We start from the raw sequence: 56,991 nt of genomic DNA, 5'->3' as shown, positions 1-56,991 counted from the left end.
CCCTGAGCTCGTCGAGGACTGTCTCCTGGTGGTGTCGGAGCTGCTCACCAACGCAATCGTCCACGCCCTGCCCCCGGCGGAGCTGCGGCTGTCCTGGGCCCGGGGCGACGGACTCGGCACCCTGCGCGTCGAAGTCACCGACGGGGGACCCGCGTGTCCGGCGGGGCAGTCGGCTGCGGAGATCGACCCGGACGAGCACGGCCGAGGCGAGGAGATCGTCCACGCACTGGCGACTCGGCACGGTATGTCCGTCCATTCCGGCGGGGTCACTCGGTGGGCCGATCTCGTCGCAGCGTGACAACGGGGCCTGATCAGCGCAGGTGAGCGGGGCCGATGGGGCCCTGGGTGAACACGGCACGGGCGACACCGGGTTCCGCGGCCCCTTCGCCGATCCCGGCGAGGGCCGGTTTGTGAAGCAGGAGCAGCGCCGCGTCATCATGCAGCCGGCCGCCCACGTGTGCCAGCAGTTCGTCATGGAGCGCGGTGAGGGTGCGCGCCGGTTCGTCGCACACGTGTCGCGCAAGCCCTTCGGCGAGCGGATAGAACTCACGCCCGTGGTTGCGGGCCTCGGTGACTCCGTCGGTGTAGAGCAGCAGCTGTTCCCCCTCGGCGAAGGGCAGCACCTGGAGGCTGGGGGCCTCGCCGGAGAGGGCACGCAGTCCGAGCGGTGGCGTCGGATGGTGGGGCTCCACCGCCACGACGCTGCCCGAGGCGCGTACCAGCAGCGGCGGCGCGTGTCCGCAGTTGACCACCTCCAGCTGCCCTGTCTGCGGGTACCCGGCAACCACGGCGGTGACGAAGTCGTCGTGGGCGAGATTGCGCGCCAGGCTGCGCTCGATCCTGTCGACGACGGCGAGCAGATCGGGCTCGTCGTAGGCGGCCTCACGAAAGACACCGAGCACCAGTGCGGCGGTCCCCACGGCGGGCAGCCCCTTGCCGCGCACATCGCCGACGATCAGCCTGACCCCGTACGGCGTGGGCACCAGCGCGTAGAGATCTCCTCCGATACGAGCCTCCGCCGCAGCAGCGCTGTAGCGGACGGCCACCTGGAACGGACCGACAGTCTCCGGTACGGGTTTGAGAAGCGCATGCTGGGCGGCCTCCGCAACCGAGCGAACGGCCGCAAGAACGCGCTCACGACGTCCGCGCAGCACGCTGGCCAGGCCACCCGCCAGGGTGACGACCACCAGGGCGGACAGTACGGGTGCCAGTTCGTGGCGCGGAATGCCCTCCCGGTCTCCGAGCGTGGCGCCCAGCGCCATGGCGAGGAGACCGACACAGAGGACGCCGCGCGGCCCGTTGGTGGTGGCGGCCAGCGCGGGCCCGGCCACGAGCAGCGGCAGCCAGATCATCCCTCCGCCGCAGAAGAGGGCGACCAGCACGCTCACCGAGACGATCAGCATGGGCAGTACGGGCATACCGGCGGCCAGCTGCGCGGCAGCGTGCCCGTGGGCTGATGCTCCGAGACTGGCCCCTCGGTTCCTGAAGGGCCTCATCCGCCAGTGGCCGCCACCGTGGTCCCGGACCTGACTCATGCTTCGTGCGCAATCCTCACCTGTGCGGGGGAACGACAGGAGGCGCTCCCGACTTGTCCGACTTCATCCAGGAAAGAGGTTCGGTTCGGGCGCCACAAGGACACGATTTTCAGATAGTGAGCGAAAGGCTCCTGGTCACTCGACTCGCGATCGGGAGCAGCCGCGCCCGGATCTCCTCGAGTCGGGGCAACCGGTCCACCGGCAGTGAGACACCGAGCGAGCCGAGCGTGTCCCCGCTGTAGACGGGCACAGCGACGCACACGGTACCGAGGGCGTACTCCTCCAGGTCCGTGACGGCCGGGGCCGCGGGTGAGGTGTCGAGCCGCCGGAGCAGTTCCGAAGGGCTGGTGATCGTCCGTGGGGTGAGGTCGGCGAGGGCGTGCCGGGAGAGGTATTCCTTGCGCGACTCGTCGTCCAGTTCTCGCAGCACGGACTTGCCCAGCGCGGTGGCGTGTCCCGCGTCCTGGAATCCCACCCAGAGGTCGACGCGGGGCGCCCGCGGGCTGTCGACGATCTCGGCGACCCGGATCTCCCCCTCCTCGTAGAAGGTCAGGTAGGTGGCGGTCGCGAACTCGTCCCGCAGAGCGGCGAGCGTGGGCCGGACGCGGCTGAGCAGCGCCTGCCCGCTGCCCGCGGTCTGCAGCGCCTGCAGCTTGTCGCCCAGGACGAACCCGCCGTCGTCCAGCTTGCGTACGTATCCGTCATGCGCCAGCGTCCGCAGCAGGTGATAGGCGGTGGCCAGGGGCAGCCCCGTCTCGCGTGCCAGCTGCTTCGCCGGCGCGCCGTTCTCGTGCGCGCTCGCCGCCTCCAGCAGGCGGAAGGCCCGCTGCACGGAGGTGATGAGCGTCGGGCCGTCATGAGCACCCATGCGACCAGCCTGCGCCAGGCGCCGGGCGCAGGCAAGGCAGCGGCCCGTTGCGGCTCCGCACCCCGGGCTCCCGGTCCGAGGCCGCGGCCGCCTCCGGAGAACCAGGGGCGGCCCACGGCCCGGACACCCGCCGCTCAACGTCCCTTCGTGGCCTCTTGGGCGGACCGCAGGCGCTCTGTGCACCACTCCCGCGCCGTGTCGGCGACCTGCTCGAGCGCACCGGGCTCCTCGAACAGATGGGTGGCACCGGGCACCACGTGCAGGGTGTGCGGGGCGTGCAGCCGCCGGGCCGCCTCCTGGTTGAGCCGCAGCACCTGCTGGTCGTCACCGCCGACGATGAGCAGCACCGGCGCCTGTACGGCGCCCAGGGCGTCACCGGCCAGGTCGGGCCGGCCGCCTCGCGAGACCACGGTCACCACGCGGTCGGGTCGCTCGGCGGCGGCCACCAGGGCCGCTGCCGCACCGGTGCTGGCACCGAACAGGGCGACGGGCAGCCCCCTGACGTCCGGCTGCTGCTCCAGCCAGTCGATCGCGGCGACCACTCGGCGTCCCAGGAGCGGGATGTCGAAGCGGTGCTCGGCGGTCAGCGCGTCATATCGGTCCTCCCGCTCGGTGAGCAGGTCCATCAACAACGTGGCCAGTCCGGCGGTGCGCAGCTCGGCGGCGACCATGCGGTTGCGCGGGCTGTGGCGGGAACTGCCGCTGCCGTGCGCGAACAGCACCACGCCGTGCGCCGGCGCCGGCACGACCAGGTCGCCCACCAGCGACGTGCCCTCGGCGGGCACCGTGACCACCTGGGAGATCATTGACATCATCTTCTTCCTCAGGGCTGCCGGCCCATGGCCGATGTGCCGTCGGTCCTCCGGACCGGGTACCCGTCCGGGCGGCGCGGATTTCACCGGCGCGGTGGCGGACGACGCCCGCGGCGAGGCGGCCTACGGTGGGGACATGGGCGGCAGCCTGGTGACACTGTTCCTGTGCGGCGATGTGATGCTCGGGCGCGGCGTCGACCAGATCCTTGCTCACCCCGGCGACCCGGCGCTGCGGGAGGGCTACGTGGTGGACGCCCGCTCCTACGTGGAGCTGGCGGAGGCGGCCAACGGACCGATCCCCGCGCCGGTCTCCGCGTCCTGGCCCTGGGGCGAGGCGCTGCGCGTGCTCGACGAAGCCGCTCCGGACGTTCGCATCATCAACCTGGAGACGGCGATCACCCGCTGTGCCGGCTTTGCGCACGACAAGGCGGTCCACTACCGGATGCATCCGGCCAACCTGCCCGCCCTGGCGGTGGCCCGCCCCGACGTCTGCGTCCTGGCCAACAACCATGTCCTGGACTTCGGTCGCCCCGGCCTGGCGGAGACCCTGGACGCCCTGTCCGGTGCGGGACTTCGTACGGCGGGCGCGGGACGCGACGCCACCGAGGCGTACGCGCCCGCGGTGGTGCCCCTCGACGGCGCCGGCCGCGTGCTGGTGTTCGCCCTCGGAGCGGCGTCGAGCGGCATTCCGTTCGACTGGGAGGCGACCGCGGACCTGCCCGGTGTCGCGTACGTGGCCGGCTTCTCGCAGGCTTCCGCCGACGCCGTGGTCGAGCGTGTACGAAGGGCCAGGCGGACCGGCGACATCGCCGTCGTCTCGGTGCACTGGGGCTCCAACTGGGGCTACCACGTTCCCCGGGACCAGGTCCGCTTCGCGCACGTCCTGGTGGACGGCGGCGTGGACCTTGTCCACGGCCACTCCTCGCATCACCCGCGTCCCCTGGAGGTGTACCGGGACCGGCTGATTCTCTACGGCTGCGGCGACTTCATCGACGACTACGAAGGCATCTCCGGCTACGAGGAGTATCGCGACGATCTCCGCCTCGCCTACTTCGTGACGGTTGCGGCGGACACCGGACGGCTGGCCGGCCTGCGCATGGTGCCCCTGCAGGCCCGGCAGATGCGGCTGGAACCCGCGGCCGGCCAGGATCGCGTATGGCTGCGCGCGACGCTCGACCGGATCAGTGCGGGCGTGCACGTGGCGCTGCAGCCCGACGACACACTGGTGTTGCGTCCCGGCACGCGGACCGGCCGATGACCCGCCGGCTGCGGCTGACGTTGCTCGGCATCGGGGCGATGAACTCGCCGCGGTTCGGGCCCGCCGGTCTGCTGCTGCGCTGCGCCGGTCACCGCGTGGCCTTCGACGGCGGGCCGGGCGCCGAACCGCCGCCCGGGCGGCTCGACGGCTGGCTGGTCACCGACGAGCAGTCGGAACTGCGGGCCGCGCTGCGCCGGAGCGCAGCCGCACGGGGCGTCCGGCTGCGGTCCGGCGACCTGGACCTGGGCGACGTGTACGTACGGCGCTGTCCGGTGGTCCACACCTCGCATCCCGCATACGGCTACCGGATCGAAGCGGGCGTAGTGAGGGTGGTGTGGGCGCCGGAATTCCGGGAGTTCCCGGACTGGGCCGCGGGGGCGGTCCTGATGTTCGCCGAGGCCGCCGCGTGGGACCGGCCGATACGGTTCCGAGGCGGTGTCGGCGGCCACGCACCCGTGCACACCGTTGCCGAGCAGGCCGTACGGCACGGGGTGCGGCGGTTGGTCTACGCCCATATCGGCCGGCCCACACTGCGGGCGATCGACGACGGGACAGAACCGCCGAGCGGGGAGTGGGGCGTCGAGGGCCGCACCTATTCGGTGCCGTTCACATGAGCAGGCCGGCCCGCGCGACGATCACGCATGTCCGGCCCCGGCCTGGGTACCCCGGGCCATATGGCTGGCATCGACCTCAACAGCAGCGCATTCAGTGACCAATCCTTCATCGCGCGCCGCTACGCGTACGAGGGAGACAACGCCTCCCCTCCGCTGACCTGGAGCGGCGTGCCGGACGACGCGGCGGAGCTGGTCCTGCTGTGCGAAGACCCCGACGCCCCGTCGGGCACCTTCGTGCACTGGGCCGTCGTCGGCATCGATCCCCACAGCGACGGCGTCGACACCGGACAGCACCCGCCCGGTGGCACCGAGCTCGTCAACGGCTACGGCGACCATGGCTGGGGCGGACCGCATCCGCCGCCGGGAGACAACCCGCACCACTACCTCTTCCGGCTCTACGCCCTGGCAGAACCATGCGTCCTCCCCGACGCGCCCAGCGCCGACCAGGTGCACGAGGCCGTCGAGAAGCGGCAGCTCGCCAGCGGCACCCTCGTGGGGCTGTACCAGCGCTGACCCACTGGTGGATTCACCCCTTCCGCGTCTGCCTGCCGCCGTGCGGCAGGATGAGGAGCATGAGCGTAGTCAAGATCAACGTACTGACCGTTCCCGCCGAGCAGCGGGAGACACTGGAAAAGCGCTTCGCCGCCCGTGCCCACGCCGTGGAGAGCTCCGACGGGTTCGAGTGGTTCGAGCTCCTGCGGCCGGTCGAAGGCACCGACACCTACCTCGTCTACACCCGGTGGCGCGACGAGGAGTCCTTCCAGGCCTGGATGGAGGGACCCATGAAGGCAGCCCACCAGGGCACTGGCGCGGACAGCGGCGAACGCCCCCAGCCTGCGGCAACCCACTCCACCCTGTGGTCCTTCGACGTCGTGCAACAGGCAGCACCGAAGAACGCGTAGATCACGCAGGCACTGCCGTGCCGGGTCCGCCCCCGGCACAGCGGTGCCGGACCGTAAATTCTCGGATGCGGCACCGGGCCGCTGCGTGGTGGGATGCGCCGTATGAGCGTTGCAGCGCTGCGTGCCCGTATCGAGAAGTACTACGCCACCGTGCCGCTTCTGTTCGCCGACGCCGAGGACTTTGGACCACTGCGGCTGTTTGTGCGCACAGACCCAGGCACCCCGTACTACGGCGGTCCCGGCCACGCTCAACCCACCGCAGGAGCCGCGACCGTCACCGCCGCCGACATCGCCCGGGTCCGCGCCCGGCAGCGTGAACTCGGCGTGCCGGAAGCCTTCGAGTGGCTCGCCGAGGCGGCACCGACGCTGCGCGCCCGTATCGAGGCCGCCGGCCTCCCCGTGCAAGAACGCCCGCTGATGGCCCTCGACCCGCAGTCCCCCATGCGCCCGCAGCCGCTGCCGGACGGCGTCACGATCCGCGAGCTGACCGCCGACGACCCGGCTCTGCCCGCAGCCCTCGCTCTCCCCCGCCTCGCCTTCGCCGCGGCAGGCACCTCGGTGGGCTCGGCGGGCCGCGCGGAACTGGCGAGGGTGGCCGCAGAGGTGACCGCGGACGGCGCGTCGGCAACAACTCGTCCCGCCATCCGCGCCGGGCACAAAACGCTCATCGCTGCTCTCGCCCCTGACGGCACCCCGCTCGCCGTCGGCCACTACCACCCCGCTCACAGCACCACCGAGATCGGCGGCGTGGGCACCCTCCCCACCGCTCGCCGCCAAGGACTGGCAGCCGCCGTCACGGCGGCGCTGGCGATCCACGCCCGCGACCACGGCGTGGGCACCGTCTTTCTCGCCTACGCGGAGGATGCCGTCGCCCGCATCTACACCCGCCTCGGCTTCCGCCCGGCCGGGACCACTCTTCTGATCGCCAATCAGCCCGCCCGGTCGTAGCCCCGCGGAGCGGAGTTGCTGCCCGCCGACCGCTCCGCCGACGCGAGGATGCCGATCTTGTCTATGCGGTGCTCGGGATTGTTCCTGTCGTCGCGCCAGAAGTTCCCCGCCGCATTGTCCTCGGGGGTGGCGCACGTCGATACGGTGATCATGGCTTGGGTGGGCACTTCGCCGGGCGAGCCGGGTACGGCGGCGCGCTGCTCGGCGAGTGAGCGCGCGGACCGGAAGGACGTCCACCGGGTCTCGGTGATCTTGTACGTGTAGACGGTGCTCCCCAACTCGACGCGTACGGTGTCACCGTTGTCGAGTTCGGGCAGCTCGCGCAGCGGGCCGCCGGCGCTCAGGCGATGGGCGGTGACGAGGTAGTTGCCCGTTTCGCCGGGTCCGGCACCGCCCTGGTCACCGTAGGGGCTGGCGGCGACGCCGCGGTCCTGGATGCGCGTCCCCGGCGCGTCGTCCGTCGTTCCTTCGTACGGAACGACCTCCAGGTCCCGCACACCGATGGCAGGGATGCTCAGCGAGGCGGAGTCGGAGCGCGGATCGGCGTCCGGCAACGGACTGGACGAAGGAGAGGACGGGGCTGCCGCCGAAGCGCCCGCCTCGGGCGTCACGGCCGGCGACGAGGACGTACGGGCCGGGGCATGGTGGGGAACGGGCGGTGAGGTGCCGAGCGTGTCGGCGCCGGCACATCCTGTGACGAGAAGGAGAAGTCCGAAGGCCAGAAGTGTGCTGACGGCACGTGTGAGGGCCATGGCACTCCCGACCGGCGCTCGGTCACAACCGACACCGCAAAGGCGATGTCGCCGCGAATGGACAGCTGGACGGTCGAGCATATTCCTCACCCGTGACAGCGGTCGTGGTGCAGGACACGTGACGGTAACCTCAGCGCCCTCACGGGATCTCCTGTTCCGCCCAGATGATCTTTCCGCCGGCCGAGAACCGGGCACCCCAGCGATGGGCGAGCTGGGCCACCAGAAACAGGCCGCGACCGCCCTCGTCCGTGCTGCGGGCGTGCCGCAGCCGTGGGGCGGTGCTGCTGGCGTCGGCGACCTCGCAGGTCAGGCGGGAGTCGCGGAGCAGCCGCAGGCGTATGGGCGGTGCGGCATAGCGAATCGCGTTGGTGACCAGCTCGCTGACGATGAGCTCCGTCGTCATGGCCAGCTCCCCCAGGCCCCAGGCTTCCACCCGGCGGGTCGCGCGGGCGCGGACGTCAGCGACGGCGGCCGGGTTCACCGGCACGTCCCACGAGGCGACCTGGTCGGCCCCCAGCGCGTGTGTGCGCGCCAGGAGGAGGGCGACATCGTCGGGTTGGGAAACGGGCACGAGCTGCTGCACCACGGACGAGCACAGCGTTCCGAGGTGGGGGTCCGGCTGGGCGAGCACGGCGCCGAGACGGGACATGCCCAGTTCCATGTCGCGGTCGGCTCCCTCGACGAGGCCGTCGGTGAAGAGGACGAGACCGTCGGTGAAGAGACCGAGCAGACTGTTCTCGGCGAGCTCGATCTCGGTGGTCTCGAATGCCATTCCGCCCAGCCCCAGCGGAGGACCCGCGCGGAGTTCCGGGAAGGAGACGTGCCCGTCGGGTGCGACCACGACAGGTGGCGGATGCCCGGCCCGGGCCATCGTGCAGCGCCTCGTGACGGGATCGTAGACGGCGTACAGGCAGGTTGCTCCGAGGAAAACGGTCGCGCTCTGGCTGTCCGCCTCCCCGTCGGTCCTCTCCTCACTGAGCCGGAGCACGAGGTCGTCCAGATGAGCCAGCAGTTCGTCCGGAGGCATCTCCATGTCGGCGAGGGTCTGCACCGCGGTCCGCAGCCGGCCCATGGCCGCCGCCGCGGGGATGCCGTGTCCGACGACGTCGCCGACGACGAGGCCCACCCGGGCACCGGACAGCGGGATCACGTCGAACCAGTCGCCACCGACCCCGCCCGTCGGATCCGCCGGCAGATAGCAGGAGGCCACCTCCAGCGCTGTGCCGCCCGACAGGGCCTGCGGCAGCAGGCTGCGCTGGAGGGTGACCGCTGCCGTGTGCTCCCGGGTGTAGCGCCGGGCGTTGTCCACGCACAGCGCCGCCCGTGCCACCAGCTCACCGGCCAGCAGGACGTCGTCGGGCCGGAACGAGACGGGATTGAGCGACCGTACGAACGTGGTGAGGCCCAGGACGGTGTTCCGCGCCCGCATCGGCACGGAGATCAGGGAGTGCAGCCCGAACTCGCGGATGCTGGCTGTCCTCGCGGGCTGTTCGGCAACCCACAGGGCGTCGGACGGGTCGAGGACCGGGATGAGGATCGGCTCACCGCTGATCAGCAGATTCGCGTCGTGCGGCGGGGGGAGGAAGTCGACTCGGTCCCCGACCCGCGCCACGGCCTCCGGACAGCCCTCCCGCACCGAACTCATACCGGCACGGCGCATCACCGGCTTTGCCGGTGCGGGCCCCGCATCGGTCAGCCACGCGCCGTGCCCCTCGGTGCTCAGGACGGGCTCCAGGAGATCGACGACGACGAAGTCCGCGAAGCGGGGAACCACGAAGTCGGCCAGCTCCTGAGCCGTCCGCATCACGTCGAGGGTCCTGCCGATGCTGGTCCCGGCTTCGTTGACCAGCGACAACAGCTGGCGGGCGTTCCACCGCTCGGTGACGTCCAGGACCATGTAGCAGACCCCGGTGACGCAGCCGTCGGCGTCCACGAGCGGGAAGAAGGACGTGGAGTAGGCGTGCTGGCGGTGCGGGTCGGCCCAACTCCATCCCACGTACTCGTAGTCGGTCACCGGGACGCCGGTCGCCAGCACCTTGCGCATCAGTCCCTCGAGGGTGTCCGCCTGCAGCCCGGGCAGCAGCTCGCTCAGGCGACGTCCGAGCCGCTGCTCACGGGGCACACCGCCGAAGCGTTCCAGGGTGTCGTTCAGCCACACGTAGCGCAGCTGCGTGTCCATCACCGCCATGCCGACCGGCGAGCGGGTGAGGAATCCGTCGAGGACGGACTGGCCCATCGTCCATTGCGGCTTCTGCTCCCGTGCCGAGAGCAGAAAGCACTCGTCGCCGCCGATGCGGAAGGATGCCGAGACCCGCAGGTCGACCTCGATACGGCCGCCGTCGCGGCGTCGTACGGGGACGAGACCGCTCCACCCCATTCCGGTGCGGCACCGCTCGGCGACGCCGGTCACCCGTACCGGATCCCCGGGCACCGCCAGCAGCCGCGCGGCGGAGCCGCCGACCACCTCGGGCGCCGGATAGCCGAGGAGTTCTTCGGCGCCCCGGGTCCAGCCGACCACGATGCCGTCGGCGGACACCACCGCTGCCGCGTCGGTGGACGCGTCGAACAGCTCGCGCGGCCCTGCGGACGTGCGCACATCGGAACCTTTTCGCACAGAATCCATTGATCCCATCCTCTTCATGACTATGGTCCTGCTTGTCCGCCCGATGTGCACGATCCCGGCGGCCGGACCGGCCTCCCGTATGTGCTGATCGCCGACGCGTGTGGGCCGGAGGCAGCAGGGAAGTCCGGATAGCAGAGCCAGATGCGCGGCGACGCCGTCAGACGTACGTGCGCCCTGTCGGTCGGCGGAGGAGGATCAGGGATGAAAGCCGAGTCCTTCCAGTCCCGCAGTGACGGGTACGACCCCGAGCAGCCCCGGCCGACCGGCCTGCTGGATGTGCTGAGCGTGGCCGCGGTGGTCCTCGACGTCGACGGGCGCATCGTGTTCTGGACCCCGCAGGCCGAGGAACTCTTCGGCTACACGTCGGAAGAGGCTCTCGGCACGTACGCGGCGCGACTGTTCGTCCACCCCGAGCATCTCCAGTCCGTGGTGAAGCTGTTCGAAGAGGTGCTGAAGACGGGCCGGAGCTGGGCAGGCTCCTTCCCCATCCGGCACAAGGACGGCAGCACTCGCCTGACGGAGTTCCGCAACATGCGGCTGCTGGACGATGTCGGAGATGTCTACGCGCTGGGCATCGCGGCCGACCACAGCCTGCTCCAGCGCGTCGAGACCGATCTGGCCCTGTGCGAGCGGCTGATCAACCAGTCTCCGATCGGTCTGGCCCTCATGGACCCGGACCTGCGGTATCTCCTGGTCAATCCGGCACTGGAGCGCATCGACGGCATCCCCGCCGAGGACCACGTCGGCCGTCACCTGCGGGAGACACTCCCCCTGCCCGACATCGACACCATCGAGTCCGCACTGCGTCAGGTGCTCACCACCGGCACCCCGCTGCTCGACCAGTACCACGTGGGCCGCCCCCGGAGCGATCCCGACCACGAGCACGCCTGGTCCCTGTCGTTCTACCGGCTGGAGGACCCCGGCGGGCGGGTGCTGGGCGCGGCGGCCTCGGTCGTCGATGTCACCGAACGGCACCGCGCGGCCGCCGAGGCCGACCGGGCCCGGCGACGCCTGGCCCTCGTCGCCGACGCCTCCGCGCGCGTCGGCACCACTCTGGAGGTGGAGGAGACCGCCCGCGAACTGGCCGACATCGCCAGCACCGCGCTCGCCGACGTGGTCTCCGTGGACATCCTCGACTCCGCTCTGGCCTGCCGCCGCAAGGCCAGGCTGGACAACGGCCCGGAGTTCTTCCGTGCCCTCGCCCTGAAATCGGCTCATCCCACCGTGGCGCTGGGCGCCGCCGACCCTCCCGGTGACCTCATCGCCTACGACGGTGACCGCCTGGTCACCTTGTGCGTCCACACCGGCCGGCCGGTCCTGGTGCGCCACGTCGGCGACCAGGATCTACCGCGCATCGCCCGCGACGCCGAGGCCACCACGCTCCTGGCCCGCGCCGGCGTCCACTCCTATCTCGCCGCGCCGTTGATCGCGCATGGCGAGGTGCTCGGCGCCCTCGACCTCAAGCGCACCCGCAATCCGCTCCCCTTCGACGAGGACGACGTCGTCCTGGCCTGTGAGCTGGCCAGCCGCGCCGCCGTCGCCATCGACAACGCCCGCTGGTTCCAGAGCGTGCGCAACACCGCCCTCACCCTCCAGCGCAGCCTGTTGCCCGACCACCCGCCGCACCACACCGGTCTGGAACTCGCCTCCCGCTATCAGCCCGCCCAGGCCACCACCGAAGTCGGCGGCGACTGGTACGACGTCATCAGCCTGGAGGACGACAAGACCGCCCTGGTCGTCGGCGACGTCATGGGCAACGGCATCGACGCCGCCGCCACCATGGGCCGGCTGCGCACCGCCACCTGCGCCTACGCGGACCTCGACCTGGAACCCAGCGCCGTGCTCCAGCACCTGGACAAGATCACCTGCGAGCTGGAGCACTACATCGTCACCTGCCTGTACGCCGTGTACGACCCCCACACCAGGCAGTGCCGTATCGCCAACGCGGGACACATGCCGCCCGCGCTGTCCCGCCCCGGCCAGGCCCCCGTACTGCTGAAGCTGCCGTCCGGAGCACCGCTCGGCGTCGGCGGCGTCCCGTTCGAGACCACCACCACCGACCTCGGCCCCGGCGACCTGCTGGCCCTCTACACCGACGGCCTCGTCGAGACCCGGCACCACGCGATCGACGACCGCCTGAACGTCCTCCTCGACTTCCTCGACGAACCCGAGCGGCCCCTCGAGGAGATCTGCGACCTCCTGCTGTACGGCCTGCGCCACCCCGACGACCACGACGACGTCGCCCTCCTCGTCGCGCGGGCTCTTTAGGCACGGGGCAGAGTCTGGGTCACGCGCCACAGGCGGCGGGGCAGATCGCCTTCCTCGAAGGAGTGGACCTCGTCGAGCGTCCAGCCGTGCGCGAGGGCGTCGACCAGTTCGCGGGGGAAGAAGTGCACGGCGAAGCCGCCGTGCTCGTAGATGTCGTCACCGTGCGCGGTGCCGGCGCCGTAGTGCGCGTCGCCGGTGTGCCGCACGGTGTAGACGAAGACGCCGCCCGGCCGCAGGACGCGCCGGACCTCATCGACCAGGGCGTGGATCTCCTCGGTGGACAGAGCCATGCACAGCAGCATGTGCGCGAAGACCGCGTCCACGGAGGCGTCCGGCAGCGGCAGGGGATCGCGTACGTCGTGCTCCGCGGTGGTGATGCGCTCGGCCACCTGCTGGGCGCGGGCGGCGTCCCGCAGCTGCTGCAGGCCGGTGGCGCTGAAGTCGGTGGCCTGCACGGTGAAGCCCTCGCGGACGAAGTACAGGGCGTCGCGGCCGTGCCCGGCGCCGAGTTCCAGCACATGCCGCGCCCCGCCCCTGCGGAAGACCTCGGCGGCGTGGACGGCCGGTGCGGAGGGCTGCCCGCCGTACATCCCCGGGTGCGCGGCATAGGTGTGCTGCCAGTGCCGGCGCTGGCCCTCGGCGAGGTCCTGCTCCTCCTGCGCCATGGCATTCCCCTTCGGCTCACTGCGGCCGGCACCGCCCGACAGCCGCCTCACACGATCTCGACGAGGAGGTCGCCGCCCTCCACCTGCTGGATGGGGTTGATGGCCAGCCTGGCCACCCTGCCGGACTTCGGGGCGGTGATCGCGGCTTCCATCTTCATCGCCTCGATGGTCGCCACCGTGGCACCGGCCGCCACCTCGTCGCCCTCGGCGACCGCGAGCGTCACCACTCCGGCGAACGGCGCGGCGACATGGCCGGGGTTGGCGCGGTCGGCCTTCTCGGTCGCCGGAATGTCGGCGGCCACGGCGGCATCACGTACCTGGATCGGCCGCAACTGGCCGTTCAGGTTGGACATCACGGTGCGCATCCCGCGTTCGTCCGCCTCGCCGACGGCCTCCAGCTCTATCAGGAGGCGTACGCCGGGTTCGAGGTCGACGGCGTACTCTTTGCCGGGCCGCAGCCCGTAGAAGAAGTGTTTGCTGTCGAGGACGCTGGTGTCGCCGTACGTCTGACGGTGTGTCTCGTACTCGCGCGCCGGCCCGGGGAACAGCAGCCGGTTGAGCGTCGCCCGCCGGTCCTTCGCCAGCCCCGTACGGTCCTCCGCGGACAGGTCCTGCGCGGGCCTGGGATCGGGGCGGCCCTCCAGCGCCCTGGTGCGGAACGGCTCCGGCCATCCGCCGGGCGGGTTGCCCAACTCGCCGCGCAGGAAGCCGATGACGGAGTCGGGGATGTCGAACCTGTTCGGTGCCGCCTCGAAGTCCTCCGGCGTCACCCCGGCGCCCACCAGATGGAGCGCGAGGTCCCCGACCACCTTCGACGAGGGGGTGACCTTCACCAGCCGGCCCAGCATCCGGTCGGCGGCGGCGTACATCGCCTCGATCTCCTCGAAGCGGTCGCCGAGGCCCAGCGCGATCGCCTGGGTGCGCAGGTTGGAAAGCTGGCCGCCGGGGATCTCGTGGTGGTAGACGCGCCCGGTCGGCGAGGCCAGGCCGGCCTCGAAGGGTGCGTAGATCTTGCGGACGCTCTCCCAGTACGGTTCCAGGTCGCCGACGGCCTGCAGATCCAGTCCGGTGGGCCGCTCGGAGTGGTCGGTCGCGGCCACCAGCGCCGACAGCGACGGCTGCGAGGTGGTGCCCGCCATGGACGCCACCGCACCGTCCACCGCGTCCGCGCCCGCCTGGATCGCCGCGAGGTAGGTGGCGAGCTGGCCGCCCGCCGTGTCGTGGGTGTGGAGGTGAACCGGCAGGTCGAACTCCCGGCGCAGCGCCGACACGAGGGTCGCGGCGGCCGGGGCGCGCAGCAGGCCCGCCATGTCCTTGACCGCCAGGACGTGGGCGCCGGCGGCCACGATCTGCTCGGCCAGGCGGAGGTAGTAGTCCAGCGTGTACAGCCGCTCGGACGGGTCGGACAGGTCGGAGGTGTAGCACAGGGCGACCTCTGCGACGGCCGTTCCGGTCTCCCGCACGGCGTCGATGGCGGGCCGCATCTGCTCGACGTCGTTGAGGGCGTCGAAGATGCGGAAGATGTCGACGCCGGTGGTCGCGGCCTCCTGCACGAAGGCGTCGGTCACCTCGGTCGGGTACGGCGTGTAGCCGACGGTGTTGCGGCCACGCAGCAGCATCTGCAGGCAGATGTTCGGAACGGCCTCGCGCAGTGCGGCCAGCCGCTCCCACGGGTCCTCGGCGAGGAAGCGCAACGCGACGTCGTAGGTGGCGCCGCCCCAGCACTCCAGGGACAGCAGCTGCGGCAGGGTGCGGGCCACCACCGGGGCCACGGCGAGCATGTCCTTGGTACGGACCCGGGTGGCCAGCAGCGACTGGTGGGCGTCGCGGAAGGTGGTGTCGGTGACACCGATCGTCGGCGAGGTGCGCAGCCACCCGGCGAAACCTTCCGGACCGAGCTCGACGAGCCGCTGCCGCGACCCGGCCGGCGGTTCGATCCCGGGCAGGGGCGGCACCTTGGTGGCCGGGTCGATCACCTCGGGCCGCTCGCCGTGGGGCTTGTTCACCGTGACGTCGGCGAGGTAGGTGAGCAGCTTCGTGCCGCGGTCGGCGGAGTGGCGTGCGGTGAGCAGGTGCGGCCGCTGCTCGATGAACGAGGTGGTGACCTGTCCGGCCCGGAAGTCCGGGTCGTCCAGCACGGCCTGCAGGAACGGGATGTTCGTGGCCACACCGCGGATGCGGAACTCGGCGACGGCACGCCGGGCGCGCCCGATCGCCGTGCCGAAGTCCCGGCCCCGGCAGGTGAGCTTGACCAGCATGGAGTCGAAGTGCGCGCTGATCTCCGTACCGGCGTGGGTGGTACCGCCGTCCAGCCGGATGCCCGCGCCGCCGGGCGAGCGGTAGGCGCTGATCCGGCCGGTGTCGGGGCGGAAGCCGTTGGCCGGGTCCTCGGTGGTGATACGGCACTGCAGTGCGGCACCCCGCAGGGTGACGGTCTCCTGCGCGAGGCCGAGGTCGTCCAGCGTCTCGCCGGCGGCGATCCGCAGCTGTGCCTGCACGAGGTCGACGTCGGTGACCTCCTCGGTCACCGTGTGCTCGACCTGGATGCGCGGGTTCATCTCGATGAAGACGTGGTTTCCGTCGGGGTCGAGCAGGAACTCCACGGTGCCGGCGTTGCGGTAGCCGATCTGCCGGGCGAACGTCACGGCGTCGGCGCAGATCCGCTCGCGCAGCGCGGGGTCGAGGTTCGGCGCGGGCGCCAGCTCGATCACCTTCTGGTGGCGGCGCTGCACCGAGCAGTCACGCTCGAACAGGTGGATGACGTTGCCGTCCCCGTCGGCGAGGATCTGCACCTCGATGTGGCGCGGATCGACGACGGCCTTCTCCAGGAAGACGGTCGGGTCGCCGAACGCGGACGCCGCCTCACGCGCCGCCGCCTCGATGGACTCGCGCAGCAGGGCGGGGTCCTCGACGCGCCGCATACCGCGCCCGCCTCCCCCGGCGACCGCCTTGACGAACACCGGGAAGCCGATGCCCTCGGCGGCCCGGACCAGTTCGTCCACGTCGGTGGAGGGAGCCGAGGAGCCCAGCACCGGTACGCCGGCCTCGCGGGCGGCGGCCACCGCGCGTGCCTTGTTCCCGGTCAGTTCGAGGGTCGCCGCGCTCGGGCCGACGAAGGTGATGCCGGCCTCCTCGCAGGCCCGCGCCAGGTCCGGGTTCTCCGACAGGAACCCGTAGCCCGGGTACACGGCGTCCGCTCCCGCCCGGCGTGCCGCACGCACGATCTCCTCGACGGAGAGATAGGCCCGCACCGGATGTCCCGGCTCACCGATCTCGTACGCCTCGTCGGCCTTCAGCCGATGCAGCGAGTTGCGGTCCTCGTGCGGGAAGACGGCGACGGTTCTCGCGCCCAGCTCATAGCCGGCACGGAACGCACGAATCGCGATCTCACCGCGGTTCGCGACCAGCACCTTGCGGAACATGCGTGATCCCTTCAGCCTGCCGGTGACGCGCTCTATGGTGTCGGCGACGCCTCCGCCGCGCCATGTGAGCCGGGCCACTCCGCGTGCGGCGACGCCTTCGCTGCCGGCGTGCTGCCGCGCTCTCGGTCCGGCGTGGCGTGCGGCGCGTCGGTCACCGGTGCTGTGGGGTGAGCCGTTCGACCTGGCCGGCGGCTGCTTCGGCTCGGCGTCCGGCCTCACGGACCCGGCGCTCGACGAACCGCACTCGTTCATGCGCCCGGCGCTCGGCGGCACGGGCCTGCCGGTGCTCTTCCTCGGCGCGTTCCAGCTCCTCGGCGAGCTCGCTCACGCGCTGCCGGGCGTGGTCCGCCTGGCTCGTGGCCTCGTTCGCCGCGTGGCCGGCCGCTGCCGCGTCCTTCTCGGCAGCCCGCAGCTCCTGTTCCGCCGCCGCGGCTTCCTGCCGGGGCCTGCGTCAGCCGGCTGCGCCGCCGTTCGTCCGCTCCTGCACGCTCGCGCCGGGCAGCAGGCGGGGGCTCCGGGGCGGCTCAGCTCGCGCAGCTGCGCACCGTCCAGCTCCTGGTGTGCCCGGCGCAGCCCCTCCCCGAGTTGAAGCTGCCGGCCGCCCCGGCCTACCCACGGGAGGCGTCGGGCCCAAGGGGTACGGGGCGGGCGCGGACGACGAGGACGTCCAGGTGGAGCTCGTCCCTGCCGAGGTCCAGGCCCGCCCACATCGCCGCGGAGGCGAGCAGGTTGAACGGACGGTGCGGGGCGCACCGCACGTCGGACTCGGGGGCGGAGGAGGCCTGGAGGCGCTCGGCCAGGGCGCGGGCCGCCGCCTCCGCGTCGGCCGCGTGCGGTCCGGCGGCACTGGGCACGGGTTTGCCGGTGCCCGACACCAGCGCCTCGGCGAGGAGCAGCCGCGGACCGTGCGCGGCCGCCCACCGGTCGGGCTGGGTGGTCACCGCCGTACCGGGAGCCAGCAGTGCCAGCCTCGCCAGCATCCACGCGGCCTGGGCCAGGCCGGTGGCAAGGACCCCCGCGCCGGCCCCTGCCGACCAGGGCCGGTTCCCCTCACCGCCGCGGGCCCGGCCCAGCGCCTGCCATGCGTCGGCCCGGTCGGCGTCCGGAACCGGTACGGACATGGGTGCCTCCAGCGCCAGCGCCGCAGGCCGGCCGGAGACGAGGGCGGCGGTCAGGGCACGGACCGCTGCTTCCGGGTCGGTTCCCTGTCCGACAAGCGCCGGCAACGGTGCGTCGACGGCGGCCCAGGCGAACCTGCCCAGCGACACCGAACCGACATCGACTCCGACCACCCGCGCGTCCATGGATCACAGTCCAGCACAGGCATGTGCCCGAACGAGAGCGGCGGCGGGCATTGGTAGCGTCGGCGTATGCCGTGCCGGCCGGTGCGGTGTGCCGTTCGACCGAGGGAGATTCCATGTCCCCGAGGATCCGCAGGGCCGTGATCCCCGCCGCCGGGCTCGGCTCCCGTCTCCTGCCCCTGACCAAGGCGACACCGAAGGAGATGCTTCCGGTCGGCGACAAGCCGGTCATCGAGCACACCGTGCGCGAGCTGGTGGACTCCGGCATCACCGACATCACCATCGTCGTCTCCGGCGGCAAGAGCCTCATCCAGGACCACTTCCGCCCCAACCCCGCTCTCGTCGCCCAGCTGCGCAAGGACGGCAAGACGGCGTACGCGGACGCGGTGGAGGAGGTCGCGGAGCTGGCCCGCAAGGGGCACATCACCTACCTCGACCAGTACGGCCCGTACGGCAACGGCACCCCGGTGCTGAACGCCGCCCGCTCCTTCGGCGACGAGCCCGTGCTGGTGCTGTGGCCCGACGACGTGTTCGTGGCCGAGGTCCCCCGCGCCCAGCAGCTGATCCGCGCCTACGAGCAGACCGGCTGTCCGGTGCTGGCCCTGCTGCCGATGGACCCCGCCCACTCCCAGCGCTACGGCGTGCCCCTCGTCAAGGAGGACCTCGGCGACGGCCAACTGCGCATCACCGGCCTGGTCGAGAAGCCGAAACCGCAGGATGCGCCGTCCCCGTACGCGGCCATCGGCGGCTACGTGATCACCCCGGGCATCGTCGACGAGCTGCGCGAGCAGACCCGCCGCTGGTACGAGCACCGGACCGGCGAGATCTACCTCACCGACGCCATCAACGCCTACGCCTCCACCCGCGCGGTGTACGGGCAGGTCATCCAGGGCCGTTGGTACGACACCGGCAACCCGGCCGACTATCTCGTCGCCCAGATGGCCTTCGCCCTCGCCCACCCCGAGTACGGCCCCCTGCTGCGCGGCCTGGTCGACGAACTCGACGCCGACCGCCCGGACACCGCCGACGACACCGGCAACTGACCTGCCGGTCGTTCCGGTCGTCGGGGAGGGAGGACAGATGGGCGGGTTCGATCCGCACGTTCACGTGGAGTCGAAGGTGGTGCAGGGCGATGCGGCCGTCCGCAACCTGATGGCGTCCACCTTCGGGCTGGCCGGTGATCTGCCGGGCCATGTCACTACGGGGTGCGGGCTGCGGGTGCCGTATGCGATGACCTCTCCGCGTCCGGATCGCGTCACCTGCCTGGCCTGCCGTGAGCACGCACGGCAGGAGCACCTGCGCTTCGCGGAGAACGTCGAGCGTTTGGGCCGCATGCCCGGATCGGCCATCAGCCCTGCCCAGGCGAGAACGGCCGCGGACAGACATCGCGACCTCGCGGAGAGGTTTTCCGACACGGAGGGCTGAGCGGCCGGCGGCGGCCCCGCGCGTTCATCGGGCGTAGTCGGACAGAGCCGGTTCGAGGAGGGTGAACGCCTCCGTGGCCTCCTGCAAGAGGACGGAGGCGGTCTCGGGGTTGGTGTGCCCGGCGAGGGTGAGTTCCTGGATGCGGCCGAACAGGACGCGGTGGACGCCGCCGAGCAGGGACGCGGCCGTGCGTGGGGTGATGTCGCAGGGGTCCGCGCCGGTGGCTTCGGCGAGGGCCGCGGCCAGGGCGTCCTCACGTTGGTCGTGCAGGCCGCGCAGGCAGGTGGTGAGGGTGGGGCTCTGAGCGATCATGCGGGTGAACTCCGGGCCCGCGAAGCCGGCGACCGGGTCCTGTGCCCTGACCGCTGACAGGAACGAGCTGCGCAGTGCCGCGAGGGCGGATTCGCCGGGTTCGCGGGCGGCCACGGTACGTGCCAGACCGGCCACGAACTCGTCCTGGTGGTCGAAGGCCAGGTCTTCCTTGCGGGGGAAGTAGTTCGTCACGGTCTTCTTGGCGACGCGGGCGGCGTCGGCGATCTCGGCGATGGTGGTCTGCTCGAAGCCCTGCGTGATGAAGAGCTCGGTCGCCCGGTCGGAGATCAGCTGCCGCGTCTCGCGCTTCTTGGCCTCGCGCAGGCCGATGGCCGCCGCGGAGGCGGCGGTCGTGGTGCTCGACTCGATACCCATGGCGGAATCTTACCCCCGCCGTATTTTTACGTTGACACCCTGTGTGCCTCGCACGTAAGTTTACGTCCATTGTAAGTTTTCCGTCGTGTTCGCCTCCGAAAGGGGCCGCCTTGACCGACACCGCCTTCGACGGTGAAGCCGAGTTCGACCGTCAGGTCCGTAACCTCATGGAGCTGGGGTATCCGGCGCTGTCCGGACTCGGCCCGGACCAGTTCGGCGCGCTGGTCGCCCCGCTGCGCGCCCGCGCCGCGACGGCTCCCGTCGGCCCGTACGAACCGGAGAGCGGCCGCGTGCCCTTCGTGCTCGTCGTCACCCGGAACGTGGCGCCGATCGAGGACACGATGCCGCGCACGACGCTGCACCGCGGGCGCACGCCCGGCTTCGTCGACCGCTCCTTCGAGCCCGGCTCCCTGGAGCGGTTCGTCGCCACCGAGGAGGCCGGACTTCCGCACCCGGACGCCTATCTGCTGTTCGACATCGAACGCGGCGAGGAGTTCTGCGGCGCCGTACCCCACGACGCGATGAAGGTCATCGCCGAGCGGGGTCGCACGCTGCTCACCATCGAGGAGGGCATCGCTCTCGTGACCCACTTCCCGCAGGTACTGGTCAAGAACAAGTGCTTCTCCCTCGGTGGTTCACGATGCGGCGACCGCAGGGTCCCGGCGATCTGGATCAGCCGGAAGGCGCCGAAACTCGGCTGGTGCTGGGAGGGAAACCCGCACACCTGGCTGGGCATGGCCTCGGCCGGTACCCGGGGCGCCGGCGACATCTGACCACCACCGGCAGGTTTGCGTCCCGGCACCGGCTCCTGATGGTGTGTGCCTCGTGACAGAAGCGGCGAACACCGACCGGGACGCCCGCAGGGTGCTGATGGTGCGCAACGCGGAGCGCAGTGGTCCCGGGCGACTGCGGGCGTGGCTGCACGCGGAGGGGCTGACCGTCGACGAGGTGTCCGGCCCGGCGGTGCCGGCCACTTCGGCCGGCTTCGACGCTGTGGTGCTGCTCGGCGGCGGTTTCCTGCCCGACGCCGACCTGCACGCACCCTGGTTGCCCGCTGAGCGGGCTCTCGCACGTCAATGCGCCGACCATGGCGTGCCCTTGCTCGGGATCTGCCTCGGCGCCCAGGTGCTGGCCGTGGCGACGGGCGGCGAGGTGACGGGCGAATACGGTCGGCCCGAGCGGGGATCGTGCACGATCGTGCTGCGCCCCGAGGCCGGGCACGATCCGCTCCTGGCCGGGATGCCACCGAGATTCCCGGCGATCCAGAACCACCGCGACCAGGTAACCGCACTGCCACCCGAGGCAGTTCATCTGGCCGAGAACGAGCAGTGCCCGGTGCAGGCGTTCCGGGTCGGTGAGCGCGCCTGGGGTGTGCAGTTCCATCCCGAGGTCGGTGCGGACCGCCTCGCGGGGTGGGACGAGGCGGCCCTGGCCGACGCCGGGCTCGATCTGGAGATGCTGCGCGCCCGCGCGGAGACGGCGGAGGCGGACTCGGCTCGGGCCGCCCGGCGCCTGACGGCCAACTTCGCCGCCGTTGTCCGTGCGCGTACCTGAGCGGAACGCGGAGTCGGCCGGCATCGAGGTGGCCCGAGCAAGGCGGGGCGCCGCCGCTGCGACAACGGCGCCCGCCCCGACGCGAATCCCGATCGCCGCGTCAACTGCCCAGTGCCGCCAGGACCACGGACTTGGCCTCCTCCTGCACCTGACGCAGGTGGTCGGTCCCGAGGAACGACTCCGCGTAGATCTTGTAGACGTCCTCGGTTCCCGAAGGACGGGCCGCGAACCATGCGTTGGCGGTGGTCACCTTGATGCCTCCGATGGGCGCACCGTTGCCGGGAGCGTCGGTGAGCACCGCGGTGACCGCCTCGCCGGCCAGGGTGTCCGCGCTGACCTGAGCGGGCGACAACTTGGCGAGCAGGGCCTTCTCCTCGCGGGAGGCAGGGGCGTCGATGCGCGCGTACGCGGGTTCACCGAAGCGCGCGGTCATCCCCGCGTAGTGCTCGGACGGGGTCCTGTCGGTGACCGCGGTGATCTCGGATGCGAGCAGCGCGAGGATGATGCCGTCCTTGTCGGTGGTCCACACGGAGCCGTCCCGGCGCAGGAAGGACGCGCCGGCCGACTCCTCACCGCCGAACCCGAGCGAGCCGTCGACCAGCCCGTCCACGAACCACTTGAACCCCACGGGAACCTCGACCAGTTGACGGCCCAGATCGGCGGCGACCCGGTCGATCATCGCGGACGACACCAGGGTCTTGCCGATGCCCGCACCGGCCGGCCACTGGTCACGGTGGGCGTAGAGATAGGCGATGGCGGCGGCGAGATAGTGGTTGGGGTTCATCAGGCCCGCGTCCGGGGTGACGATGCCGTGCCGGTCGGCGTCGGCGTCGTTGCCCGTGGCGATCCGGAAGCGGTCACGCCGGTCGATGAGCGAGGCCATGGCGTAGGGCGACGAGCAGTCCATGCGGATCTTGCCGTCCCAGTCCAGCGTCATGAAGCGCCAGGTGGGGTCGGTGAGCGGGTTGACCACGGTCAGGTCGAGCCGGTGCTGTTCGGCGATGCGCCCCCAGTAGGCGACGGACGCCCCACCGAGCGGGTCGGCGCCGATGCGCACGCCGGCCGCGCGGACGGCGTCCAGGTCCAGCACGCTCGGGAGGTCGGTGACGTAGGTCCCCAGGAAGTCGTACCGCCCGGTGCCGGGTGCGGCGAGCGCCCGGGTGTACGTAAGGCGCCGTACGTCCTTGAGACCGCCCGCGATGATCTGGTTGGCCCGGTCCTGGATCCAGGAGGTCGCGTCCGAGGCTGCCGGGCCGCCGCTCGGCGGGTTGTACTTGAAGCCGCCGTCGGCGGGCGGGTTGTGCGAGGGGGTGACCACCACCCCGTCCGCGAGGCCCGAGGGGCGGCCACGATTGTGGGTGAGAATGGCGTGCGACACGGCGGGAGTGGGCGTGTAGCCGTCCGCGCTGTCGATGAGCACCGTCACGTCGTTGGCGGCGAACACCTCCAGGGCGGTGACCCTCGCGGGCTCCGACAGGGCATGGGTGTCGGCGCCCAGGAAGAGGGGGCCGTCGGTGCCCTGGCGGGCGCGGTACTCGCAGATGGCCTGGCTGGTCGCGGCGATGTGGTCCTCGTTGAACGCACTCGCCAGTGACGAACCGCGGTGTCCGGACGTGCCGAAGGCGACGCGCTGGCCCGGCTCGCCCGGGTCGGGGTGCAGCGCGTAGTACGCGGTGACCAGCCGGGCGACATCGACGAGGTCCTCGGGATCGGCCGGCCTGCCCGCTCGCTCGTGCTGCATACGCCCGCTCCTCACATTGCTCGGTCCTTGGCTTGCCTTCTCATCTTTCCTTGTCACGGGGCGCGGACGCGAGTGCATCACCTGCCGTTCAAGGCGGTGGCCGTCGCGGGTGTCGTCACACGCTCTGCTGCTCGCGGATACCCCACGGGGATCCGTACGCCGTCAGGAGGTCGAGGAACGGCCGGGGTGGGAAGGCCTCCGGGCCGAGCACGCCCGCGCCCGACCACGTGCCGTTCGCGATCAGTTCCAGCGCGACCACGGGGTTGACGGCCGTCTGCCACACGACCGCCTGACAGCCGTACTCCTGCATCGACCAGGCGTTGTCCACCACGTGGTACAGGTAGATCTCGCGCGGTCGTCCTTCGCGGGTGCCCCTGACCCAGGTGCCGGCACACGTCTTGCCGTGCATCCGGTCGCCGAGCCCGGCCGGGTCGGGAAGGCAGGCCGCCACCACGTCGCGCGGGGACACCTCGACCCGGGTGCCGTCCTTCGCGGTGACCGTCACGGGGTCGGTACGGTCGAGACCGATCTGGTGCAGGACGCGGAGCGCCGTGATGAACTCCTCGCCCAGCCCGTACTTGAACGTGACCCGGCCGGCCTTTACCCAGCGCGGGATCAGCAGGACCTCCTCGTGCTCGACGTTCACGCACTCCACCGGACCGATGCCTTCGGGGAAGTCGAAGACCTCGGGCTCGCTGAAGGGTGCGGTCGTGAACCAGCCGCGGTCCGCTTCATGGACGACCGGCGGGTTCAGGCACTCCTCGATCGTCGTCCAGATGCTGAACGACGGGGCGAAGTCGTACCCGTCGACCGTCAGGTTCGCGCCGTCACGGACACCGATCTCCTCGATCGTGTCGAAGAGTTCGTCGGCCGCGTACCGGGCGAAGACGTCCGAGAGGCCCGGCTCGACGCCCATGCCCACCAAGGCCAGCCGCCCGGTCTGACGCCACCGGTCGTCCAGGGCGAACTGCTCGTCGCCGAGCTTCGTCCCGGTCTGCTCGTACGGCAGGTCCGGATGCGGCCGGGACAGGGACATCGCCATGTCCAGGTAGTGCGCGCGGGCCGTGTGCGCGGCGCGGAACAGCGGCATCACGAACCGGGGGTCGGTCGCATTCAGCAGGACGTCGCACCGCTCGGCCGCCAGGAGCCGGGCCACCGCCTCCTCGTCGGAGGCGTCGACGCGGGTGGCGGTGAAGCGCCGGTCGCCCGCGGTGGCCACGGCCGCCTCGGCACGCGCGAGGTCGTAGTCGGCGACGACCATCCGCTCGAAGAAGTCCCGGCGGGCCGCGATCCGGGTGATGGCCGTGCCCACTCCGCCCGTACCGACCAAGAGGATGCGCATAGCAGGTCCTTTCGCCGTGAAAGAGGGTGAACCACGCGTTCGCCCTGTCGCCGCCGATCGAACGCCACAGGCGTTGTCCTGGTCAATGGCGTTGGCATAAGGTCCCGGCAACGCCCCGACCACATCCCCACCAGGGAGGAACGCGCGATGCCCAAACGGGTCGTGGCGGAGAGCGAACGACGGCGCAGACGGCCCACCAAGCAGGGCGCCGTGCTCTCCGAGCGCCACATCGTGCTCACCGCGCTGCGTATGCTGCGCGAGCACGGCAGCCAGGGACTCACGGTGCGTCGCCTCGGGCTGGCCCTCGGCGCCGACCCCAGCACCCTGTACCGGTACTTCCGCGGCATGGACGACCTTGTCCTCGCTGTCGGCGACGAGCTCATCGGACGCGCTTTCGACGGCTGGACGGCGACCGGTGACTGGCAGACCGACCTGCGCGCGCTGGGACTGCGCATCCACCGCTCGTACCTCGCCCATCCACAGGCGGCGGTGCTCACCGCCAGCCGGGTCTCGGGACGCCCCCACGAGATCGCGGCCGACGAGGCCGTGCTCGATGTGCTGCACCGTGCCGGTTTCCCGGTCGCCGATGCGGTGCGGATCTACCACTGCTTCATCGACCAAGCCCTGGCCTTCGCGGCGCTCGACGCGGCGTCGCTCGCGCTGCCGGCAGCGGCCCGGGAGGCCGACGAGGCGGTGTGGCAGGCCACCTATGCCAGGCTGCCCGAGTCCACCCACCCTCGGATCGCCGCAGCCGCCGGCCATCTCGTCGCCGAGATGAACGTCAGTGCCTACCCTGCGGCGCTCGACATGCTGATCGACAGCGCGGCAGCCCGTCTCGGCGGTGGCGAGCCGCCACCCGGACGGGCGGCTTAGGCTGGCCCTCATGACCAAGGTCGAGGTGGTACAGCTGCTGGTGTCTCCCGCGCACCGTTTCGCGGGGCGTCCCGCGGACGGGCCGTCGGCCGGGTCCGCGGACGAGCTGCGGCATCGGGCTGAGGTGCGCGCCGGCCTCGGTCTGGTCGGCGACCGCTACTTCGGGCAGCGGGTCCATCGCGACGCGGCGGTGACCATCATGGCCGTCGAGAACCTCCCCTTCGACATCACCCCGTCCATCGATCTTCTGCAGACACGCCGGAACATCCTGCTGCGAGGCGTCGACGTCGACTCCCTGGTCGGCTCGACGATCACTCTCGACTGCGGTGCGGGCCCCGTGACCTTCGTCCTGAACCGTCCGGCCCGGCCCTGCGCGTGGATGGACGTCACCATCGGCCCGGGCGCGCAGCGCGCCCTGCGCGGTAAGGGCGGTGTGCGGTCCACACCGCTGACCGACGGAGTTCTTGCCGTCGGGGAGGCGGCGTTCCGTGTCGTCGCCGAGCCGCACGCCGGTCAGTAGCGGGTCGGCGAGGGTTCCCCCGGGCCGTCGGCCGCCCGCTGGGCGGGCGGCCGACGGCCCGGTGGCGTCACAGGGAGCGGCGCGCGGTGCGACGCAGCAGGACGAAGCCGGCGATCAGAAGGACGGCGCCGGCCGCCGCGGGCCACAGGCGCGCACCGGTGTCGGCGAGTCCGCCCTGGACAGCCTGCGGCTCGGTCTGCCCGGAGGCTGAAGGGTCGCTGCCGGACTCCTTCTCCTGCGGCACTTCGGCGGCGGCAGCGTCCGAGTCGTCCTGCGCCCCGCTGTCGGACGGTCGTGAGGTGGCCGAGGGCGAGGCGTAGACATTGGGTGCGCCACTGGCGGGGGCGGTTTCCGTGGGAGCGGAGGGCGCCGGGTCTGCGCCGCCCGCCCCGTTCGAGGGCTCGGCAGACGGCTCGTTGCCCTTGTCGCCGGGCTGGTCCGCGCCGTCGTCGGGCTGCTCCCCGCCGTTGTCGCCGGGCTGGTTCGCACCGTCGTCGCCCGGCTGCTCCTCGCCATTGCCCTCATCGGGCTGTTCCCCGGCGTTGCCGTCCTGGGGTTCCTCCGGAGTCGCCGTGGGCTGCTCCCCCGCGCCCTCGTCGGGGTCGGCCCCGGAGCCCGGCTCCGCATCGCCCGAATCGCACTGCCGGCCGTCGTTGATGCAGTCGACCATCTCGCCCATCAGGTCTTCGTCGAAGACGTTGATGAAGTCACCGTGGTCCGTGACCGGCTTGTGCAGTTGCTCCGGGAAGGAGTCCACGGCGAACAGCGGGGTCGTCCGGCCTGAGTCGTTCAGGCTCGGCGCGTCGACGTCATACACGATGCGCTGCACCAGCTGCGGTATCGCCTGGAATCCGGCGGGGCACCGACCGGCGGCGTCGGCGAAGGCCACGTGGGTGCGGTGGTTGGCGCTGTCGATGTTCCGGCCGTCCCAGCAGCTCTGGAACTTGAAGGTGCGCACCACGTCACTGCCGGACGGGCACAGCGGGTACTTGTCCTTGAGCTGCCGGTCCTCGAAACCGGTGCAGCTCCAGGAGGCGTTGGCGTTGGCGGTTCCGTTGACGAACGCCTTGGCGTCGCCGGTGATGATGCGCAGCAGTCGCGGCATGGCCGTGACCTCGCCGACCGGGCTGCCCGCGAATGTCAGCGTGACCTGTGCGGGCGTGACGATCTCACCGGCGTTGCCCTCGATTCCGCCGCCGGGGGCCTCGGCATCCTGCTCCACGGTCCCGTTCTGAAGCCGCAGCACCGGCCAGTAGTACGACGACTTGTCGCCGGGGTTCTCGCAGCTCGTCTCGGCGTTCGCGAGGTCCTGGTCGCTGGCGAAGGCGTCGTTGGCCTGGTTGCCGATGTAGTCGTGGAAGTGGTGGGCTCCGTTGGTGACGCCGGGGGCGACGATCACGTTGTCGGAGTTGAACAGGCCCTGTTCGTTGACGCCGCAGCTGGTGGTGAAGCTGCCGCGGGATGCGCTCTTCTGCCGGGGCGGGTTCTGGACGTTCGGCTGCACGGTGGTGATGTCCGCGTAGTCCGCGGCGACGGGCCCGTTGCCGGCCTGACCGCCATTTCCGGTCTGGCCTTCGTCTGGCTGGTTCTCGTCGTCCTGGGAGCCGCCGTTCTCGCCCTGACCGGCGTCGGCGCCGTCACCGCCCTGGTCGCCCGTGGGTCGCAGCGTGCAGGCCGCGAGGTCTTCCAGACCCTGCGGACGCTCGCCCGTCCGGTCGATGGCGGCGGCGATGCGCTCGATCGTCCCGGTCCGCTGCTCCTGCAGCGGCGTCAGGATCGCGTCCGCGTCGAAGCCGCCGCCGTCCTGCGCGGCGCCCGCCGGCTCCTGGAGCTGCTGGTAGGCCTCCGTCACCTGCTGGTCCAGCAGGGCGAGTTCCTTGTCCACGTCCGCTCGCGCGTCGTCCGGAACCTCGGTCAGCTTCTCGCCCACGTCCGGGCAGTCGATGGTGGCGGCCGTCCCGGCCCCGGCTTCGTTGGCGAGCGTGCTGTTCGCGCCCCCCGAACCGCCGTCGGTGGCGGAGGCGTAGACATTCGCCACCACCAGTCCCCCACCGCCCAACATCAGAGCGACAGCTGCGAATGTCGCCCGTCTTGCACCTTTGGGGCGTCTGCGCGTCTTGCGTCCCACGGAGTACTCCTACGCCGGATGGCCGACCTGGTCATGGAAGCCTTCCGGTGACATACGCAGCCGAGCGCCGACATGTTCAACCGCATCGCGAATTCACGTGTGCGCGGCTCCGGCAGGGCCGTGAAACGACGTCGTCCCTGGCGAACCTCCCACGGTGTTCGCCAGGGACGCAGCAGGCGCCGAGATCAGTGCAGCGGGGCCGGGTAGGTGGGGTACTCCACTCCGGACACGTGCTGGACGACGCGGATGACCTGGCAGGAGTAGCCGAACTCGTTGTCGTACCAGAGGTAGAGAATCGCGTTGTCGCCCTCGACCTTGAGCGCGCCGGCGTCGACGATCGAGGCGTGGCGTGAGCCGATGAAGTCGCTGGAGACCGCGTCGGGGGCGCTGATGAAGTCGATCTGGCGCTTGAGCGGCGAGGTCAGTGACACATCGCGGAGGTGGTCGAGGACCTCCTGGCGGGTTGTCTCGCGGGCGAGTTGCAGGTTGAGGATCGCGATCGAGACATCGGGCACCGGGACGCGGATCGAGCTGCCGGTGATCTTCGCCTTGAGGTCGGGCAGCGCCTTGGCGACGGCGGAGGCGGCGCCGGTTTCGGTGATGACCATGTTCAGCGGCGCCGAACGGCCGCGCCGCTCGGACTTGTGGTAATTGTCCAGCAGATTCTGGTCGTTGGTGAAGGAGTGGACGGTCTCCACGTGGCCGCGCAGGACGCCGTACTCGTCCGCCATCGCCTTCAGCGGCGGCACGATCGCGTTGGTGGTGCAGGACGCGCAGGACAGGATCTGCTCGTCCGGCTTGATGGTGTCGTGGTTGACGCCGTGGACGATGTTCGGGACGTCGCCCTTGCCCGGCGCGGTCAGGACGACCTTCTCGATGCCGGGGCGAAGGTGCTTCGACAGGCCTTCGCGGTCGCGCCACTTGCCGGTGTTGTCGATGAGGATGGCGTCCTTGATGCCGTACGCCGTGTAGTCCACCGTCGTCGGGTCGTCGGAGTAGACGACCTGTATTTCGTTGCCGTTGGCGATGATCCTGCTGTTCGCCTCGTCGACGGTGATCGTGCCCTGGAACTGGCCGTGGATGGAGTCACGGCGCAGCAGGGAGGCGCGCTTGACGAGATCCTCGGCGGACCGGCTCCCGTTGTTGCGGACGACGATGGCCCGCAGCCGCAGTCCGTTCCCGGAGCCGGCCTTCTCGATGAGCAGGCGCGCGAGGAGCCGCCCGATGCGGCCGAAGCCGTAGAGGACGACGTCGCGTGGCTCCCGGCGCTCGATCTTGCCGGCGCCCGTGGCGCCGGCCACGGCCTCGGCGGTGAACTCCTGCACCGACAGACCGCGGTCGTCGGTCCGGTACGTCGCGGCGAGCATGCCGATGTCGATCTGGGAAGGTCCGAGATCGAGGGCGGTCAGCGCCTGCAGGAAAGGCATCGTCTCGGTGACGGAGAGCTCCTCACCGGCGATCTGCCGGGCGAAACGATGGGTCTTCAGGATGCTGACGACCGATTTGTTCACCAAGGAGCGGCTGTGCAGCAGGACGGTGACGTCCCGTTCCCGGTGCAGCTTCCCGATGACCGGGATCATCGACTCCGCGATCTCCTCGCGGTGCTTCCAGTTGGTGAACGAGTCTTCGTTGACAGTCACAAGTACATCTTTCGAGCTAGGCGGCGCTCATATGATAGACGTTCGCTGTTCGGGCCATGCAGCCGGTGTCGCCACACCACAATTCGGGGCTCGCGCTTGCGTACAGGCCGACCGTCACTGCGCTCCCGGCTGTCTGCTCCGGCCGTCGTCCATGGCCGGCCGGCCGGAGGGGGACTCCCCTGCGGTGAGATGTTCCAGGACCTCGACCAGCTCCTGGCACGCTCGTTCCACCGACCGCCTGGTGTTGCGCTGCTCGGTGATCACGGCGGACAGGAGCAGGGCGGTGAGGGCCATCGCCCCGTTGAAGGCCTGGAGCTTGGTCATCACTTCGACACGGGTCAGCCCTTCGAACGGTCCGACCCGGTCCGTCGCCGCGACGGTCGCCATGATCGAGGCGAACAGGGCGCACAGCATGCTGCCCGCGAGCTGGAAGCGCAGTACCGCCCAGATCAGCAGCGGGTAGACGAGGAAGAGCAGGCTGACGGAACTGCGGGTGGCCACCGGCACGACGCCGCAGGCGATGACAGCCAGGCCCAGGGCCTCCTTCCATCGGGTCACGTGCAGTGGCCGGCGCAGCCCGTGCAGCAGGAGCAGGACCGGGGTGACGATCAGAACGCCCATCGCGTCGCCGACCCACCAGGCCATCCAGATCGGCCAGAATTCGGGCGCGGCGAGCCGCCCCGTCAGCACGAGGAGTCCGGCGCCCACGGTTGCGCTGATCACCATGGCGGTCAGGGCGCACAGGAACACCAGCGCGAGACCGTCTCGTAATCGGCCGAGATCCGTACGGAAGCCCACCTTGCGCAGCAGGAGATACCCGCAGACGGGAGCGGCGGTGTTGCCCACGAGGATGCCGACCGCAGCGGGCCGAAAGGTGGTGAGGGTCATCATGACGAGGAGGGCGCCGAGGGCGATGCCGGGCCAGCAGCGCATCCCCAGGACCAGCAGGCAGGCCACGGCCACGCCGGTGGGCGGCCAGACGGGTGTGACCACCGCGCCCTCGACGACGAGGTGGCGCAGCAGGCCGAGCCACCCCGCTGCGTAGTAGCCGGCGGCGACTGCCAGCGTCTGCAGGGCGAAGACGACCGGTCGGCGTAGATCCTCGGTACCCACCACAGCAGCCATGAGACACCGGCGCCCCCACGTCGGCGAGGTGAGGGAGTGGCCTGAAGGCCCTATGGCTGAACGTCGAGCCCGTCGTGGCCGACGACCAGTACGGCGGCGTCGTCGTCGTGCCCCACCTGTTCGACGCCCTTGATCACGGCGGCGGCGAGCGAGCCCGCCCCCATCCCTGCGACGGCGGCGATCCCCGCGAGCCGTACCACCTGGTCGAGCCCGGCCTCGACGCTCAGCGTCGGCCCCTCCACGACACCGTCCGTGAGCAGGACGAACACCCCGCCCGTGGTGAGCCGGTACCGAGTCACGGGGTACTCCATGCCCTTCTGGATGCCGAGGGGCGGTCCTCCCTCGTCCTCGGAGACGCCGGATTTTCCGTCGGCCGTGGCCCAGACGCAGGGGACGTGTCCGGCCCGGGCGCTCTCCAGCACTCCGGTGGAGGGGTCGAGCCGCATGAAGGTGCAGGTGGCGAACAGGTCGCCGCCGAGGGACAGGATGAGGTCATTGGTTCGGGCGAGGAGTTCGCCCGGCTCGCTCGTCACGGAGGCGAGGGCGCGCAGTCCGACCCGGACCTGGCCCATGAAGGCCGCCGCCTCGATGTTGTGGCCCTGAACATCGCCGACGGACAGCCCGATGCGGCCGTCGGACAGCGTGAAGGCGTCGTACCAGTCGCCTCCCACATTGAGGCCGTAGCACGCCGGCGCGTACTCGACGGCCAGGTGGAGTCCCCGGGCGACCGGCAGATCCCTGGGGAGCATGTCGCGCTGCAGGGCGATGGCCAGCTCGACCCTGGAGCGCTGCAGCTCCGCCTGCACGCGCGCCTGGGCGGTCAGCGATCCGAGTCTGGCCAGCAGTTCGTCGCCGTCGTCTGTCGGGGCCGTGCGGGACATTGATCACTCCGGCGAGGACAGAAGCCCCCTGAGGCAAAGCAGCATTTTTCCCATTAAGGGATGATAGCGACACCCCATCGAGGCATGACACCGCGCGCGGTCATGCCCCGTGGGGCGCCTCCGATCATGCCGGCGGGCGTGCAGCAACGCCTGCTGCAGGCGTGGTCCGCCGGAAGGCCCACTCCATCTTCGGCTCCATCGCGAACCGGAAGATCCGCCGCACGGGTGGGGTGCACAGCAGCGTCACGACGACGGCGGCGACGACGGTCACGATGATCTCGCCGAGCGGCCGGTGGAGCCAGCCGTTGTCGTACACGTGGAAGTGGTTCACGGTCTGCATGCCGAAGCCGTGCAGCAGATAGCCGTACAGCGTGCCCGCGCCGAGTGCGGTGAACCACATGGCACGCCCCGGCACCCAGGCGAGGAAGCAGGCGACGAGGACCAGTGAGCAGCCGAAGAGGGCCAGCGTCATGAGGGGCCCGTACCAGCCGGGTGCGCCGAGCTGCTCGGCGCTGGTGCGGTGGAAGAACCAGGCGTAGTTCATCCGCGGGACCGCCCAGTACGCCACGACGAGCGCCGAGGCGAAGACGGGCACGGCCAGCAGGCGCACCTCGCGGCGGCGGACCAGTTGGAAGTGCTCCGGCTTCAGGCACAGGCCGAGCACGAAGTAGGGCAGGAACTGCAGCATGCGCTGCAGATCGAGGTCCTTGCCGATGGACGGCGTGAGGGTGGCGAGCATCGCGATGCCGAGCGCGATCGGCAGCGGCCACCGTACGACCTTCCATATCGGGGTGGTCAGCCGCCAGACGAACAGTGCCGCGAGGAACCACGTCAGGTAGAGGGGGTCGAGCAGGCTGAACGCCCGGTCCGGCTCGTTGTCGGCCCACCGTGTGAAGAGGGTGTACGCCACCTCGAAGACGACGTAGGGCACGGCGACACCGGTCAGCAGGCGCTTGATCCGCCCCGGGGTCGCCTCGAAGCCGCGCGAGAAGTAGCCGGAGATGACGATGAACGCCGGCATGTGGAAGCAGTAGACGATCATGTAGAACGCGGTGACGGTTCGGCTCTCGCTGCGCAGCGGCTCCCACGCATGGCCGATCGCCACCAGCACGATCGCGAGGTACTTGGCGTTGTCGAAGAACGCATCGCGCTGCTTGGCCGGCCCCTCGGCCGTCCCGGCCGCGGCCCTCTGCGGTCTGACGGCCGCGCGTTCCGCCGAGCGTACGGCGTCACTCACCGGACCTCCCGAGGCAACCCGGGGCCGCCGTTCCTCGTCCTACATGAATCAGGGGTATATCAACAGTGAACATCAGCGGGCACACTAGTCACAGGAGTGAGTCCCCGTACAGCCCTCTCAGCGTCCGGGCTCCTCGCCCCCCGGCGGCCGGCGCCTGTGAGCGGAGCGCGTCGGGACGGCCGTACGACTCACCACGGCGGCGAGTTTGCGCAGTCGACGCCAGTCCAGTCGGGGCGGCAGGTCGGGGACGCCCGGCCGTTCACGGGGGACCCGGACGCGCAGGACGCGGCGTTCGATGCGGCAGCGGACGGGAGTGCACAGGGTGACGGCCTCGCCGTCGAGGCCTACCTCCAGCCGCGGCTCGTCGGCGTCGATCACCACCTCGCGAGCCGTCAGCGCCCCGACCCCCTGGGGGTCCAGCAGCAGTTCGGCCGCCTCCACGGCGCTGTCCACCTTCACGGCGAGGACGCCGAGCCGGCCGGAGTTCAGTCGCTGGCGCCGGCCGAAGCCAAGGGGATCGTCGATGCGGTAGGGATTGTTGCTCACCAGAACGGCCTGCGGATCGGTGAACGTGGTGCCGTCGGCGTGGGCGGTCAGGCGTGGACCGCGCTGACGGGTGAGCAGGTCGGGCAGCAGCTCCAACGCGGTACCGACCTTGTCGTCGCGGTAGCCGGGGCTCTGCACGACCGCGCCGTACACCCCGAACGAGGCGTTGTTGACGAACGGGCGGTCGTCGGCGAAGCACAGGTCCACACGGAGTTCGACACCGTCGGTAAGGGCGTCGAGGCAGGCGGCCGGGTCTTCGCGGTTCAGGCCGAGGTCCATCGCGAAATGGTTGCGGGTGCCGGCCGATATCACGAGGAACGGCAGTCCGTGCTCCGCGGCCACCGCCGCGACCTGGGCCTGTGTTCCGTCACCGCCGGCGACGCCCAGGAGATCGGCCCCGTCCGCCACGGCGGTTCTCGCGAGGGCGGCCACGTCCTGATGCTGTTCCGGATCCAGCAGGACGACCCGCGCACCGAGCCTTTCGGCCTTGTCACGCAGGGCGAACTTCTCCACCTTGCCGCCCCCGGCGCGCGGGTTGAGCAACAGGAAGGGACGCTTCGGGGGCGGCGTCCGGTACTCCTTGATCCGCCCTTGGCGCAGCCCCGTGCTGCGCAACGCGTACCGGCCGCACCAGACTGCCGCGGCCCAGAGCAGTCCGGACAGGGCGATCACCCAGAGCAGGTTCTCCCGCAGAAAGAGCACGACGAGAGCGATGGGCGTGGCAACGGCCAGCAGAGTGGCGCCGGCACGTACGGCTCCGCGGCGGGACAGCACCCACCACAGTGCAGCGACGGTGAGGGCGAGGCCCGCGAGCCCGAGGACGAGCAGCAGCAGACCGCCCGGGCCGCCACGGACGAGCGGCAGCAGAACCGCCGCGGCCGCCGCAGCCAGGGCTCCCCTGGCCGCCCAGGCCTGCTTGCGGTGCAACCGCTGCATCGGCGTCGACATCACAGATCCTCCACGCGCCCCGTCGGCGTCACTGTCCCAGCACTCCCAGCGCCCTCGCGAACGGGCAAGCGGCGTTCCAAGATCTCACGCTCGTTCCCCGGCCAAACAACGGCGCAGAACAGATCAAAGTTTCCGATCAGCGACATTCGGGACAGATCTGTAACAGGAGCAGAGGGCAACGAACGGAACCCTCGGCGAGTCGTACCAGGCGTAGTGAGCGAACGATGTGGAGGCAATCATGAACGTCCGCACTCGAAGCACCCGACTCACCCTGGCCGCCATGGCAACCGGGGCGGCCGTCGCCCTGACCGCCGCCCCGGCGGCGTCCGCCGGCACGTCGGCCTCCGACACACCCCGGTTCCTCAAGCCGGGCGAACTGCCGCCGCACCCGACGTCGCCCTGGTACGCCGGGCCCGTCACCGCCGGACAGCCGGACCCGCTGCCGATCTGTGTGGGAGCGGCCCTGCCGTCGATCGCCACCCACCGCACGTACTGGACCGAGTACGACACCAACGCCCTTCAGGTGACGGTCGTCGAGCGGGACACACGGCGTGCCAAGGCGTTCGCCGCCCTGCTCCGCAAGGACCTCGCCGACTGCGCGAAGAAGCTGATGCAGCAGTACCCGGACATCACCGCGACCAGGAAGTACTACGGCCGGCTGAACGTCGAGGAAGGTGCCCACGTCTACGGCATCCACACCGTCTCCGCCTGGGGTGCTTCCGACATAGGGCTGTTCTCGGTCGGCCGGGACGGCAGGACCGTGGCCGTCGTCAAGTGGGCGCAGATGGGTACCTTCGAGCACGCCCAGGTCGACGACTTCAAGGCCACGACCGCCAGGGCGGTCAACAAGCTTCACTGACCCGCAGTGAGACGGTCATGCCGCCACCGTCACCCGGTCCCAGAACCAGTAGAGGCTGACGATCACTATGGGCGCGGTGAGTGCGGGCAGGACCCAGCGGTGTGTCGGGGTTCGGCGGAGGAGGAGCAGCAAGGGGAAGACGACGGCGATGATGCCCAACTGCACCGCCTCAATGCCGACGTTGAAGCTGAGCAGCGACAGCAGCAGTTCCCAGGACCAGCTGTCCTCGATTCCGAGCGCGCCGGCGAAGCCGAGGCCGTGCACGAGGCCGAAGAGGAAGACGACCGCGAGGCGCCGGCGTCCCGACGTCTCTTGGTCGCGCAGGACGAGGGCCGCGAGCGCCATGACGGCGATGGAGGCCGCGATGACCGGCTCCACGACCGAGCCCGGCACGCTCACCACGCCCATGGCGGCCAGCAGGAAGGTGACGCTGTGTGCCGCGGTGAAGGCGGTGGCCGTGAGCACGATGTCGCGCAGGTCGCGGGCGCCGATGAGCAGGCAGAGCAGGAAAAGGAGGTGATCCAGGCCGAACAGCAGATGTTCGGTGCCGAGGAGGAAGAACTCCCGGATCTGGTGGGGCTCATGGCCTGCGCCGGTCTTCAGGGTCGGTTCGGCGGCCGTCAGGACCTGGGAGCCGCGCTGCCCGCCGATGTCGTAGTGGACGATCGTCTCCGTGCTGTGGACGAAGGTCTCGGAGTCGGGGAACAGGGTGCTGGAGATGGTGTGGCTGCCGTCGGCGGCGGGCGGGCAGTCGTAGGCCAGGGTGAGGACCGCGAAGGGCCGGTTGCCGCGGGGGCGAACGTCGGCGTCGCCGACGCGGCGGGGTGCGCAGGGCTGGTCGTCGTAAGTGACAGCGAAGCGTTCGGTGACGTACTCGGTCACCGCGTCGGCGTTGGTCTTGAGCTGGTGCAGTTGGTCGGTGCGGGTCTTCGCCTCGTACGCCTCGGCGTAGAGCCAGGCCGACTTCATGAGCAGGTCGTACTCGAGGTCGAGGGTTGCCTCGACGTCGGCTCCGGTGCCCGTCACCTCGACATAGGCCGTTGAGGTCGCGTCGTGTGCGATGGCGGGTGCCGAGTGGGCGAGGCCGGCGCCGAGCAGGGCCACCACGGCGGCGGCGACGGTCAGGAGCGCGGCGGGGAGCCGGGGCACCGCCGGTGAAGGCAGAGGCATGGACGTCTCGGTTCTTGTGTGAGATGTGGCGGCCCCGCCGTCCCGGGCGGGCTGCGTCCGGGACGGCGGGTGCCGGCGGACGCGTGCTACCGGTCGGCCGGTGATGTGAACCATGGGTACGTCGGCGCGTCCGGACCCCAGGTGCCGGGGCGGCCGTGGCTGTCCTTGGTGACGAAGACGCTCGGCTCGGATGCGGTCACGCCGCCACCGGTGGAGCGTGCCGTGACGAACCACGCGTGGGTCGTGCCGGGCTTGAGGCCCCTGAAGGTGACCGAGGCGACCTCACCGGAGTCGGCCTTGGTCCGCCCGATGACGTCCACGGGGTTGTAGAGCGCCAGCGAGTCGGTCTTGAAGGTCGTCCTGCGGGTGTTGAGGTCGATGGGGAGGACCATGTTGTCCTCGGTGCCGTCGTAGCGGTGGTTCGTGTCGTACTCGGTGGCGCCGAACTCGTCGAGCAGCGGCGAGTAGGTGTCCACGGTGAGTTCCGACCGGTCGACGTCGAACTGGAGCATCCGGAAGAAGCTCGAGCCGAACCGCAGTTGGTCGCCGGGCTGGTAGCCGCCGATCTCGGTGAGGCCGAGCCGGTCCGCGGAGACCGTGTAGAACTGGTAGTCCGCGAGCAGTTCGATTACGCCGTGCGCGATCTCGCCGACCTTCGGCTTCACGTTGGTGCCCACGCCGTGTTCGTGACCGGCGAGGATCAGGAACACGTTCGGGTTGTCCTGGACCACCGTCTTGTAGAGCATCGAGCCGTCGGGCGCGGAGAATCCGGCCCCGCGGCCGTCGGGGTTGCTGCTCGGTGCGAGGTAATCGTGCGAGAGCAGGATGCCGTTGCGGTCGGGGAACCGCTTGAAGACCGAGTCGGCCCATTCGGCCTCCTCACGCGTCACCCCGTACGACAGGCCCACCACGACGAAGTCGACGCCACCGGCGGAGAACAGGTCGTAGTGGTTCTGGTTGTCGCCCGCACGCCACGGGCCGCCGTACTCGGCGTGCTCCCAGCCCTGCGACAGCGACTGGTAGCGCTCGGGCCCGTAGTACTGGTTGTAGATCGCGTCCGGACCGTTCTCGGTGCCCGACTGGTTGTCGTGGTTGCCCGCGATCACACCGTTCGGCACGCCCGCGTCGTCCAGGATCTTCTGCTGCTTCGAGGACACCTCCATCTCGCCGACGACCTGGCGCCGGGTGGCCTCGTCGGCGGGTTTGCGGATGTTGTTCTCGATGATGTCGCCGGTGTGGGCCACATAGGAGATCTTGCGCTCGTCCTTGTTGGCGGCGACCCAGCGGGTGATGTCGCCATACGCCTTCTCCCAGACCGCGCGTTCCTCGGCCGTCTCCTGCTCCACCGCGCCCTCGGAGAGGTACTGCGTGTCGGTGAAGTGGACCATCGAGAAGTCGTACGAGTCCGGGTCGGCGAACCGGTTCGGGTCACCGGCGTCGATGTCGTCGGCGAACGGATCCTCGCCGGTCACCATGACGTGGACCAGCTGACCGTCGACGTAACTGCGGTCGACGACGGCGGTCAGGACCGTGTTGCCCTCGGCTGCGCCGCGGGCGCTCGTCAACACGTCCCACTCCTTCGTGCCGGTGTTCCACACGCGCAGCGCGGCGAGCCGCTCGGGATCGATGACGCCCTCCCAGCGCAGCACCGGCGCGTCGACGTGGCCCTGCACCCGGACGTCGAACCGCTGGAACGTGACCTCCTCGGCGGCCGGCGCGTCCAGCGTCCTTCCGTCGGCAGGGGCGAGGCCGGTGGCCCTCACCTTCTTCTCGCCCTTGACCTTGAGCGTCGTGGGGACGGACGTGGCCGTGCCCTCGTACACCTGGTTCGGGGTGAGGATCTCGGCCTCGGAGAAGATGGCGCTCACCGGGCCGCCGTCGGGCTCAGCCACCTTCGCCGACAGCTTCACACTGCTGCCGGCGTCGGTCGTACCGGACTTCGGGGTGAGGTCGGCGGGGATGTCCGGGATGCCGGCGGAGGTGAAGGTGATCTCCCGGGTACCGGTGTTACCCAGGCTGTCGGTACCCGTCACCGACAGGGTGTGCTCGCCGGCGGACAAGCCGGGGCCGACGGACGCGCCCGGCTGGATCGGCCTGCCGTCGAGCTTCACGTCCGGGCCGCTCACCACGCCGGAAGGGTCATCGAGGCGGACGTCGAGGACCACCGAGGTGGTGATCTTCTGGCCCGCGGCGGGGGTGCTGGCGGCTGTTCGGGGCGCCGAGTTGTCGGTGACCAGAAGGCGGGTCGCGGTCCTGCCGGTCCTCGACGTCGCGGCCAGGGTGTGCCTGCCGTCGTCGATCCTCGTGGTGTCGAGGTCGGCGCGCAGGCCCTGGGCCGGGCCGTCGACGAAGAACTGGAGGTCGATCTCGGTCAGTGGGTTGACGTTGTCCCCGCAGTTGCCGTCGCCGAGGCTGTACGAGCCTTTGACCATCCGGCCGGTGGCGGTGCCCCGCGCCGGGGTGACCGTGACGCCGGAGACGGCGAAGTCGTCGCGGTTGGTGCCGCACGAGGTCACATAGGTGCCGGTAACGAAGTCGATCGTGTTCCAGCCGGGGACGAGCCACTCGTTGGGGAAGGTCAGGTCGACCTGCTGACTGACGAAGTCGCTTTCCAGCGCGAGCTTCTGGCCGTTCACCAGGACGTGGTTCTGGTAGCGGGCCTCGATCGAGTTGCTGCCCACGGTGAAACCGAGGGTCGCGTTTCCGGCGCCCAGGGTGTCGGAGACGTGCACGGCAGGGGCGTCGATCGTGTAGTGCAGTTCCACCTCGCGCAGGCGGGTGTCGCTGCTGCCGCAACTGCCGTCGCCCATCGCATAAGCGTCCGTGATGTCCCGGCCGGTGACGGTGCCGCCCTCGAAGGTGAGCGCGAGTCGCGCGATGTCGAAGTCGTCGCGGTTGTTGCCGCAGCTCTCCTTGTACGGGCTGGTGACGACCTTGATCGTGTTGTCGCCGGGCACCAGGTGCCGCGCCGGAATCGCGATGTCGACCCGTTGGCTCACCCAGGTGCCGCCGAGGTCGATGCGCTTGCCGTTGACGAGCAGGTGGTTGTCGTACCGGTCGTCGATGGAGTTCGGTCCGACGTCGAAGGAGAAGGTGGCGGCGCCGTTGCCGAGGTGCGGATCGGTGACGGGGGCGGCCCCGTCCACGGTCAGCGACTCGACTTCGCCTTCGGCGCCGGCGGGGAAGGTCGCGAACACCGACTGCGGGCCGGCGACGAGCGTGCCGTCCTTGGGCAGCAGACGAGGTGCGCCCGCCGGGGCGTTGTTCACCGTCACGGTGTTCTTGACGCTCTTGCCCGAGGTCGTCGTCGCGGTGAGGGAGTGTGTGCCGTTGGCCAACTTCGTGGTGTCCAGGTCGGCTTGGAGACCGGTGGTGCCCTGGGGGTCGCCGAGGGCGAAGAAGGTGAGCGTCGCCTTCTTCAGGAGCGTGGTGTTGGAACCGCAGCTTCCGTCACCGAAGGAGTACGTGTACGCGTTCTCCTCGCCGTCCGCGACCTCGCCGAGCAGCTCCAGGCTGATGTCGGACAGCACGAAGTCGTCGTAGTTGGTGCCGCATGAGCTGTCGACCGCGCCGGCGATGATCTCGATCTTGTTCTCGCCCTTGACCAGGTACTCGTTGGGGATCTCGATCGTGCCGCGCTCGTTGACGAGGTCGCCGATGTCCGCCCGGTGGTCGCCGTTGACGAGCACGTGGTTGTGGTAGCGGGCCTCGGTCGAGTTGGAGCCGACATCGAAGCTGAGCCGGGACACCCCGACCGTCCGCTCGGCGTCGATCGGCTTGCCGTCCACCGCGAGCCTGGTCACGGAGTCACCGGCCAGGGTCGGCGTGGCCGCGACCTTCTCCGTGCCCTCCAGATACGAACCGTCGCCGGGGGTGAGGGTCGGCAGAGTCGTGGCGTTGCCCGAGTCGCTCAGGCCCGCTGAGCCCCGCTCATCACCGGAGTCGGCGTATGCCGTCGTCAGGTTGCCGCTCACCAGGAGCAGCGCGCTGAGTACCGCCCCCGCGAGCCGTTGTCCCCTCGTTCCATGGGCACCCGGCCGTCTTCGCCACCGCGTTGACCGCATCGGCAGCCGTCCTTCCTGATCGCCGCACAGGTGAAGGGCACGCCGTGAAAACGATGTACGACATGCCCATGGCGGATCCTGGGCAGCTCAGATGAACGGAGCTGAATCGCCCGTGAACGATCAGGAGAAGGAGGCGCTGTCTCGGCCAACTCGCCCCACTGCGGGAGTCATCTCCGCTGTCCCACCCGCCACATCCGCCTCCACCTCGGCGTTTCGGCCAATCCCGCGTTCCGTCCGACCCCGATGGCCCAACGGTCCGTGGCCCCTGCACAAGCCTCCACTCGCTCCGCCCTGCGGATTCCGGTCCGTCCGAAATACGTGTGTTCGATGACGCGGCTCACGTCGTTGACCCGGATGTCGCCGTCGGCACGTACGTCAAGACCGAACCGGAGGAACCGAGTTGGCCTCAGCAGATGCCCGGGAGGAGCGGCGGACACAAGCCCTCCCTCCGCCACCGCCCGCCGAGATCAGGTACTCGGGCGAGTACTCCGTGAACCCGCTCGGCGAAGCCTCCTTCCGCAGGCTGAGCGCCCAGATCCCCAAGGTCCTGGGCCGCATCATCGCCATGGCCTGGCACATCGAACGGCGGGCCGTCCTGCTCCTGTTGGCCTGCCCGGTGGTCACCGGTGCCGCCGCCGCGGTCCTGCTGGCGGCGACGGCCCGCGCGATGGGGCCACTGCTCGGCGCGGACACGGTCACCGACCGTCTCCGGCAGGCCCTGCCGGCGCTGGTGGTCGTCGGCATCGCCGCCGGTGTCGCCCGGGTCGCGGGCGTCGTGGCTGCCTACGCCGAGCGGCGGATCACTCCCCGGCTCACCACCCGGGCGGACACCGCCCTCGTGGAGGCGGTCTGCCGCGTCGAGGCGTCGGCCTACGCCGTCGACGGTTTCTCCGACCGTCAGGAAGCCGCGGAGATGGGAGTGATCCGCACCCATGTGATGGTCACGGACGCACAGCGGTTCCTGTCGGCCCTGATCCGGATGGTCACCGCGGCCGGGGCGCTGTCCGTGCTCAACCCGTTGCTGCTGCCCCTCCTGCTCCTCGCCGTGTTGCCGGCCGGTGTCGGCGCGGTGCTCACCGCGCGCGTGGACTACGAGATCCACTACGCCAACATCGCCGACCGCAACGTCAAAGGCATGATGCGCTGGTGGTCCACGACGCCCAAGTACGGCGACGAGGTCCGCGCGAACTCGATGACGGACTACCTCATCTTCTGGTACCACTCCCTGTCCGAACGCTGCGACCGGCGCACGCTGGCCGCCGCCCCGCGCACGCTGCGCATCGCTCTGGTTTCCTCTTTGGTCGCCGGCGTGTTCCTCGTCGCGACCTGGGGAGCGCTGGCCTGGCTGGCGACGACAGGGAGGATCGCGCTCGCGCTCGCCGCGACGGCCGTCGTGGCCGTGCAGACGACCCTCGCCGGCCTCTCCCAGGTGATCATCAACGGTGCCGCGCTCTTCCACACGAGCCTGTATCTGAGCGACATGCAGGCGTTCCTGGACGACGCCTCGGCGCGAGCGCCCGAACGGGGCGCGCTGTCGGTCGCGGCGCCGGTGGACGAGATCCGGCTGGAGGAGGTCGTCTACCAGTACCCGGGCAGGGACCGGCCCGCCGTCCACGGTGTGTCGCTCACCCTGCGGCGGGGCGAGATCCTCGCGGTCGTCGGCGCCAACGGCTCCGGCAAGTCGACGCTCACCCGCCTGATCACCGGGATCTACCTCGCCGACAAGGGCCGGGTGACCTGGAACGGCCTGGACCTCGCCGGGACCGACCCGGCAACTGTCTGGCAGCAGACCGGACTTGTGCCGCAGATCTTCGCGCAGTGGCCGCTGCGGGTGCGGGAGAACATCACCCTCGGCCAGCCCCGGACCCGGGACGACGGGCCGGTGTGGGAGGCGATCGACGCCGTCGGCATGCGCCGGCCGGTCGAGGAACTGCCCGCCGGTCTCGACACCCTCCTCGCCCGTGAGGTCTTCGGCGGTGCGGAGCTGTCGGGCGGGCAGTGGCAGCGCATCGCCTGCTCGCGGGCGCTGTACCGGCGTCCCGCCCTGCTGATCCTCGACGAGCCCACCTCCCAGATGGATCCGCGCGGCGAGCACCAGATCTTCGAGCAGATCAAGGCGATCGCCGGCGACCGCATCACCATCGTCGTCACCCACCGACTGGAGAACACGAAGATCGCCGACCACATCGTGGTCATGGAGGAGGGCCGCATCACGGAACAGGGCAGGTACGACGACCTCGTGCACGCCGGCGGCACCTTCGCCGAACTCCTGGAACTCTCGCAGGACCGATAGCCGACCGAGATGCGGCACAATCCGCGCATTGGCATGGACCTGATAGACATACGGAGCTACGCTCGGCCCAACCTCCATGAGAGCGCTCTCAGTTGCGGTTGTTCCACCCCCACCTTGCTGGAACGACGAAGGGCATCTTCCGTGAGACGCATCAGACTCCTGCACGCCGGCCTGACCGCCCTCCTCATGCTCGGCAGCTGGTCCGCCGCCGGTAGCCTGCCGGCCGCGGCGCACGACACCGCCGCCGACGACGCGCCGCCGGCCTCCGCCGGACTTCTGCACGCCATGCAGCGCGACCTCGGCCTGTCGAGTGATCAGGCGGAGGCACGGCTGGCGGCGGAGCGCACCGCCAGGGACGTCGCACCGACGGCGCGCCGGGCGGCCGGCGCCGCGTACGGCGGCTCGTGGTTCGACGCGGACAGCGAGCGGTTGACCGTCGCTGTCACGTCGGACGCCTCCGCCGCGACCCTGCGGGCCGTCCGGTCCACCGGCGCGACCGTCCGCACCGTCGAGCACAGCGCGCGACAGCTCGACGCCACCAAGGCGCGCATCGACCGGCTGTCCGCCCCGTCGGGCGTGAGCAGCTGGCACGTCGACCCGGCGGCCAACGCGGTCGTGGTGAACGTCGTCGAGGCCGAGCGCGCCGACAACGATGTCCGGCGCTTCGTCGCCCGTGCCCGCGCTGCCGGGCCGGTGACCGTGGAGACGGTGCCGGCCGCCCCGCGGACCTTCGCGGCGGGAACGGTCGGCGGCGACCCCTACTACACCGGCAACGTCCGCTGCTCCATCGGCTTCTCGGTCCACGGCGGGTTCGTCACCGCCGGCCACTGCGGCGGGGGCGGCGCCGCCGTGCGCGGCTGGGACGGCACCCACATCGGCACCTTCCAGGGCTCCTCGTTCCCGGACAACGACTACGCGTGGGTCAGCGTCGGCAGCGGCTGGTGGACCGTCCCGGTGGTCCTCGGCTGGGGCACGGTCCCGGACCGGCTGGTGCGCGGCTCGGCCGAGGCACCCGTCGGCACCTCGATATGCCGGTCCGGCTCCACGACCCACTGGCACTGCGGCACCGTCCTGGCCAAGAACGAGACCGTCAACTACAGCCAGGGCGCGGTGCATCAGATGACGAAGACCAGCGTCTGCGCCGAACCCGGCGACTCAGGCGGCTCCTTCATCAGCGGTGACCAGGCACAAGGGGTCACGTCAGGAGGCTGGGGCAACTGCTCCGGCGGCGGCGAGACCTGGTTCCAGCCGGTCAACGAGATCCTCAACCGCTATGGGCTGACCCTGCACACGGCCTGATCCGCACCACGGCCCGAGGGTCCCGCCGGTGTCCGGCGGGACCCTCTCGCACGCCCGGCCGCGGTCCGCCCGTCACCAGGGCGGGCGGACCTTACGGCCACACAGAGCACGGGACCGGGATCGACCGGGCGTCAGACGCACCCGGCGGGGGCCGGTCGCGACGCGTCGTCGATCAGCGTCTCGTGGGCCGCCGCGAGGCGTTGCACATCCGGTTTGACCACCCTGCGGTCGTACGTCAGCAGGCCGTTGAGCTCGCCCTCGACGTCCGAGATCTGGGTGTAGACGGCGCCGTTGCTTCCCCGGCACACCAGGGCGCGCACCTCGTCGAGCTTGTCGAGGTAGTCGTCGGTGTAGGTGGCGGGGTCGACGTCGACGTACGACTGCTGCACCGACCAGGCATGGCCCGGCACGGCGAGGCCGAGTCCGCCGTACTCGCCGCTGACCAGGGCGCGTTGCCCGTCGGGACGGGGCGGCAGGGCCGGGCTCGGGTAGCCGTGCTCGTCCATGATGTCGCCGGCGTTGCCGTCGGCGCCGAGGTTGAGGCCGGACTGGTTGTTGACCAGGCGGGTCGGGTCCCAAGCCCCCGCCTGCTCGGCGATGCGGCCGACGTCGTACTGGCCCCACCCCTCGTTGAAGGTGACCCACATGACGACCGAGGGGCTGCTGATGTGCTCGTCGATCATCTGCTTCATCTCGCGCTCGTACTGCGCGCGGGCCTCGGCACTCGGGTTCACACCCGCGGTCATGGCCGGCATGTCCTGCCACACGAGCAGGCCGAGCCGGTCGGCCCAGTGGAACCAGCGGTCGGGTTCGACCTTGATGTGCTTGCGCACCGAGTTGAAGCCCATCTTCTTGTGCATCTTCAGGTCGTACGCCAGGGCCTCGTCGGTCGGCGCGGTGTGCAGACCGTCGGGCCAGAAGCCCTGGTCCAGGGTGGCCATGAGGAAGACCGGCTCGCCGTTCAGGACCGTGCGCGGGACGCCGTTCACCTGCTCCACCGCGATGGAGCGCATCCCGAAGTAGCTGCCGACGCGGTCGCCGCCGACGCTCACCTTCAGGTCGTACAGGAACGGATCGTCGGGTGACCACAGGCGTGGACGGGGGATGTTCAGGGTGAGCGGCTCGCCGCTGCGGCCGCGGGCGGTGGCGACCCGGCGGTTCCCGTCGTACGCGGTCGCGGTGACCGGGAGGCCGTCGCGGACGCCCTGCGGTTCGACGGTCAGCGTGCCCGCGTCGACGTCGGGGGTCAGCCTGAGCCCTTCGACGTGGTCGGCGGCGACCGGTTCCAGCCACACCGTCTGCCAGATGCCGGACGACGGTGTGTACCAGATGCCGCTCGGGTCGAGGCGCTGCTTGCCCACGGGCGGGTTCTCGCCGTTCGCCGCGTCCGTCGGGTCGTACACACCGACGATCAGCTCCTGGGTGCGGCCGGGCCGCAGGGCGTCGGTGATGTCGGCGGAGAACTTGTCGTAGCCGCCCTCGTGCGCGGCGACCTTGATGCCGTTGACGTAGACCTCGGCCCGCCAGTCGACGGCGCCGAAGTTCAGCTGGAGCCGTTTGGCGGTACCGATCCGCCAGTCGGACGGGACGGTGAAGGTACGCCGGTACCACATGCGGTCCTCGTGCCGTTCGACGCCCGAGAGCTGGGACTCGACGGGGTAGGGGACGAGGATCTCCTCGTCGAGGTTCCGGCCGAACGGCGGCTGCTCCCCGGCCTGGGCGGCGGCGAACTGCCAGGTGCCGTTCAGGTTCCGCCAGCTGTCGCGGGTGAGCTGGGGACGGGGGTACTCGCGGTGGGCGTTGTGCGGGGTGACGTCGTCGGCCCACTTGGTGCGCAGCTGGTGGGTGGAGTGGTTCGGGCCGCTGCTCCAGAAGGCGTTGACAACGTTGCCGTCCCTGCCGGTGAGGCCGCCTTCGCCGTCGTAGCGGACGTCCGCGAGGCCCGGAGCGGTGCCGGTCTTGTTGCCGACCACGGGTTCGTCGAGCGTCACGAGCAGGGACCTGGGGGCGGCGGGATCGACGTGTGCCTCGCCCAGGGGCCAGGTGGCGCCGCCGATCACGGCGTCCAGGTGGTCGGTGATTCCGACGGGTGGCGGGGCCAGTTCCTGGGCGAAGTCGAGGCGGAGGGTACGGCCGTCCTGAAGGACGGTGGTGGCGATGGCGCCGTCGTAGTCGTAGCCCTCGGGCAGGAGGAACGCCGACTGCGGGACGGCCGTCTTGGTGCCGCCCGGCGGGGTCCAGCGCAGATGGAGGTTGGAGCCTCCGTAGTGCTCGAAGTACTCGACCTTGATGTCGTAGGCGCGGCCGGCCGTCAACTCGACCGGCTCGCTGGTCTGTTCGCGGTCCCAGTCGTCGACCCAGTGGTCGATGACGGGCCGGTCGTCGATCCAGAGCCGGAAGCCGTTGTCGCCGATGATCGAGAAGGTGGTGGGGCCGGTCTTCTCCGGCACGATACGGCCGGTCCAGCGGACGCTGACGTCGTCCGAGCGGCCGGTGGCGGCGCGGAGTCGGGACTCCAGGGAGTCGAAGTCGAGTCGGGGGTCGAATCCGGTGGCCTTGAGCTCGTGGAAGTCGAACGTGCCGGGCGCCGAGTGCGTGTAGTACTCGCCCTTGAGGCCGTGGACGTCGACGGGGTCGTCGGCCGCCGTGGCGGCCGGTGCCGCGGCCAGTCCCGCAATGCCCAGCACGGCTGCTAACAGCAGGGCGAGGCGGTCTCTGAACGGTCTGATGCGCACGAATCCTCCTTGACCGAGGAAGGGTGGTGGCGGCTCACCGCTTCAGTCTGTACAACGTTGCAAACACAGCAGTTGGCATGACAGCACGCCCACCGATCCCTGTCCAGGTTCATGACAAACGCTCCGCCGTCGGAGCCGTCACTCTGCCGAGGAGGCCTCTTGCCGGTGAGCCTGAAGGACGTGGCCCAGCGTGCCGGCGTCTCGATCAAGACCGTGTCCAACGTGGTGAACAACCATCCCCACGTCGCCCCCGCGATGCGGGCCCGGGTGCAGGCCGCCATCGACGAACTGGGCTACCGCCCGAACCCCACCGCGCGCCATCTGCGCAAGGGGCGTACGGGCATCATCGCCCTGGCTGTTCCCGAGCTGGGCAATCCCTACTTCGCCGAGTTGGCCGGCGCCGTCATCGACGCCGCCGCGGAGCACGAGTACACGGTCCTGCTCGACCGCACGGGCGGCCGACGAGACAAGGAGGTGCTGGTCAGCCAGGGTTTCCGGACCCGGGTGATCGACGGGCTCATCCTCAGCCCGATCGAGCTGGAGGTCGCGGACCTTCAGGGGCGCTCCGACGACGTGCCCCTGGTGCTGCTCGGCGAGCGGGAGTACGACGCGCCCCACGACCACATCGCCGTAGACAACGTGGCGGCGGCCCGCGAGGCCGTACGGCATCTGCTCGGCCGGGGCCGCACCCGCATCGCCTGTCTGGGGGCGGGCAAGGACTCCGCGAACCGGCCGGCTCATCTACGACTCCTGGGCTGGCGCCAGGAGTTGACGGCGGCCGGAGTGCCCGCGCCCGACAGCCTCGTCGTGCCCGTCGGCGGGTGGGACCGCGCCGACGGGGCACGGGGCATGGCCCGGCTGCTGGACTCGGGCCTGCGCCCCGACGCCGTGTTCGCGTTCAACGACCTGATAGCCATCGGTGCGATGCGGACACTGCACGAGCGGGGGCTGCGGGTGCCCCAGGACGTGGCCGTGGTGGGCTTCGACGACATCGCCGAGGGCCGGTTCGGGGCCGTGTCCCTGACCACCGTCTCACCGGACAAGCAGGCCATCGCCCGCATGGCGGTGGCCTCGCTGCTGCGCAGCCTGTCGGCGAACGGCGAGCCGGCCGGGCGTGAACTCACCGCCCCGCACCGGCTGGTGGAGCGAGAGAGCACGCTGGGCGGCGTCAGGGACCGGCCGACGGATCAGGTCGGCACCAAGGGGCGGTGACTGATCGGCGCAGGTGAACGGTGTCAGGCGCCGTGATTCCGGCATGATCCGCGGGGCAGGCCCTAAGCGGGTGATGCGTGAGACGCCGTGCGCCCTGCGGGGCATGCATGAGTGTCTCCGGCCTTATCCGGCCGGCTCTGCGGACACGACGCGTTGGAGGCGAGTGATGAACGAAACAGCCGATCAAGCCGACCCCAGGGCCGACGAAGCCCAGGTCCCGGTCCTCATCGTCGGCGGTTCCCTGGTCGGCCTGTCGACCTCGCTGTTCCTGGGCCGACTGGGTGTCCGGCACACACTGGTGGAGCGGCATGCCGGCACCTCCATCCACCCCCGCGGCCGCGGCAACAACGTCCGCACGATGGAGCTGTTCCGGGTGGCCGGCGTCGAGCCGGCGATCCATGAGGCCGCCTCCACCCTGGCCAAGAACCACGGCATTCTGCAGGCGCCCACCCTGGTCGGCGACGCGGGCGACTGGCTGTTCAAGGAGATCGACCCGGGCGGCGGACTGGCCCGCTTCAGTCCGACGTCATGGTGTCTGTGCAGCCAGAACGACCTGGAGCCGGTCCTGCTGGACCATGCCGCGGGGCTCGGCGGCAACCTGCGCTACTCCACCGAACTGATGGCGTTCGACACCGACGCGGACGGCGTCACCGCGTTGGTCAAGAACCGGGAGACGGGCGAGCACAGCACCATCCGCGCGGACTATCTCGTCGCCGCCGACGGCCCCCGCAGTCCCGTCCGGGACCAGCTCGGCATCGGCCACAACGGCCCCGGCGACCTGTTCCACAACGTCAGCATCACCTTCCGGTCCCGTCGTCTCGCCGACGTGGTGGGCGACCGCCGCTTCATCGTCTGCTACCTGACCCGCCCGGGTGCCGACGGGGCACTGCTGCCGGTGGACAACCGCGAGAACTGGGTCTTCCACGCCCCCTGGCACCCCGAAGACGGCGAAACGGTGGAGGAGTTCACCGACGAGCGGTGTGCCGAGCACATCCGCCGCGCGGTCGGGGACATGGACATCGACGTGGAGATCACCGGAAGGGCGCCCTGGCACGCCGCCCAACGGGTCGCCCAAAGCTACCGGTCGGGACGCGTCTTCCTGGCGGGCGACTCGGCCCACGAGATGTCCCCCACCGGAGCCTTCGGCTCCAACACCGGTATCCAGGACGCGCACAACCTCGCCTGGAAGCTGGCTGCCGTGCTCGGCGGCTGGGCAGGGGACGGACTTCTGGACACCTACGACATCGAACGCCGTAGGGTCGCCGAGGCGACCAGCGCCCGCGCGGCCGCCCGGTCGGCCGAGCACAGCCACCCCGGCTACACCCCTCCACCCACCGCCGGCAACGCCCCCCAGCGCGGCATCCTCAACATCACACTCGGCTACCGCTACCCGAAGGGCGCCGTCGTCGGCGCCGATCCCACGACGGCGGTCGTGCCCGAGAAGCTCACCCTGACCGGGGAGCCCGGCAGCAGGGCACCCCACCTGTGGGTACGGTTCCGGGGCGAACGGATCTCCACCCTCGACCTGTACGAACGGTCCCTGGTCCTGCTCAGCGACGCGGATGAGCCGAGCGGATGGCACGAGGCCGCCACACGCCTCGCCGATGAGATGTCGGTCCCGCTCGTCTCCTACCGGGTGGGGATCGGCCCCGGCAGCGAGCTGTCCGAGGACGGTGCGGACTGGTCGGAGGTCCACGGCACGACACGCGCAGGGGCCGTACTGGTCCGGCCCGACGGGTTCGTCGCATGGCGGTCGCCAGGTGCGGTCCCGGACGCCGAATCGACACTCCGTCAGGTCGTGAGGGCGGTCCTCGCGCTGACCTGACCTTCGTCACACGAGCACGACGTCGCGCCGACGGCCCATGCCGTCGGCGCGACGTCACGCTGTGGGCCCCAGGCGCCCCGTTCACCCAGGTGAGCTCCTTGAGTGGTGGGAGGCCGACAACTGACTGACGGTTGATCACGTCAGGGCCGGGTCGTCACAGCTGACGAAGCGCCAGCTGCCCGGCCGTGGCGAAAGGATCTCATATGCGCTCAGTACGCATGCTCCTGGCCACCGCGGCGGCCTCGGCCGTCCTCACCCTGACCGCACCCGGCGTCTACGCAGCCGAGGACTGGAACCACGACGACTCGTCCTACAGCAAGGAGGACGACAACGGAGGCAAGCACGACTCGGGAGGCTACAAGGACAGCGAGCACGACAACGGAGGCAAGCACGACTCGGGAGGCTACAAGGACAGCGAGCACGACAACGGAGGCAAGCACGACTCGGGAGGCTACAAGGACAGCGAGCACGACAAGGGCGGCTGGAGCAGCGACCACGACAAGCCCCACGGCGGGATGCACACCGGCGGCGGCGCGCTGGACGCGCCCACGGTGACCGCGGGCGGCCTGGCCGTTCTGGCCGTCGCGGGAACCGGCCTGTACGCCGCGCGTCGAAGGAACTCGGCACACGGCACGGCCTGACCCATGCCGGACGCGATAGCAGCCGCAGGCCGGGCCGCCACGCGTGCACCGTGTGGTGGCCCGGCCGGCTTCCCGCCCGCCCTGTCCGCCCTGTTGCCGTGCACTAGTGAGGTGGTCTCCGATGCCGGCCCAGCCTTCCTCCCCCACCGACGACGAACAGGTGCCGTCCGGCCAGGGGTCCCACGGAGGCATGATCGTGCTGTGTGCCGTGGTTCTCCTGATCCTGACGGTGCGCCTGATCGGCGGCGACGACACGCCGTCCGACTCCTCCCGCCCGGCGCACGCCCCACCGGCGCCACACGCCACAGCGCCGGCAATGCCCGGCCCGCACGCGACGGGAAGGCACCTGCCGCGGTCGAAGCCGGTGCGCCTGCTCATCCCGAAGATCTCGGTCGACGCGCCCTTCACGGACCTTGCCATCGGCTCCAACGGGCAGCTCGAACCCCCGCCCGCCCACGACGTCAACCTCGTCGGCTGGCACGCCGAGGGGGCCAGCCCCGGAGAGGCCGGTACCTCGATCGTCGCCGGGCACGTCGACACGGCCACCTCCCCCGCCGTCTTCGCCGACCTCGGTGCCCTGCAGAAGGGGGACGTCTTCCACGTCGAACGAGCCGACGGGCGCACGGCGTCCTTCGTGGTCGACAGCGTGGAGACGTTCGCCAAGGACCGCTTCCCGAGCCGGCGTGTGTACGGCGACACCCCCCAGGCCCAGGTCCGGCTCATCACCTGCGCGGGTGATTACGACCGCACGGTCAAGGACTACACGGACAACCTGGTGGTCTTCGCTCATCTCATGTGAGCAGACCTGGTTGTCCGTCAGGTGTGCGCCCAGGCAAAGCGTCGGAGCTTCCCCGCCCTGCGGGAGCGGATCCGCGCCGCCGGTCACCCACGTAGTCCATACGATTCGCGCACTGGTGGGGACCGGCACAAGATCGAGGCACGCTCACGTCGCATCACTGCAATCGACGTCAGCCTCCCCTCCCCGCTAAGGAGATGTGCGCAGGATGACCACTTCCGCACTTGCTTCAGAACCGCTGACGCAACAGGTGCCGCACCATGTCTCGCAGTCCGTCTTCGACGGCTCCCGGCTCCGGGTCGTCCTTCTGGTGGACGTCCACGACGGAGCCCAGCAGCAGTTCCTGGAGGCGTACGAGCAACTCTGCAACCAGGTTGCGTCCGTTCCCGGGCATGTCAGCGACCAGTTGTGCCAGTCGATCGAGAATCCTTCCCAATGGCTCATCACGAGTGAGTGGGAGAGTGCCCCGCCGTTCCTCACCTGGGTGAACAGCGAGGAGCACGTGCGGATGGTGGAGCCCTTGCACCGCTGCGTCCGGGACACCAGGTCGCTGCGCTTCCACATCGTCCGCGAGACCGGCGACCCGGCTCAGGACGCCAGGTCCGGCAAGCGCCGGCTCCAGGCATCCCCCCGGATCGGGGACGGCGTCATCCGGCACGCGCTCACCTTCACGGTCAAGCCGGGCAGTGAGCAGACCGTCGCCAGGATCCTCGCCGACTACGCCGCGCCCGAGCCGCAGGTCGACGACACCACCCGGCTGTGCCGCACCTCCCTGTTCATGCACGGCAACCGTGTGGTGCGGGCCATCGAGGTGCGCGGCGACCTGCTCGCCGCGCTGCGCCACGTCGCCCGGCAGCCCGAGGTGCGGGCCGTCGAGGAAGCCGTCAACCCCCATCTGGAGCAGGACCGGGACCTCGATGATCCCGAGTCCGCCCGCATCTTCTTCACCCGCGCGGCGCTGCCCGCCGTACACCATGTGACGGCGGGCCAGGAAACCGGGCAGGCCGTGCGGCACGCGTTGTACTACCCGGCCCGGGAGGGCGGCGGAATGCGGCTCGCCGAACTGCTCGCCCGGCAGGACGAGGCGGCGGCGGAGGATCCGCACAGCCCGGTGCTGTGCAGCACGATCTTCCAGCGGGACGACATCGTGATGCGGCTGATCGATGTGCGCGGCGGCCTCGACGCCGACCCCGGCGCGGTGCTCGGGCTGACGGACCGCGGTCAGGCAGCCGAGGTGACGGCGCTCCTCGACGGCGACGCCCTCGGTGCCGACCCTTCCGCCCTGATGGACGCCGCGCCCGCCGCCCTCCTCACGCTCGCCCGCATGGAACTCGTCACCGACCGCCGCTCACCAGAGGCCTGACCCAGCTCGCAGGGCGCGGCCACCCGGCCCCCCAAGTCGACACAGCACACGATCGGAGCAACGTCGTGATCAAACCCCGTCTCAACATCGTGGATCTCAGCGAGGTCGAGCCCAACACCAGGCGCGGTGGCGATCTGCGCGCCATGCTCACCCCCACCACGGTCGGCTCCACCAGCGGATTCATGGGCGTGGCCATCGTGCAGCCCGGCGACCGCATCGCGGAGCACTACCACCCGTACTCCGAGGAGTTCGTGTACGTCGTCTGCGGGCAGCTGGAGGTCGACCTGGACGGCGACCCCCACCCGCTGCGTCCCGAGCAGGGGATCATGATCCCCGCCCATATGCGGCACCGCTTCCGCAACGTCGGAAACGTGGAGGCACGCATCGTCTTCCACCTCGGCCCGCTGGCCCCGAGCCCGCCACTCGGCCACGTCGACACCGAGGAGACCGACTCCGTCCCGGTCGCGGCGGAGGGAGCCCACGCGGGTGCGGGCCGGACGGCCGAACGAGGGGAGGTCCGGTCATGAACCGGCGTGTGGCAGTCACCGGGATAGGCATCGTCGCGCCGGGCGGCATCGGCATACCGGCGTTCTGGGATCTCCTGACCAACGGGCGCACCGCTACGCGGGGGATCACCTTCTTCGACCCGGCCGGCCTGCGTTCGCGGATCGCCGCCGAGTGCGACTTCGACCCTGCGGCCCACCGGCTGGACGGGGAGGACGTCGCACGATGCGACCGCTACATCCAGTTCGCCCTGGCCGCCGGCGACGAGGCGATACACGACGCCGGACTCGACCTCGACCAGGAGAACCCCTGGCGGGTCGGGGTCTCCCTGGGCACCGCCGTGGGTGGCACCACCCGCCTTGAGCACGACTACGTGCTGGTCAGCCACCACGGGGAGCGCTGGGATGTGGACCACCGGGAGGCCGACCCGCATCTGCACCGCGCGTTCTCGCCCAGCACGCTCGCCTCGACGGTGGCGGAGCGGTTCGGGGCGCGCGGGCCGGTGCAGACCGTCTCCACGGGCTGCACCTCGGGGCTCGACGCGGTCGGGTACGCCTTCCACACGATCGAGGAGGGCAGGGCCGATGTGTGCGTGGCCGGTGCCTCGGACTCGCCGATATCACCGATCACCATGGCCTGCTTCGACGCGATCAAGGCCACGTCGCCGAACAACGACGACCCCGCCCACGCCTCCCGTCCCTTCGACGCCGACCGCAACGGGTTCGTCATGGGCGAGGGCGGTGCGGTGCTCGTCCTGGAGGAGCTCGAACACGCCCTGGCCCGCGGCGCACACGTGTACTGCGAGCTCAGCGGCTACGCGACCTTCGGCAACGCCTACCACATGACCGGTCTGACCAGAGAGGGGCTGGAGATGGCCCGTGCCATCGAGACCGCCCTCGACCACGCCGGGCTCGACCGCACCGCGATCGACTACGTCAACGCCCACGGGTCGGGCACACAGCAGAACGACCGTCACGAGACCGCCGCGGTGAAGCGGGCCTTGGGACAGCACGCCTACGACACACCCATGAGCTCCATCAAGTCCATGGTGGGCCACTCCCTGGGTGCGATCGGCGCGATCGAGGTCGTCGCCTGTGTGCTGGCCCTGGCCCACCAGGTGGTACCGCCCACCGCGAACTACGAGACACCGGATCCCGAGTGCGACCTGGACTACGTCCCGCGCGTCGCACGCGAGCGGAGACTGAACAGCGTGCTCTCCGTGGGCAGCGGGTTCGGCGGTTTCCAGTCCGCGGTGATCCTGACCCGGCCGAGGGAGAGGACACGATGAGCGAACCGCATCCGCGGCGCGCGGCCATCACCGGAATCGGTGTGGTCGCGCCCAACGGAGCCACTACCGAGAACTTCTGGAAGTCCACCAAGGAAGGCATCAGCGTCCTCGCCCCGGTCACCCGAGAGGGCTGTGAGCACCTACCGCTGCGGGTGGCCGGCGAGGTACGGGACTTCGAGGCGTCGTCGGCGGTCGAGGAGCGCTATCTCGTCCAGACCGACCGGTTCACGCACTTCGCGATGGCCGCGGCCGACCTCGCGCTGGACGACGCCCGCCTCGGCCAGGCCGACACCGGCGACTCGCCGTTCTCCGTGGGCGTGGTCACCGCGGCCGGTTCCGGCGGCGGCGAGTTCGGTCAGCGGGAGCTGCAGCGGCTGTGGGGAAAGGGCAGTCGCTTCGTCGGGCCGTACCAGTCCATCGCCTGGTTCTACGCCGCCAGCACCGGCCAGATCTCCATCCGCCGCGGCTTCAAGGGCCCCTGCTCGGTCGTCGCCGCCGACGAGGCGGGCGGCCTGGACGCCATCGCGCACGCGGCGCGGGCCGTGCGCCGCGGCACCGACGTGATCGTGGCCGGGGCGACCGAGGCGCCGCTCGCCCCCTACTCGGTGGTCTGCCAGCTCGGCTACGAGGAGCTGAGCACCGTCGAGGACCCGGAGCGCGCCTACCGCCCGTTCACGGAAGGAGCCTGCGGATTCGTGCCGGCCGAGGGCGGCGCCATGCTCGTCGTGGAGGAGGAGGCCTCGGCCCGGGAACGGGGCGCGCGCGTACGAGCCACCCTCGCCGGACACGCGGCGACGTTCACCGGCGCCTCCCGCTGGGAGCAGTCCCGGGAAGGCCTCGCCGAGGCCATCCGTGCGGCCCTGGACGAGGCCGGATGCGCCCCCGAGGAGATCGACGTGGTCTTCGCGGACGCCCTCGGCGTACCGGAGGCGGACCGTGCGGAGGCGCTGGCGATCGTCGACGCCCTCGGCTCCCACGGCCGGCGGGTGCCGGTCACCGCGCCGAAGACCGGTATCGGCCGGGGCTACTGCGCGGCGCCGGTGCTGGACACGGCGGCGGCGGTGCTCGCGCTGGAGAACCACCTGATTCCCCCCACCCCCAACGTCTTCGACATCTGCCATGACCTCGACCTCGTGTCCGCCCGCGCCCGTGCCGCCGAGCTGCGCACGGCGCTGGTTCTCAGTCGGGGACTCATGGGGTCGAACTCGGCGCTGGTGCTGCGGCACGGCGCCGCCGACGCCTCGTAGCGAGGCGTCACAGTGCAAAGGAGAGTAACCGCATGAGTGACCGCATCACCGTGGAAGAGCTGGCCGAGTTGATGAAGAAGGCCGCCGGGATCACCGTTGTCCCGGAGGATCTCCAGCAGCAGTACAACTCCGGCTTCGACGCCCTCGGCATCGACTCGCTCGGACTGCTGGGCATCGTGGGCGAGTTGGAGAACCGGTACGGCACGCCGATGCCTCCCGACGCGGAGCGCAGCAAGACCCCACGGCAGTTCCTCGACCTCGTCAACAGTGCCCTCATGACAGGAGCGTGACATGGCCGGACACACACAGAACGAGATCACCATCGCCGCGCCGGTGGACCTGGTCTGGGACATGACCAACGACGTGGAGAGCTGGCCACAGCTGTTCAGCGAGTACGCCTCCGCGGAGATCCTGTCCACGGAGGGGAACAAGACCACCTTCCGGCTGACCATGCACCCCGACGACAACGGCACCGTGTGGAGCTGGGTCTCGGAACGGGAGACGGACCGCGACACGCTCAGCGTCAAGGCCCGCCGCGTCGAGACCGGGCCCTTCGCGTACATGAACATCCGGTGGCAGTACGAGGAGGTGCCCGAGGGCACCCGGATGGTGTGGACGCAGGACTTCGAGATGAAGCCCGACGCACCGGTCGACGACGCCTGGATGACGGACAACATCAACCGGAACTCCAAGGTCCAGATGGCCCTGATCCGGGACCGCATCGAGCAGGCCGGGGAACGCCGGCGTGTGCCGACCCTGACCGACTGAGCCGAACGGAAGACAGCACGATGCACCACACCCTGATCGTCGCCCGCATGGCGCCCGGGTCGGCCCCGGACATCGCCAAGGTGTTCGAGGAGTCGGACCGAGGAGAGCTCCCCCACCTCGTGGGCGTCTCCCGGCGCAGTCTCTTCCAGTTCGATGACGTGTACCTGCACCTCATCGAGGCCGAACGGGACCCCGCACCCGCCATCGCCAAGGTGGCCGGGCGTCCCGAGTTCCGTGACATCAGCGAGCGGCTGTCCGCGTACGTCACCGCGTACGATCCCGCGACCTGGCGTTCACCGAAGGACGCGATGG

The 56,991-nt window shown here is 70.6% G+C and carries 48 protein-coding genes (2 of these 48 only partly in view); 27 read left to right on the top strand and 21 right to left on the bottom strand.

The features are described 5' to 3' along the window. A protein-coding gene (locus StrepF001_RS09715) for an ATP-binding protein (RefSeq protein ID WP_129797895.1) crosses the window boundary here: on the top strand, nt 1-298 show its 3' portion. Its footprint begins 128 nt before the window's first position; the window shows 298 of its 426 coding nt (coding positions 129-426); the start codon falls outside the window, past its left edge; it ends in the stop codon at nt 296-298. A 13-nt stretch (nt 299-311) separates the two neighbouring features. On the opposite strand, the gene StrepF001_RS09710 is transcribed toward StrepF001_RS09715, so the two are convergent. The 3 genes from StrepF001_RS09710 to StrepF001_RS09700 all read right to left on the bottom strand — a co-directional run bounded on the left by StrepF001_RS09710 (nt 312) and on the right by StrepF001_RS09700 (nt 3,209). After that, nucleotides 312-1,418, bottom strand: coding sequence for a PP2C family protein-serine/threonine phosphatase (locus tag StrepF001_RS09710; protein ID WP_240797351.1), 1,107 nt, complete (start codon nt 1,416-1,418; stop codon nt 312-314). Nucleotides 1,419-1,644: 226 nt separating this feature from the next. Beyond that, nucleotides 1,645-2,403, bottom strand: a complete 759-nt coding sequence (locus StrepF001_RS09705; protein ID WP_129797894.1) for an IclR family transcriptional regulator — start codon at nt 2,401-2,403, stop codon at nt 1,645-1,647. 134 nt (nt 2,404-2,537) lie between these two features. Beyond that, nucleotides 2,538-3,209 (bottom strand): dienelactone hydrolase family protein, encoded by a 672-nt coding sequence (locus StrepF001_RS09700; protein ID WP_129797893.1) that lies wholly within the window; start codon nt 3,207-3,209, stop codon nt 2,538-2,540. 142 nt (nt 3,210-3,351) lie between these two features. Here StrepF001_RS09700 and StrepF001_RS09695 point away from each other — a divergent pair, with 142 nt between their 5' ends. The 5 genes from StrepF001_RS09695 to StrepF001_RS09675 all read left to right on the top strand — a co-directional run bounded on the left by StrepF001_RS09695 (nt 3,352) and on the right by StrepF001_RS09675 (nt 6,937). Further along, on the top strand, nt 3,352-4,473 hold the full coding sequence (locus StrepF001_RS09695) for a CapA family protein (RefSeq protein ID WP_129798404.1): 1,122 nt from the start codon (nt 3,352-3,354) through the stop codon (nt 4,471-4,473). After that, nucleotides 4,470-5,087 (top strand): hypothetical protein, encoded by a 618-nt coding sequence (locus StrepF001_RS09690; RefSeq protein WP_129797892.1) that lies wholly within the window; start codon nt 4,470-4,472, stop codon nt 5,085-5,087. The genes StrepF001_RS09695 and StrepF001_RS09690 overlap by 4 nt, the downstream gene beginning before the upstream one ends. Nucleotides 5,088-5,147: 60 nt before the next feature. Next, nucleotides 5,148-5,600 carry a YbhB/YbcL family Raf kinase inhibitor-like protein gene (locus tag StrepF001_RS09685; protein WP_129797891.1) on the top strand — a complete coding sequence of 151 codons (453 nt, stop codon included), beginning with the start codon at nt 5,148-5,150 and terminating at the stop codon, nt 5,598-5,600. A 59-nt stretch (nt 5,601-5,659) separates the two neighbouring features. Then, a complete protein-coding gene (locus StrepF001_RS09680; protein ID WP_129797890.1) occupies nt 5,660-5,989 on the top strand; it encodes an antibiotic biosynthesis monooxygenase in 330 nt (109 codons plus the stop codon). Between the two features lie 102 nt (nt 5,990-6,091). Beyond that, on the top strand, nt 6,092-6,937 hold the full coding sequence (locus StrepF001_RS09675; RefSeq protein WP_129797889.1) for a GNAT family N-acetyltransferase: 846 nt from the start codon (nt 6,092-6,094) through the stop codon (nt 6,935-6,937). Here StrepF001_RS09675 and StrepF001_RS09670 read toward each other — a convergent pair. Together StrepF001_RS09670 and StrepF001_RS09665 are read right to left on the bottom strand one after the other, a co-directional pair. Further along, nucleotides 6,919-7,689, bottom strand: coding sequence for a class E sortase (locus StrepF001_RS09670; protein WP_129797888.1), 771 nt, complete (start codon nt 7,687-7,689; stop codon nt 6,919-6,921). The two genes, StrepF001_RS09675 and StrepF001_RS09670, sit on opposite strands and share 19 nt — an antisense overlap. A 139-nt stretch (nt 7,690-7,828) precedes the next feature. Next, a complete protein-coding gene (locus StrepF001_RS09665) occupies nt 7,829-10,312 on the bottom strand; it encodes a SpoIIE family protein phosphatase (protein WP_129797887.1) in 2,484 nt (827 codons plus the stop codon). Nucleotides 10,313-10,513: 201 nt separating this feature from the next. Between StrepF001_RS09665 and StrepF001_RS09660 the strand changes: the two genes are divergently transcribed. Next, the gene (locus StrepF001_RS09660) at nt 10,514-12,580 is read left to right on the top strand and encodes a SpoIIE family protein phosphatase (protein ID WP_129797886.1); all 2,067 of its coding nucleotides are present in this window, start codon (nt 10,514-10,516) and stop codon (nt 12,578-12,580) included. On the opposite strand, the gene StrepF001_RS09655 is transcribed toward StrepF001_RS09660, so the two are convergent. From StrepF001_RS09655 to StrepF001_RS09645, 4 genes are all read right to left on the bottom strand, one after another. Next, entirely contained in the window at nt 12,577-13,245 is a 669-nt protein-coding gene (locus StrepF001_RS09655; protein WP_129797885.1) for a class I SAM-dependent methyltransferase, read from the bottom strand. The two genes, StrepF001_RS09660 and StrepF001_RS09655, sit on opposite strands and share 4 nt — an antisense overlap. A gap of 47 nt (nt 13,246-13,292) precedes the next feature. Next, nucleotides 13,293-16,667 carry a pyruvate carboxylase gene (locus StrepF001_RS09650; protein ID WP_129797884.1) on the bottom strand — a complete coding sequence of 1,125 codons (3,375 nt, stop codon included), beginning with the start codon at nt 16,665-16,667 and terminating at the stop codon, nt 13,293-13,295. 151 nt (nt 16,668-16,818) lie between these two features. Next, entirely contained in the window at nt 16,819-16,995 is a 177-nt protein-coding gene (locus StrepF001_RS45485) for a hypothetical protein (protein WP_165396207.1), read from the bottom strand. A 280-nt stretch (nt 16,996-17,275) separates the two neighbouring features. Then, entirely contained in the window at nt 17,276-17,971 is a 696-nt protein-coding gene (locus tag StrepF001_RS09645) for a hypothetical protein (RefSeq protein WP_129797883.1), read from the bottom strand. 113 nt (nt 17,972-18,084) lie between these two features. Between StrepF001_RS09645 and StrepF001_RS09640 the strand changes: the two genes are divergently transcribed. Continuing rightward, entirely contained in the window at nt 18,085-19,011 is a 927-nt protein-coding gene (locus StrepF001_RS09640; protein ID WP_129797882.1) for a UTP--glucose-1-phosphate uridylyltransferase, read from the top strand. A 37-nt stretch (nt 19,012-19,048) separates the two neighbouring features. Beyond that, complete coding sequence (locus StrepF001_RS09635) at nt 19,049-19,393, top strand: hypothetical protein (RefSeq protein ID WP_129797881.1); 345 nt, start codon at nt 19,049-19,051, stop codon at nt 19,391-19,393. A 24-nt stretch (nt 19,394-19,417) separates the two neighbouring features. Here StrepF001_RS09635 and StrepF001_RS09630 read toward each other — a convergent pair whose 3' ends face one another. Continuing rightward, nucleotides 19,418-20,080, bottom strand: a complete 663-nt coding sequence (locus StrepF001_RS09630) for a TetR/AcrR family transcriptional regulator (RefSeq protein ID WP_129797880.1) — start codon at nt 20,078-20,080, stop codon at nt 19,418-19,420. Between the two features lie 167 nt (nt 20,081-20,247). Here StrepF001_RS09630 and StrepF001_RS09625 point away from each other — a divergent pair, with 167 nt between their 5' ends. Further along, nucleotides 20,248-20,853: a DUF5701 family protein gene (locus tag StrepF001_RS09625; protein WP_346656927.1), complete on the top strand. Its 606-nt coding sequence runs from the start codon at nt 20,248-20,250 to the stop codon at nt 20,851-20,853. A 52-nt stretch (nt 20,854-20,905) separates the two neighbouring features. Beyond that, entirely contained in the window at nt 20,906-21,634 is a 729-nt protein-coding gene (locus StrepF001_RS09620) for a type 1 glutamine amidotransferase (protein ID WP_240797350.1), read from the top strand. Nucleotides 21,635-21,734: 100 nt separating this feature from the next. Here the strand turns inward: StrepF001_RS09620 and pgm are convergent, their stop codons facing one another. Both pgm and StrepF001_RS09610 read right to left on the bottom strand, forming a co-directional pair. Further along, the gene (gene pgm / locus StrepF001_RS09615; RefSeq protein WP_129797878.1) at nt 21,735-23,375 is read right to left on the bottom strand and encodes a phosphoglucomutase (alpha-D-glucose-1,6-bisphosphate-dependent); all 1,641 of its coding nucleotides are present in this window, start codon (nt 23,373-23,375) and stop codon (nt 21,735-21,737) included. Nucleotides 23,376-23,490: 115 nt separating this feature from the next. Beyond that, nucleotides 23,491-24,717, bottom strand: a complete 1,227-nt coding sequence (locus StrepF001_RS09610; RefSeq protein WP_129797877.1) for a saccharopine dehydrogenase C-terminal domain-containing protein — start codon at nt 24,715-24,717, stop codon at nt 23,491-23,493. 147 nt (nt 24,718-24,864) lie between these two features. On the opposite strand from StrepF001_RS09610, the gene StrepF001_RS09605 reads away from it, so the two are divergent. Next, complete coding sequence (locus StrepF001_RS09605; RefSeq protein WP_129797876.1) at nt 24,865-25,590, top strand: TetR/AcrR family transcriptional regulator; 726 nt, start codon at nt 24,865-24,867, stop codon at nt 25,588-25,590. Nucleotides 25,591-25,600: 10 nt separating this feature from the next. Further along, on the top strand, nt 25,601-26,110 hold the full coding sequence (locus StrepF001_RS09600) for a molybdenum cofactor biosysynthesis protein (RefSeq protein WP_129797875.1): 510 nt from the start codon (nt 25,601-25,603) through the stop codon (nt 26,108-26,110). A gap of 67 nt (nt 26,111-26,177) precedes the next feature. Here StrepF001_RS09600 and StrepF001_RS09595 read toward each other — a convergent pair whose 3' ends face one another. From StrepF001_RS09595 to StrepF001_RS09570, 6 genes are all read right to left on the bottom strand, one after another. After that, a complete protein-coding gene (locus StrepF001_RS09595) occupies nt 26,178-28,172 on the bottom strand; it encodes a DUF1996 domain-containing protein (protein ID WP_129798402.1) in 1,995 nt (664 codons plus the stop codon). A 251-nt stretch (nt 28,173-28,423) separates the two neighbouring features. Further along, nucleotides 28,424-29,878, bottom strand: a complete 1,455-nt coding sequence (locus StrepF001_RS09590) for a glyceraldehyde-3-phosphate dehydrogenase (RefSeq protein ID WP_129797874.1) — start codon at nt 29,876-29,878, stop codon at nt 28,424-28,426. Between the two features lie 114 nt (nt 29,879-29,992). Continuing rightward, a complete protein-coding gene (locus StrepF001_RS09585; protein WP_206306800.1) occupies nt 29,993-31,003 on the bottom strand; it encodes an MASE1 domain-containing protein in 1,011 nt (336 codons plus the stop codon). 50 nt (nt 31,004-31,053) lie between these two features. Further along, entirely contained in the window at nt 31,054-31,884 is an 831-nt protein-coding gene (locus StrepF001_RS09580; protein ID WP_129797872.1) for a PP2C family protein-serine/threonine phosphatase, read from the bottom strand. Between the two features lie 124 nt (nt 31,885-32,008). Next, nucleotides 32,009-33,121 carry an acyltransferase family protein gene (locus tag StrepF001_RS09575; RefSeq protein WP_129797871.1) on the bottom strand — a complete coding sequence of 371 codons (1,113 nt, stop codon included), beginning with the start codon at nt 33,119-33,121 and terminating at the stop codon, nt 32,009-32,011. Nucleotides 33,122-33,238: 117 nt separating this feature from the next. Beyond that, complete coding sequence (locus tag StrepF001_RS09570) at nt 33,239-34,615, bottom strand: diacylglycerol kinase family protein (RefSeq protein ID WP_129797870.1); 1,377 nt, start codon at nt 34,613-34,615, stop codon at nt 33,239-33,241. Nucleotides 34,616-34,853: 238 nt separating this feature from the next. On the opposite strand from StrepF001_RS09570, the gene StrepF001_RS09565 reads away from it, so the two are divergent. Next, a complete protein-coding gene (locus StrepF001_RS09565; protein WP_129797869.1) occupies nt 34,854-35,474 on the top strand; it encodes a hypothetical protein in 621 nt (206 codons plus the stop codon). 15 nt (nt 35,475-35,489) lie between these two features. Here the strand turns inward: StrepF001_RS09565 and StrepF001_RS09560 are convergent, their stop codons facing one another. Next, the gene (locus StrepF001_RS09560) at nt 35,490-36,644 is read right to left on the bottom strand and encodes a HupE/UreJ family protein (RefSeq protein ID WP_129797868.1); all 1,155 of its coding nucleotides are present in this window, start codon (nt 36,642-36,644) and stop codon (nt 35,490-35,492) included. An 86-nt stretch (nt 36,645-36,730) separates the two neighbouring features. Then, the gene (locus StrepF001_RS09555; RefSeq protein WP_129797867.1) at nt 36,731-40,618 is read right to left on the bottom strand and encodes a metallophosphoesterase; all 3,888 of its coding nucleotides are present in this window, start codon (nt 40,616-40,618) and stop codon (nt 36,731-36,733) included. Nucleotides 40,619-41,108: 490 nt separating this feature from the next. Here StrepF001_RS09555 and StrepF001_RS09550 point away from each other — a divergent pair, with 490 nt between their 5' ends. Both StrepF001_RS09550 and StrepF001_RS09545 read left to right on the top strand, forming a co-directional pair. After that, complete coding sequence (locus tag StrepF001_RS09550) at nt 41,109-43,001, top strand: ATP-binding cassette domain-containing protein (protein ID WP_129797866.1); 1,893 nt, start codon at nt 41,109-41,111, stop codon at nt 42,999-43,001. 141 nt (nt 43,002-43,142) lie between these two features. Then, on the top strand, nt 43,143-44,300 hold the full coding sequence (locus StrepF001_RS09545) for a S1 family peptidase (protein ID WP_129797865.1): 1,158 nt from the start codon (nt 43,143-43,145) through the stop codon (nt 44,298-44,300). Nucleotides 44,301-44,431: 131 nt separating this feature from the next. On the opposite strand, the gene StrepF001_RS09540 is transcribed toward StrepF001_RS09545, so the two are convergent. Then, entirely contained in the window at nt 44,432-47,035 is a 2,604-nt protein-coding gene (locus StrepF001_RS09540; RefSeq protein ID WP_129797864.1) for a PA14 domain-containing protein, read from the bottom strand. A 159-nt stretch (nt 47,036-47,194) separates the two neighbouring features. On the opposite strand from StrepF001_RS09540, the gene StrepF001_RS09535 reads away from it, so the two are divergent. The 11 genes from StrepF001_RS09535 to StrepF001_RS09485 form a co-directional block, all read left to right on the top strand. After that, nucleotides 47,195-48,247, top strand: coding sequence for a LacI family DNA-binding transcriptional regulator (locus StrepF001_RS09535; RefSeq protein ID WP_129797863.1), 1,053 nt, complete (start codon nt 47,195-47,197; stop codon nt 48,245-48,247). 166 nt (nt 48,248-48,413) lie between these two features. Next, on the top strand, nt 48,414-50,072 hold the full coding sequence (locus StrepF001_RS09530; RefSeq protein WP_129797862.1) for an FAD-dependent monooxygenase: 1,659 nt from the start codon (nt 48,414-48,416) through the stop codon (nt 50,070-50,072). A 203-nt stretch (nt 50,073-50,275) separates the two neighbouring features. Next, nucleotides 50,276-50,713, top strand: coding sequence for a hypothetical protein (locus tag StrepF001_RS09525; protein WP_129797861.1), 438 nt, complete (start codon nt 50,276-50,278; stop codon nt 50,711-50,713). Nucleotides 50,714-50,834: 121 nt separating this feature from the next. Beyond that, complete coding sequence (locus StrepF001_RS09520; RefSeq protein WP_165396206.1) at nt 50,835-51,512, top strand: class F sortase; 678 nt, start codon at nt 50,835-50,837, stop codon at nt 51,510-51,512. A gap of 205 nt (nt 51,513-51,717) precedes the next feature. After that, entirely contained in the window at nt 51,718-52,872 is a 1,155-nt protein-coding gene (locus StrepF001_RS09515; protein ID WP_129797860.1) for a SchA/CurD-like domain-containing protein, read from the top strand. A 143-nt stretch (nt 52,873-53,015) separates the two neighbouring features. Further along, nucleotides 53,016-53,399, top strand: coding sequence for a cupin domain-containing protein (locus tag StrepF001_RS09510; protein ID WP_240797462.1), 384 nt, complete (start codon nt 53,016-53,018; stop codon nt 53,397-53,399). After that, nucleotides 53,396-54,664, top strand: a complete 1,269-nt coding sequence (locus tag StrepF001_RS09505; RefSeq protein ID WP_129797859.1) for a beta-ketoacyl-[acyl-carrier-protein] synthase family protein — start codon at nt 53,396-53,398, stop codon at nt 54,662-54,664. Before StrepF001_RS09510 ends, StrepF001_RS09505 begins: the two co-directional genes overlap by 4 nt. Then, a complete protein-coding gene (locus tag StrepF001_RS09500) occupies nt 54,661-55,911 on the top strand; it encodes a ketosynthase chain-length factor (RefSeq protein WP_129797858.1) in 1,251 nt (416 codons plus the stop codon). The genes StrepF001_RS09505 and StrepF001_RS09500 overlap by 4 nt, the downstream gene beginning before the upstream one ends. A gap of 32 nt (nt 55,912-55,943) precedes the next feature. Then, entirely contained in the window at nt 55,944-56,201 is a 258-nt protein-coding gene (locus StrepF001_RS09495; RefSeq protein ID WP_129797857.1) for an acyl carrier protein, read from the top strand. Between the two features lies 1 nt (nt 56,202). Then, entirely contained in the window at nt 56,203-56,679 is a 477-nt protein-coding gene (locus StrepF001_RS09490; protein ID WP_129797856.1) for an SRPBCC family protein, read from the top strand. A gap of 20 nt (nt 56,680-56,699) precedes the next feature. Then, nucleotides 56,700-56,991, top strand: partial view of a TcmI family type II polyketide cyclase gene (locus StrepF001_RS09485; protein WP_129797855.1) — the 5' portion only. The gene runs 41 nt beyond the window's last position; only the first 292 of its 333 coding nucleotides appear in the window; its start codon is at nt 56,700-56,702; its stop codon lies beyond the right edge, outside the window.

Origin of the sequence: Streptomyces sp. F001 (assembly GCF_004187715.1) — a bacterium.
In the GTDB taxonomy this organism is placed as follows: domain Bacteria; phylum Actinomycetota; class Actinomycetes; order Streptomycetales; family Streptomycetaceae; genus Streptomyces; species Streptomyces flavusporus.
Note: the sequence above shows the minus strand (reverse complement) of the source record. Positions and strands in the feature narration are given on the sequence as shown.

What these genes read in the sequence shown, in the direction of transcription:
- StrepF001_RS09565 (WP_129797869.1), top strand. Translation starts at nt 34,854, where the DNA reads ATGAACGTCCGCACTCGAAGCACCCGACTCACCCTGGCCGCCATGGCA.
- StrepF001_RS09495 (WP_129797857.1), top strand. Translation starts at nt 55,944, where the DNA reads ATGAGTGACCGCATCACCGTGGAAGAGCTGGCCGAGTTGATGAAGAAG.
- StrepF001_RS09595 (WP_129798402.1), bottom strand. Translation starts at nt 28,172, where the DNA reads ATGTTGGGCGGTGGGGGACTGGTGGTGGCGAATGTCTACGCCTCCGCC.
- StrepF001_RS09560 (WP_129797868.1), bottom strand. Translation starts at nt 36,644, where the DNA reads ATGCCTCTGCCTTCACCGGCGGTGCCCCGGCTCCCCGCCGCGCTCCTG.
- StrepF001_RS09500 (WP_129797858.1), top strand. Translation starts at nt 54,661, where the DNA reads ATGAGCGAACCGCATCCGCGGCGCGCGGCCATCACCGGAATCGGTGTG.
- StrepF001_RS09600 (WP_129797875.1), top strand. Translation starts at nt 25,601, where the DNA reads ATGACCAAGGTCGAGGTGGTACAGCTGCTGGTGTCTCCCGCGCACCGT.
- pgm (WP_129797878.1), bottom strand. Translation starts at nt 23,375, where the DNA reads ATGCAGCACGAGCGAGCGGGCAGGCCGGCCGATCCCGAGGACCTCGTC.
- StrepF001_RS09655 (WP_129797885.1), bottom strand. Translation starts at nt 13,245, where the DNA reads ATGGCGCAGGAGGAGCAGGACCTCGCCGAGGGCCAGCGCCGGCACTGG.
- StrepF001_RS09695 (WP_129798404.1), top strand. Translation starts at nt 3,352, where the DNA reads ATGGGCGGCAGCCTGGTGACACTGTTCCTGTGCGGCGATGTGATGCTC.
- StrepF001_RS09685 (WP_129797891.1), top strand. Translation starts at nt 5,148, where the DNA reads ATGGCTGGCATCGACCTCAACAGCAGCGCATTCAGTGACCAATCCTTC.
- StrepF001_RS09650 (WP_129797884.1), bottom strand. Translation starts at nt 16,667, where the DNA reads ATGTTCCGCAAGGTGCTGGTCGCGAACCGCGGTGAGATCGCGATTCGT.
- StrepF001_RS09625 (WP_346656927.1), top strand. Translation starts at nt 20,248, where the DNA reads ATGGAGCTGGGGTATCCGGCGCTGTCCGGACTCGGCCCGGACCAGTTC.
- StrepF001_RS09605 (WP_129797876.1), top strand. Translation starts at nt 24,865, where the DNA reads ATGCCCAAACGGGTCGTGGCGGAGAGCGAACGACGGCGCAGACGGCCC.
- StrepF001_RS09630 (WP_129797880.1), bottom strand. Translation starts at nt 20,080, where the DNA reads ATGGGTATCGAGTCGAGCACCACGACCGCCGCCTCCGCGGCGGCCATC.
- StrepF001_RS09665 (WP_129797887.1), bottom strand. Translation starts at nt 10,312, where the DNA reads ATGGATTCTGTGCGAAAAGGTTCCGATGTGCGCACGTCCGCAGGGCCG.
- StrepF001_RS09515 (WP_129797860.1), top strand. Translation starts at nt 51,718, where the DNA reads ATGACCACTTCCGCACTTGCTTCAGAACCGCTGACGCAACAGGTGCCG.
- StrepF001_RS09530 (WP_129797862.1), top strand. Translation starts at nt 48,414, where the DNA reads ATGAACGAAACAGCCGATCAAGCCGACCCCAGGGCCGACGAAGCCCAG.
- StrepF001_RS09510 (WP_240797462.1), top strand. Translation starts at nt 53,016, where the DNA reads ATGCTCACCCCCACCACGGTCGGCTCCACCAGCGGATTCATGGGCGTG.
- StrepF001_RS09705 (WP_129797894.1), bottom strand. Translation starts at nt 2,403, where the DNA reads ATGGGTGCTCATGACGGCCCGACGCTCATCACCTCCGTGCAGCGGGCC.
- StrepF001_RS09675 (WP_129797889.1), top strand. Translation starts at nt 6,092, where the DNA reads ATGAGCGTTGCAGCGCTGCGTGCCCGTATCGAGAAGTACTACGCCACC.
- StrepF001_RS09700 (WP_129797893.1), bottom strand. Translation starts at nt 3,209, where the DNA reads ATGATCTCCCAGGTGGTCACGGTGCCCGCCGAGGGCACGTCGCTGGTG.
- StrepF001_RS09690 (WP_129797892.1), top strand. Translation starts at nt 4,470, where the DNA reads ATGACCCGCCGGCTGCGGCTGACGTTGCTCGGCATCGGGGCGATGAAC.
- StrepF001_RS09505 (WP_129797859.1), top strand. Translation starts at nt 53,396, where the DNA reads ATGAACCGGCGTGTGGCAGTCACCGGGATAGGCATCGTCGCGCCGGGC.
- StrepF001_RS09645 (WP_129797883.1), bottom strand. Translation starts at nt 17,971, where the DNA reads ATGGACGCGCGGGTGGTCGGAGTCGATGTCGGTTCGGTGTCGCTGGGC.
- StrepF001_RS09640 (WP_129797882.1), top strand. Translation starts at nt 18,085, where the DNA reads ATGTCCCCGAGGATCCGCAGGGCCGTGATCCCCGCCGCCGGGCTCGGC.
- StrepF001_RS09585 (WP_206306800.1), bottom strand. Translation starts at nt 31,003, where the DNA reads ATGGCTGCTGTGGTGGGTACCGAGGATCTACGCCGACCGGTCGTCTTC.
- StrepF001_RS09670 (WP_129797888.1), bottom strand. Translation starts at nt 7,689, where the DNA reads ATGGCCCTCACACGTGCCGTCAGCACACTTCTGGCCTTCGGACTTCTC.
- StrepF001_RS09580 (WP_129797872.1), bottom strand. Translation starts at nt 31,884, where the DNA reads ATGTCCCGCACGGCCCCGACAGACGACGGCGACGAACTGCTGGCCAGA.
- StrepF001_RS09710 (WP_240797351.1), bottom strand. Translation starts at nt 1,418, where the DNA reads ATGCCCGTACTGCCCATGCTGATCGTCTCGGTGAGCGTGCTGGTCGCC.
- StrepF001_RS09490 (WP_129797856.1), top strand. Translation starts at nt 56,203, where the DNA reads ATGGCCGGACACACACAGAACGAGATCACCATCGCCGCGCCGGTGGAC.
- StrepF001_RS09570 (WP_129797870.1), bottom strand. Translation starts at nt 34,615, where the DNA reads ATGTCGACGCCGATGCAGCGGTTGCACCGCAAGCAGGCCTGGGCGGCC.
- StrepF001_RS09660 (WP_129797886.1), top strand. Translation starts at nt 10,514, where the DNA reads ATGAAAGCCGAGTCCTTCCAGTCCCGCAGTGACGGGTACGACCCCGAG.
- StrepF001_RS09610 (WP_129797877.1), bottom strand. Translation starts at nt 24,717, where the DNA reads ATGCGCATCCTCTTGGTCGGTACGGGCGGAGTGGGCACGGCCATCACC.
- StrepF001_RS09525 (WP_129797861.1), top strand. Translation starts at nt 50,276, where the DNA reads ATGCGCTCAGTACGCATGCTCCTGGCCACCGCGGCGGCCTCGGCCGTC.
- StrepF001_RS09680 (WP_129797890.1), top strand. Translation starts at nt 5,660, where the DNA reads ATGAGCGTAGTCAAGATCAACGTACTGACCGTTCCCGCCGAGCAGCGG.
- StrepF001_RS09520 (WP_165396206.1), top strand. Translation starts at nt 50,835, where the DNA reads ATGCCGGCCCAGCCTTCCTCCCCCACCGACGACGAACAGGTGCCGTCC.
- StrepF001_RS09635 (WP_129797881.1), top strand. Translation starts at nt 19,049, where the DNA reads ATGGGCGGGTTCGATCCGCACGTTCACGTGGAGTCGAAGGTGGTGCAG.